Below are 47971 nucleotides of genomic sequence, written 5' to 3' on the forward strand. Positions count from 1 at the left end.
AGGCGCCGTACAGGGCGCGGCGGCGGTGGACGACCAGGGGGTACCAGTCCGACACCGTCAGCAGATCCCGCAGCGGATGACGCTCCAACACGTCCAGCACGGTCGCGTCTCCGGCGGCGGCGAGGCGTTCGAGCGCGTCCTCGTCCTCGTCCGACAGGAGGCGGGTGAGGCGCGTCAGGACTCGCCGGTCCTTCGCGGGCGCCTCGCGCGCGGCCCGCGTGAACAGCGCCGCGCCTTCGGTGAGCATGAGTTCGACGTCCTGGCCGCGCGGCACCTTGATCTGCGCGTCGTGCCACCAGTGCGCGATCGGGTCGCCCCACGCCTCCACCCGGAACGACCACGACCCGGTCTCGGTCGGCGTCACCTGCGCCGACCAGCGGTCCAGGCCCGCCCCGACCTCGGCCATCCGCTGCCCCGGCAGCTCCTCGCCGTCCGGCGTGCGCAGCACCGCCGCCGCGCCCAGCATCTCGTGCCCCTCCCGGAACACCGTCGCCGACACCTCGACCGTCTCACCCACCACGGCCTTCGCCGGCCACCGGCCGCACCCCACCACCGGCGCCACATCCACGATCGGGATGCGACCGAGCTCGCCCTCCAGCTTCACCTGCATTGCCGCTCCCGGATCGTCAGTGGTGGTCCCAGACATCCATGCCCCGTCCGCAACCTCCCGGCCATCCGCACCACCACAAGATCACGCAAAGAACCGGCCTCCCGATGGACAATGTCCATTAGGCAGGAATTCGCCAGATTTAAGGCAGATTTGATCTTTGAACTCCTTGTCGCGCTACTCCCGTAATGCGGGCTAGTCGGCGAATGAAGGAGTTCATCGGTGAGCAGAACGAGAATTGCGCGGACGGTCCTCGGCGCGGCGGGGCTGGCCGCGATCCTGGGCGGTGCGGCCGCCTGCGGCGGCGGGCAGGAGCGGACGGCGGGCCAGGTCGCGGCGGAGTCGTCGGCGTGCGCCCAGATCCGGCAGGACATCGCGGCCGGGAGGGCGGTGGACGTCGGCGCCGCCGAGAACTGCGACCAGGCGGAGTTCGCCGCGCTGGAGGACCAGCGCCAGGCGGCCAGGGCCAAGGGCGAGAAACCCGCGATGCAGGTGAGCGCCACGTGCCGGGCCGTCAACGAACGGGCTGCGCAGGGCGACCCGGCGCTGGACTTCGGGCTCGCGTTCCACTGCCGGCAGCGCGAGCGTTTCGCCAATACCGCCAACGCGGTCAGCGGCCTAGGCCCGGCGAACAAGATCTCCTCGCTCTGCCTCGGGGAGCGGGCCAAGAAGGCGCGGGGCGAGAGCACCGACGCGTTCACCGAGTCGTTCTGCGGCAATGAGGAGGCCGCCGCGAAGAACGCCGGCGCGGCACCGCCCCAGACCGCGCCGCCCAAGACTGCGCCGCCCCAGAAGGCGGAGCCGACCGGGAGCGCGGCGCCCGAACCGTCGCGGAGCGCGGCCCCCGCCGCGTCCGGTGACGTCGTCTGCCAGGGGTCGACGGTGACGCTGTCCGGCGAGGCGGGCGCCCCGGCGGCGTCCAGCGGCACGCTTCCCGTCGGGACGAAGGTGAAGGTCACCAACCTCGACAATGACAAGTCGACGACCGTCGAGGTGACGTCCGTGTCCGGCAGCTGCATGCTGCTGAACAACGCCGCGTTCGAGCAGGTGCGGGAGGCGGGCAAGTTCCTCATCCGCCGCGCCCGCATCGAGCGCGTCGGCTGACGGGAGAGGGCGGGCCCGGCGAGGCGCCACCAGCCGGGCCCGTCCGGCCGACCGGCCGCCGGCCCGGCGGTCCGGCCTAGGGCGAGGGATGGGCGGCGAGCGCCTCGCGGGCGGTGGCCACGTCCGGCGCGATCGCGACGCGGCGCTGCAGCCCGGCCACGTCCGACACCCGGCGGACCAGGCCGCGCGGCGGCAGCACCACCCACATGGGCACCCCCAGCTCGCTCGCCCGCATCTGCGAACGCGTGATCACGTTCAGCCCGTTGGAGTCGCAGAACGTGCAGCCGGTGAGATCGAGGATCAGGGCCGGTGTCCCGGAGTCGAGGAGCCGCACGGCCTGGGCGAGGATCTCCTCGCCGTTGCTCAGGTCGACCTCGTCCGGGAACGTCAGCGTCCCGCAGGTCTCCGTGATCTCCACCCGCGCTGCTCCGAGCTCCATCGTTCGCCCCAAAGTCGGTTTCCTCACCTGGATGACAACGGGGGGTACTCCACTGCGACTGTAAGCGTTGATCCTGGACGAAACCTGAAAGAAGAAGTCAAGTCTAGGGCGTCCCTCGCCCATATCCGAGACGAACTCGTTCGCTCGCGTTTCGTCCGGGTCTGTCGTTTTCGTCCGCTGCCTCGCCTGCCCGCCGGGGCGCGCGGCGGGGGCGTGCGGGTGCGCCGCCCCGCCGGGCGTCTCGTGGTGACAAAGCCATATATTTCACCCGGCGGCCTGCTAGAACCGGGGGTGTGGGAATGAGCACGGACCCAGTGGTGATCGACGGAGGCGACCGCTCCTGCGTGCGCCTTCTGCTGGAGTTGCGCGGGCGCCTCGCCGGACTCGCGCCCGGCACCGTCGTCCACCTGATCGCCCTCGACCCGGCGGCCCCCATCGACCTGCCCGCCTGGTGCCATCTGACCGGCCACGCCTACCTCGGCCCCGTCGAGCGCGCGCCGGCCCCCACCTATGCCCTGCGGGTGGCCGCCGATCCCCGGCCCACGTCCCCCGAATCGCCCTGGCGCCCGCGCTGAGAGGCTATTGGCGACGCGCCAATTAGCGGTTACTGTGGCGTGGGCGTCGAAGGGACCATTGCCATGGGCGGACCGTCGGTCGCGATCGTGGGGAGCGGGTTCAGCGGGCTCGGGCTCGCCATCGCGCTGAAGCGCGCGGGCTTCACCGAGCTGACCGTCTTCGAGCGGGCCGACGGCGTCGGCGGCGTGTGGCGCGAGAACACCTATCCCGGCGCGGCGTGCGACGCCCCCTCCCACCTGTACTCCTACTCGTTCGAGCCGAAGCACGACTGGTCGCGCCGGTTCGCGCCGCAGCCGGAGATCCTCGACTACCTGCGCGGGTGCGCGCGCAAGTACGGCGTCATGGAGCACATGAGGTTCCGGACGGAGATCGCCTCCGCCGACTTCGACGCCAAGGAGGGGCGCTGGAACCTGCGGACGGCCGAGGGGGAGACGTGCCCGGCGGAGGTGCTGGTCTCGGCGTGCGGGCAGCTCAGCCGGCCGCACCTGCCCGACATCCCCGGCCTGGAGTCCTTCGGCGGCGCCGTGTTCCACTCGGCGGAGTGGGACCACGGCCACGACCTCTCCGGACGCGACGTCGCCGTCGTCGGCAACGGGGCGAGCGCCGTCCAGTTCGTCCCGCGGATCGCGCCGCGGGCCGCGAAGCTGACCGTGTTCCAGCGCGAGCCGCAGTGGGTGGGCTGGAAGTGGGACCGCCGCTACCCGCGCGTCCGCTCCCGGCTCAACCGCCGGTTCCCGGTCCTGCAGCGGCTGTCCCGCCTCGGGGTGTTCGTCTGGTTCGAGGTGCTGCTCAACCCGATGCTGATCTCGCCGCGCGGGCGCCGGGTGCTGTCCGCCCACATCCGGGCGCTGTGCCGCGCCACGCGGTGGTCGGTGCGCGACAAGGAGCTGCGGAAGAACCTGACGCCCGGCTACGAGCTCGGCTGCAAGCGCGTCCTGGTGTCCAGCGACTACTACAGGACCCTCAACCTCCCCCACGTGGACGTCGTCACCAGCCCGATCGTCAAGGTCGCACCGGACGCGGTCGTCACCGCCGACGGGAGGTCGCACCGGGCCGACACGATCATCATGGGCACCGGTTTCCAGTCGCACGGCTTCGTCGCGCCGATGCGCGTCTCGGGGCTGGACGGCCGCGCGCTGGACGACGCCTGGCGGGACGGGCCGCGCGCCTACCTCGGCATGACCGTCGCCGGTTTCCCGAACTTCTTCCTGATGTACGGGCCCAACACCAACGTCGGTTCCGGGTCGGTGGTACACATGCTGGAAAGCCAGATCGCCTACATCGTGCAAGCCGTCCGGGCCCTGCGCGACCCGGAGGTGCTGTACATGGACGTCCGCGAGGACGTGCTCTCCGCGTTCGACGAGCGCCTCCAGCGCCGCCTCGGCGGGACCGTCTGGAACGCCGGCGGCTGCACCAGCTGGTACACGCGGGGCGGCCGCAACGCGAGCAACTGGCCGGGCTCGATGCTCGGCTACCGCCGCCGGACCCGCGGCCTCGACCCGTCCGACTACCACTTCGTGAAGCGCTGACATGGCCCGCGCCTCCGCCCACCCGCTGCTGCGCGCGCTCGACGGGATCCTCGTCATCCCCCCGGAGCACCACCGGCCGGACACCGGCCGGGCCGACGCCGCCTCGATGCTCGCCTGCGACCAGGACGCGCTGTCCGCGCTGATCCGGCACGGGCTCCCGGCCACCGGCGGGCGCGGCCGGGAGCGGTTCGACTCCCGGGACCTGTTCAACCTCGCCCTCTACTCCGGCTCCGGGCGCACCGCGGTCGAGCGGGGCGTCGCGTCCGCCCTGCGCTGGACCCGCTCGTCCTGCGAGGACCTCATCGCGCCCCGCATGTCCCGGTTCGAGCTGCGCGTCGCCTGCGGCGCCCCGGAGGGCTGCGGGCCCGGCGCCCGCAACACGCTCGCCCGGCCCCGGACCGGCGCCTACGGCGGGAAGGTCCGCCAGGTCCGCGCCCTGCCGGCCGGCGCGGCGCGCGACGTCCCCGCCGGGCCGGCGGCGACCGCCCGCGGGTCCGGGCCGGCGCTCACCCTCTCGGCCGTGCTGCGGACGGTCGGCGACTGCCCCGTGCTGCGCTCGCCCGCGCTCCGCGCGATCCTGCGCGAGTTCGTGGGCGCGGAGCTGCGCTGGCTGCGGCTCCCCGAGGCGATGCGGAACGACGAGTCCCTCATCCCGCGCGGGTTCGCGAGCTGCGGCTCTGCCAGCCGCTACATCGCCCGCCTCTGCCGGGAGGAGGGCATCCCCGCCACCACGCGGATCGGCTGGCTCGTCGGCCTGCCGGACCTCGTGCACGCCTGGGTGGAGGTCGTGGACGACGACGGCGTCACCAAGGTCATCGACCCGACGTTCGTGCTGCTCGCCGAGGTGATCCCCGGCGCCAACCCGATGCTTCGCGACCCCGGCATCGCGTTCCGCACGAACCGCCTCATCCCGACCGCACTGGGCGTGGGCGCCGACCTCGCGTCCCACACCTGCGCCGCCGGCCGGGCGCCCCGCGTGACGACGACCCTGGACCCGCTGACCTGACCGCGGCGGAGTCAGGCGTCGCGGACGGCCTCGGCCATCGCGGTGTCGCCCTCCGCCAGGTAGCCCTCGACGACGCCGGCGCGGTCGGCCTCGGGGCGGTTCTGGCTCATCTTCGCCTTGGCCTCGATCCTGCTGATGACCAGTTCCAGGCCCACGATCGCGCGCAGCTGCCCCGAGATGAACTCGGCGGGGGCGTCGTCCACCGCCCAAGACGGGTCGCGGCCGCTCTCGTGGCGCTCGGTCAGGCGGCGGACCATCGACTCGACCCACGCCGGGTCGTCGTGGACGACGAGGCGGCCGTAGACGTGCGCGGTGAGGTAGTTCCACGTCGGCACCGCGCGGCCGTGCTCGTGCTTGGACGGGTACCAGGACGGCGACACGTAGGCGTGCGGGCCGTGCAGGATGAACAGCGACTCGCCGGCGGCTGGCTCGCGCCACTGGTCGTTGTTGCGCGCGACGTGCGCCAGGATCGCGCCGTGCTCGCCCACCGACGGGTCGTACAGGATGGGCAGGAACGTCGCGATGAGCCCGCGCGGCGTGCTCGTCACCAGGTCGGCCGCGTCGCATCCGGCCAGCAGCTCCCTGACCTCGGTGTCATTTGCAGCGAAATGCGCCGGAACGTACATGCGGCCGACGCTACTCGGTTGTCGGAGGCGCGTGCGAAGGTGGTGGGGTGAGCGCCGAAGAGGAGCGTGCCGGGGTCCGGCTGACCAACCTGGACCAGCCCCTGTTCGAGGGAGCGGGCGCGACGAAGCGCGACCTGGTCGACTATCTGGACGCCGTCGCCGACCGCCTCGTCCCGCAGCTCGCCGGCCGCCCCCTGTCGGTGATCCGCGTGCTGCGCGGCCAGAAGCCGTTCATGCAGAAGAACGTGCCGAAGTACACGCCGGAGTGGGTGCGCACGGTGCGGATGTGGGCCGAGACGTCCCGCCGCGAGGTCGCGTACGCGCTGTGCGACGACCGCCGCACGCTGCTGTGGTTCGCCAACCAGCGCGCCGTCGAGTACCACCCGCCGCTGTTCCGCGCGGACGCGCCGGACCGCCCCACCCACCTCGTCATCGACATCGACCCGCCGGGGTCCGGCGCGTTCGGCGCCGCCGTCCGCGCCGCGCATCTCGTCCGCCGGGCGCTGGAGGAGTGCGGGCTGCGGGGCGCGGTCAAGACGAGCGGCGCGAAGGGCGTGCACGTGTTCGTGCCGCTGGACGGCCGGACGCCCGCCGAGGACGTTGCCGCGGCGACCCGCGCGCTCGGCGTCCGCGCCGAGCGGCTCGACCCCGGCCTCGCGACGACGGCGTTCATCCGCGAGGACCGGGACGGCAAGGTGTTCCTCGACTCGACCCGCGCCGGCGGCGCGACCGTGGCCGCCGCCTACAGCCCGCGCATCCGCCCGGGGACGCCCGTCTCGTTCCCCGTCGCGTGGGACGACCTCGACGGCGTCGCCCCGGCCGACTTCACGATCAAGACGGCCCTCGGCGTCCTCGGCGGCCGCGACCCCTGGTCCGGCCTCATGCCGGAACCGCAGTCGCTGCCCGCCGACCTGATCGAGCACGGCCGCACCATTCCGATCGCGCGCGTCCAGGCGATGCACGAGGGCAAGCGCCGGGCCAAGGCGCGCCGCGACGCCGGCTGACGGACCGCCCGGCGGCGGCTCGTCGGGCGGCGGCTCGTCGGGCGGCGAATCATCGGGCGGCGACTCGCCGGGCGACGAATCATCGGGCTGCGCCGCGCGTTTCCGGGGCTTCCGGAAGCGGGCCGGGAAAATGCCCGGCGAAAGGCTCAGGAATTGAGGACCACCGGCAGCGCCCGGTGGCCGTTGGAGATGAACGACTCGACCGGGCGGAGTTCGGCCGGGTCGACGGCGAACTCCATATCGGGGAAGCGGCCGAAAAGCGCGGGCAGCGAGATCTCGGCCTCCATCCGCGCGAGGTGCGAACCCACGCAGAAGTGCACGCCGTGGCCGAAGGAGATGTGCTCCTTGTTCGCCCGCCTGATGTCGAACAGGTCGGCGTCGTCGCCGTGCAGGGAAAGGTCGCGGCCGGCGGCCGCGTAGGCGGCGAGGATCGCCTCGCCCTTCCCGATCGTGACGCCGTCGACGTCGATGTCCTCCACCGCGTAGCGGAGCGGCAGGTTCGCGACGGGCGCCTGCCAGCGCAGCGCCTCCTCGATCACCTCGGTCCACGGCACCTCGCCGGACCGGACGAGCGCGCGCTGCTCCGGGTGCGTCAGCAGCGCGGTGATCACCTGGTCGAGCAGGTTCACCGTGGTCTCGTGCCCGGCGGAGATCATCAGGATCAGCGTGTCGACCAGCTCGGTCTCGCTGAGCTGCGAGCCGTCCTCGTCGCGGGAGGAGATGAGCACGCCCGCCAGGTCGTCGGCGGGCTCGCGGCGCCGGAACGCGACGAACTCCTGCAGGATGCCGTACATCTCCGCCTGGTTGGCGAGCGCCTCCTCCGGCGTCAGCGCCGTGTTGAAGATGCCGTCCACGCAGCGGCGCAGGCTCGGCCGGGTCGCGTCGGGGACGCCGAACAGCCGGCAGATCACCTCGATCGGCAGCGGGTAGGCGAACGCCTCGCGCAGGTCGGCGCGCCCGTCCGGGGACGCGGCCAGCCCGTCGATGAGCCCGGCGGTGATCCGCTCGACGTCCGGCCGGAGCACCTCGGTGCGGCGCGGGGTGAACGCGCGGGAGATGATGGCGCGGAGCCGGCGGTGCTCCTCGCCGTAGGCGGTGAACATGTTCTTCACCGAGACCCACAGGCTGAGCGGCCACTCCTCGCCGACCTCGCCGTCGATCCATTTCGTCCAGTGCAGATTCGGGTCCTTCGACACCCGCGGATCGGCCAGCAGCCGCTTGAGCTGCTCCTGGCCGGTCACCGCCCACGCGGCGACGCCGCCGGGCAGTTCCACCGGCGTCACCGGGCCGCGCGCCCGCAGTTTCGCGGCCTCTCCCTGGACATCGCTGCCGGACGGGTCGATGACGAATGGATTCTCCATTGCGGCCCTCTCTGCGGACGCGTCGGAGCGCACCGTAAAGGGGGCGGCTCCCGGACGGACAATGCAGCCAACGTACGGCGCACCGCGCCCGCCCGCTAGATCATCTCGCCGGATTGCCCGCGGATTCCCTTTTTCGGCCTTTCCTTAAATGGCGGCGCGGAAATCCTCAGTTCGGGACTCGGTGTGCGGGAGATCGGTGAAGCGGCCGGCCGGGTCCGGCTCGGCGCCCGCGGCGGCCGGCTCGCCCCACCCGTGGCCGGGCGTGACGACGTTGTCGGGCGGGGCGTCCGCGGCCTGCCCGTACAGGTAGGAGCCGAGGCCGATCAGCAGCCGCTGCACGTCGGCCTGCGGCCGCACGACCAGCCGCAGGAACTGGCTCGTCGAGCCGAGCTTGTTGCCGCACTCCCGGACGAACACGCCGTGGTGCGCGATCAGGTGGTCCCGCAGCGCCACGCCGTCCTTGCCGTCCGGCAGCTTGACCATGATGAAGTTGCCCTGCGACGGGAACACCTTCAGCCCCGGCAGCGAGGCCAGCTGCTGCGCCATCAGCATCCGGTCGCGGGACAGCAGCCGCAGGCTCTCCCGGTACTCGGCGCCGTGCTCGCGCAGCAGGAACACCACCACCTCGGCGAAGGAGTTGAGGTTCCACTTCGGCAGCGCCGCGCGGACGGTCCGCGCCAGCGCGGGGTTGGCGACCAGGTAGCCGAACCGGATGCCGTGCAGGCCGAAGTTCTTGCCGAGGCTCTTCAGCACGATGACGTTGGGGCGGATCCGGGCCTCGTCGGCGACGCTGGTGTGCGGTTCGGCGTCCACGAAGTCGAGGAACGACTCGTCCACGACCACGAGGTCCAGGTCGATGAGGCAGTCCAGCAGCCGGACGACCTCGCGGCGCGGGACGTAGCCGCCGTCCGGGTTGTTGGGGTTGCAGATGACCGCCGCCCGCGAGCCGCGCGCCCGGACGAAGTGGACGAACTCGTCCACGTTGCACTCGAAGCCGCGCATCTCGTGGAGCTGGAACATGTCGACCCGCTTGCCGGTCTCCAGCGGCTGGTCCGTCCAGCGGCCGAACGTCGGGATCGGGGTGGCGAGGCTCTCCCGCACCAGCAGGTGGTCGATCCAGGTGATCAGCTCGGTGGACCCGTTGCCCATGACGACCGTCTGCGGGTTGTGCCCGAGCGTCGAGCACAGCTCCGCGGTGATCGTGTCGGCGTCGCTCGGGTAGTACTTCAGGATCTGCTCCAGCGACCCCGCGAGCTGGGAGAACATGCCCGGCGTCGGGAAGTAGGGATTGCACGGGATGCAGAAGTCGACCAGGTCGTGGCGGCCGGACGAGGCCCGCTGGAGGGCGAAGAAGGACGGGCTGTGCGCGTTCTTGCGCAGCAGGCTCGGATCTATCGGCTCCGTGGACACGAAAGACGGTACGCGCCCGCGCGGAGCGGGGTTCAGCGGCGCCCGGCGTCGTCGGCGAGGAGCTTGCGGAGCTGCGCCGCCGCGTCCGGTTCGAGGGCGGCGAACCGCTCCCGGTACAGGGCGGTGGACGCGGGCGCGGGCCAGTCGCCGGGGAGGTGCTCGGCGGGCAGGCCGGGGTCGGTGCGCAGCAGCTGCAGCCAGTCGGCGCCGAGCAGGGTCAGCCGGGACAGCGGCCGCCCGCGCCGCTCCCGGTCGGCCGTCCAGGTGGCGAGGAACGCCTCGTGCTCGGCGCGGATCGCCTCCACGTCCCACGCCCGGTGCAGCAGCCGGGGCACGTCGGTGCCCTCCACCGGAACGGAGTAGAACGCGTCGGCAAGCTCCCCCAGCTCGGCGAACTCGGGCCCGGCGAAGATCGCGGCGATGTCGACCCGGCCGGGCGCGATCCACAGCCCGTCCCGCAGCCCGCCGAACCCGGCCCAGATCAGCCGGGCGCGGATCTGGTGGCGCAGGTCGCGGCGGCTCTCCGGCATGGAGTAGCTGAGCAGCGTCCACTCGCCGCCCGGATGGGTGAACGGCTGCGGGGACCGCACCCGCGGCCTCGCCTCGCGCAGCAGATCCTCGGCCCACGGGGTGAGCGAGAACCGCGCGGTGCGCCCTTCCCGGACGCGGGCGAGCAGCCCCTTGCGGGTCATCCGCGCGAGCGTGGCGCGGCCCGCCGCCTCCGCGACCCCGAGGTCCTCCAGCAGGTGCAGGAACACCCGCGAGCTGATCGGCGGCAGGTCGCGGTCGAGGACGAGCGAGCCGAGGAAGCTGAACAGCAGCTGCTGCGGTGCGCGCCGCCGCCCCCGTGCGCCCGCGGACGCGTCCCGCTCGGCGATCATGCCCGTCCCTCCGGTCGCCGTCGTGTCCCCGTGGTGTCCCGTCGTGTGCAGCGTCGTCATCGGGGACATCTCACCATGCCGCGCCGCCCTCCCGCCGTGACCAAGGTTATTCGATGAAATCTTGACGCACGACAGTAGTGAATCTAATTTCTAGGGAACGAGCGGATCGGAAGGGTGCCCATGGAGCTGAACGGGAAGGCGGCGGTGGTGACCGGCGCCGGGCGCGGCCTCGGCCTCGCCTACGCGGCGGAACTCGCCCGCGCGGGCGCGGCGGTCGTGGTCAACGACGCGGACGCGGCCGCCGCCGAGGCCGCGGCCGAGCAGATCGCCGACGCGGGCGGGCGGGCCGTCGCGCACCCCGCCGCGGTCGGACCCGCCGAGGCCGCCGACGCCCTGGTCGGGCGGGCGGTGGCGGAGTTCGGCCGACTGGACGTGATGGTGACCAACGCCGGCGTCCTGCGCGACCGCGTGCTGTGGAAGATGACCGACGACGACTTCGACACGGTGGTCCAGGTCCATCTCAAGGGCACGTTCACCTGCGCCCGCGCGGCGGCGCGCCGGTTCCGCGAGCAGGGCGAGGGCGGCCGGCTCATCCTGGTCGGCTCGCCGGCCGGGCAGCGCGGCAACTTCGGACAGACGAACTACTCGGCGGCCAAGGCCGGGATCGTCGGGTTCGTCCGCACCTGGGCGATGGAGCTGGCCCGCGCGGACGTCACCGTGAACGCGATCGTCCCGGTCGCGGCGACCGCGATGACCGAGACGATCCCCGCGCTCGCCCCGTACGTCGAGGCGATGCGCCGCGGGGAGGAGATGCCGTCGTTCGCCCGCCGCGCCCTGGCCTTCGGCACGCCCGAGGACGCCGCCGGGCTGGTGGCCTTCCTCGCCTCGGACGCCGCGTCCGGCATCACCGGGCAGGCGATCGGCGTCGGCGGCGACCGGCTCTCCCTGTGGACGCACCCGACCCAGGCCGTCGCCGCCTACCGGGACGGCGGGTGGAGCGCCGACGACATCGCCGCCGCCTGGCCCACGGTCTTCGCCGAGCACGAGCAGACCGTGGGGGAGAACCTCCCCGAGGAGCAGCCGCGATGAGCGGCCTCGACCTGGACGCGCTGGAGGCCGTCGACGTCCACGTCCACGTGGAGTCCGACCTGCACGGGCACCTCTCGCTGCCGGACGAGTTCATGGAGGCGTCCGCGAAGTACTTCGGCGCCGACGCCAACCGCACCCCCACGATCGACGAGATCGCGTCCTACTACCGGGAGCGGCGCCTGGCGGCGGTCGTGTTCACCGTCGACATCGAGAACGCCACCGGCCATCCGGCCATCTCCAGCGAGGAGATCGCCGACCGCGCCGCCGAGCACCCCGACGTGCTCATCCCGTTCGCGAGCATCGACCCGGCGAAGGGGCGGGCCGGAGCCCGGACGTTCCGCCGGCTGATCGAGGAGCACGGGGTCCGCGGCATCAAGTTCCACCCGTCGCTGCAGGGCTTCGCGCCCAACGACCGCAGCGCCTACCCGCTGCTGGAGGTCGCCGCCGAGCACGGCGTCCCCGCCCTGTTCCACACCGGGCAGACCGGGATCGGCGCCGGCATGCCGGGCGGCGGCGGCATCCGGCTCGGCCTGTCGAACCCGATGCTGCTGGACGACGTCGCCGTCGACCTCCCCGACCTGACGATCATCATGGCGCACCCGTCGTTCCCCTGGCAGGACGAGGCCCTCGCCGTCGCCACGCACAAGCCGAACGTCTACATCGACCTGTCCGGCTGGTCGCCGAAGTACTTCCCGCCGCAGCTCGTCCGCTACGCCAACGGGCTGCTGCAGGACAAGGTCCTGTTCGGCTCCGACTACCCGGTGATCACCCCGGACCGGTGGCGGCGGGACTTCGACGCGCTGGAGATCAAACCGCACGTCCGCCCCAAGATCCTCAAGGACAACGCCGTCCGGGCGCTGGGCCTCGGCAGCAAGGAGAAGGCATGAGCACGACCGTCGCGTACGAGGACCTGAAGAGCCTGGCCGGCGGCTCGCTCGGCACCACCCGGTGGCTGGAGGTGGACCAGGCCCGCATCAACATGTTCGCGGACGCCACCGGCGACCACCAGTGGATCCACGTCGACCCGGAGCGGGCGAAGGACGGACCCTTCGGCGGCCCCGTCGCGCACGGCTACCTGACGCTGTCGCTGGTCATCCCGCTGTGGACGGAACTGCTCGACGTCACCGGCGTCACGACGAAGGTGAACTACGGCCTGAACAGGGTGCGGTTCCCCGCTCCCGTCCCGGCCGGCTCCCGCATCCGCCTGTCCGGATCGCTCGCCGACGTGGCGGACATCGCCGGCGGCGTCCAGGTGACCGCCGACCTGACGGTCGAGATCGAGAACCACGCCAAGCCCGCCTGCGTCCTCCAGGCGATCTTCCGCTTCCACCCCTGACCCGCGGCCGGGCGGCGCCGCTGGTCCCGTCACCGGCACGATCGTGCTGTCGCTGTCGCTGTCGCTGTCGCTGTCCGCTGTGCGTTCGTTCCCGGCCGCCCGCCTCCGTCCCCTGCCGGGGGAGACCCGCGGCCTGCCCGGACGGGGCGGGTCGCGGAACTCCGGTCACTTGTCCGTATGATGGACAACGAGTGATCCAGCACGGCGGGCGAGGGGATGATCGATGCCACGGGAAGGCACCGGACCGGATTTCATCGAGGCGCTGGCCCGGGGCCTTGACGTCATCACCGCCTTCGAGGCGCGGCGGCCCGTGATGTCGCTCGCGCAGGTCGCCGAGGCCGCCGGGCTGGCCCGGCCGACCGCCCGCCGCATCCTGCTCACCCTGCAGGAGCTCGGCTACGTGCGCGCCGCCGACGGCGGCTACGCCCTCACCCCGCGCGTCCTCGACCTGGGCGTCGCCTACGTCCGGTCCATGGGCCTGTGGGAGGTGGCGCGCCCGCACATGGAGCGGCTCGTCGCGAAGACGAACGAGTCGTGCTCGATCGCGCAGCTCGACGGGTCCGACATCGTCTACGTCGCGCGCGTCGCCGTACCGAAGATCGTCGCGCTGGCGGTGCAGATCGGCACCCGGTTCCCGGCGCTGCAGACCTCGCTCGGCAAGGTGCAGCTCGCCGCGCTCGACCCCGCCGAGGTCGACCGGATCCTCGCCGAGCCGAGCCGCTCCGGCCTGGAGCCCCGCGTCCAGCTCACCAAGGCCGAGCGGGACGCGGAGCTGCGCGAGGTGCGGGCGCGCGGCTGGGCGCTGACCGACGAGCAGCTCGCGCGCGGCATCCGCTCGGTCGCGGCGCCGCTGCGGGACGGCTCCGGCAAGGTCATCGCGGGCATCAACGTCAACACGCACGCCGCCGAGACCCCCGTCGAGCAGCTCCTGGAGGAGTACCTGCCGATGCTGCTGCACACGGCGGGGGAGATCAGCGCCGACTTCGCCCGGCTGGAGACCGTCCCCCAGGTCACCCGGCCGGCCGCGGGGTGAGCACGATCCGCCCCTCGGCCCTGCCGTCCCGCTGGCGCCGCCACGCCGCCGCCGCGTCCTCCAGGGGCGCGGTCTCGTGGGCGACGGCGAGCCTCCCGGCGGCGGCCTCCCCGGCGATGAACGCGACCGACGACGCCCGCTGCGCCGCGGAGAGCTCGTTGTTGGTGTAGCCGAGCAGCCGCAGCGACTTCCCCCGGATGGTGGACGACTCGATCGGGCACGTCTCGTCCGCCGAGCTGCCCAGGTTGACCAGCCGCCCGCCGGGGCGCAGCACCCGGGCCGCGGCCGCCGCGGGGGCGCCGAACAGCGGGTCGAGGACGAGGTCCACGGGCCCGTCGGCGGCGTCGGCGAACCGCCGCGCGAGCTCGGCGGCGTCCGCGGTGTCCAGCGGCACGACCGCGTCCGCCCCGGCGCGCGCGGCCCGCTCCCGGGCCTGCGGCGACCGGGCGCCGGCGATGACGCGCCGCGCGCCCGCCGTCCGGGCGAGCTGCACGGCGGCCTGCCCGACGACCCCGCCCGCGCCGAGCACGACGACCTGCTCCCCGGCGGACAGCTCGCCGCGCCAGACCAGCGCCATGTGCGCGGCGACGGCCGACAGCCCGAGCGCCGCGACCTGCACCGGATCGGCGTCCTCGGGCAGCTCGACGAGCGAGGACTCCGGGACGGCGGCGGCCTCGGCCATGCTGCCGTCGCCCGGCGCCATCCCGGCCGGGCTCGGGAACCAGACCGTCCGGCCCCCGGCCGTCCCGACGCCCTGGACGCCCGGCACGTACGGCGTCGCCGGCGTCCCGAAGTAGGACGTCCCGGTCGCGCACAGCAGGTCGAGCGGTGTGATCGGCGCGGCGAGCACGTCCACCAGGACCTCGCCGTCGCCCGGCACGGGGGGCTTCCGCTCCGCCACCGCGGGCGGACGCCCGCACTCCCTGATCTCCGCGGCGCGCATCGGCTCAGGTCGCGATGTCGGGGTAGGGGAGCGAGAAGTGCCCGAGCCGCCGCGCGTACTCCAGCTGGAACCCGAGCGGCTCGTCGTGGTCGCGCTCGAACATCGCGATGAACAGCGTCAGCGTGAGGAACGGGTGCGCGCCCAGCTCGAACAGCTTCGGGTAGTCGTGCCCGGCGAGCGCCGCGCGCTCCTCGTCCTCGAACCGCAGCCAGGTGGACGACTCGCAGCCGTGGCAGTTGATGATGCGGTTGGCCTGTTCGTCCTCCCACCACGCCACCGTCGCCTCCGGCTCGTTGCGGTAGCGCTCGACCAGCTCCGGGTCGCGGTCGACGGTGTAGAGGAACTTGTTCAGCAGGTACTTGCTCACTTGGCCGCTCCGTTCGGGTACCAGGTGAAGTAGGCCTCCATCGTGTGGAACAGGTCGTAGGTGTCGACGTAGTCGGCCTTCCGGCCCTCGCCCGCCACGCCCATCATCAGCATGAAGTCCATGAAGCCGTGGGTGGCGTTGCCCGGCGCGTGCAGGCTGTCGAGCGTGACCTCCGACAGGCAGCCCTCGATGTCGCCGGTCGAGATCCACTCGACGGCCTTCGCGTCGAACTCGGGGTCGGGGCCGTGCGGCCCGAACTGGCGCGGGCCGCCCAGCTCCAGCGACAGGTGGCCGGTGCCGATGACCGCGACCCGCTGGTTCCCCGGCCACGACTCGACCAGCTCCCGGATCGTCTTCCCGAGCTGGACGAACCGCTTCGGCCGCGGCAGCGGCGGCGCGAAGATGTTGGTGTAGACCGGGACGATCGGCAGGTCGTTCTGCGGCCGCAGCGTGATGATCGGGCACGTGATCGAGTGGTCGATCCGCAGCTCGTTGGAGAACGCGAGGTCGAAGCCCGCGTCCATGCCCTCGCGCAGCAGGTACGCCGACAGGTCCTCCTGGCCCTTGAACAGCATGCGCGGCAGCCCGAACTCGCGTTCCTCGTTGTACCAGTTCGCGTCGTAGAACGGCGCCTTGCCGATGAGGAACTGCGGCATGTTGTCCAGCCACAGCTGGTGGAAGTGGTCGGAGCCGACCATCACCAGGACGTCCGGGCGGGCCTTCGTCAGCGTCTCGCGGAACGCCTCGACCTTGCGCACCCACTCGTCCGCGAAGTCGGGGCGGTCCTCGCCGGTCGAGGTGCTGGCGCGGTAGTAGAACGGATGGTGGGTCGAAGCGATCACAGCGACCAGTTCAGCCATGACGGTCTCCGGGGGTGTAGGGGTCGGGGGCGACGGACCGGTTGTTGAGGTCCACCGAAAGGAAGATCTCGTTGCCGACCGGGTGGCGCAGCTCCTCGGCGAGCTGGCCGATCAGCCCGGCGGTGCGGGCGAGCAGCGCGAACCCGCGCAGCAGTTCCAGCGGCAGGCCGAGGTCGGCGAGCGCGGCGCCGCACACGCCGGCGCCGTTCAGCGGCAGCGTCCGGCCGAGCACCTCGGGGTGGACGCGGCCGATCGCGGCGAACAGCGACAGGTGCGGCCCGAACAGGCCCTCCTCGGCGGCGATCTGCATCAGCCGGGGGGTGCGCGGGTCGCCGTCCTTGTGGACGTGGTGGCCGAGGCCGGGGATGAACCGCTTGGCCTCCCGCTCCGCCTGGACGGTCCGCAGCGCCAGCGCGTCCCAGCCCGCGTCGTCGGCCGGCAGGCCGCCGTCCACCGACGCCAGCACGCCGTGCAGGAAGCGGCCGGTGTCCTCGGTGACGCCGAGGAACCGGGAGCCGCCGCCCAGCAGCCCGGCGGCCAGCGCGCCCTGCACCGAGTCGGGCGCCGACAGGTACGTCAGCCGGGTGACGATCGCGGTCGGCGTGAAGCCGTGGTCGGCGAGCGCGGCCAGGACCGCCTCGAAGACCCTGGTCTCGCCGGGCGACGGCCGCCGCTGCGTCGCCAGCCAGAACGCCAGCTCGCCGAACCCGACCTCGCCCATCACGTCCTTCGCGAGGTCGCGGCCCAGCAGCGTGATCGTCTCCCGGCTGGACGCGCCCAGCGCGGTGGGGTATTCGGGTCGGTCAGCCACGGTCGTCGTCCTCCTGCGGCTCGGACAGCCATTTACGCAGCTCGGCGCCGTGTTCGTCCAGCTCCGGCGGCGGAAGGCGGTACGTCGCGGGCGTCTCGGAGAAGCGGATGGGGTGCCGGGTCGTCGGCACCGCGTGGTCGCCCTCCCCGACGACCACGATCGGGTCGAGCTCGAAGCGCTCCGCCATCGCGAACCCGCCGTCGATCGTGTTGATCGGCCCGCTCGGCACGCCCGCGTCCACCAGCAGCTCGAACCACTCGACCGCGCCGCGCCGCTTCAGCCGCTCCACCAGGATCGGGCGCAGCTCCGCGCGGTTGGCGGTCCGGTCGGCGTTGGTCGCGAACCGCGGGTCGTCCGGGACGTCCGGGATGCCGAGCACCTCGCACAGCTTGCGGAACTGGCGGTCGTTCGCGGCCGTGACGATCAGGTCGTTGTCGGCGGTCGGCAGCGGCTCGTAGGGGAACACGCTGGGGTGCGCGTTGCCCATCCGGTACGGGACGGTGCCGCCGGCGACGTAGGCGGAGCTGTGGTTGACCAGCCCCGTCAGCGCCGACGACAGCAGGTTCACCTCGACGAGCTGGCCCCGGCCGGTCGCGTCGCGGTGCCGCAGCGCCGCCAGGATGCCGATCGCGGCGTGGTTGCCCGCCATCACGTCGAACACCGAGATGCCCGCCCGGTACGGCGGGCCGTCCGGGTCGCCGGTCAGGCTCATCAGCCCGGAGATCGCCTGCACCATCAGGTCGTAGCCGGGGACCTTGCGCCCCGCCCCCGACCCGAACCCGGTGATCGAGCTGTAGACGATGCCCGGGTTCGCGGCGCGCACGGAGTCGTAGTCGAGGCCGAAGCGGGCCAGGCCGCCCGGCTTGAAGTTCTCGATCAGGACGTCGGCGCGGCGCGCCAGCTCGCGCGCGGCGGCGGCGTCCTCCTCGTCCCGCAGGTCGAGCGCGATCGAGCGCTTGCCCCGGTTGACGCCGAGGTAGTAGGTCGCGGCGTCGCCGCGCGCGGGCGGCGTCCAGGTGCGGGTGTCGTCGCCGCCCGGGCCCTCCACCTTGATCACGTCCGCGCCCAGGTCGGCCAGCAGCATCGTCGCGTAGGGGCCGGCCAGGATCCGGGAGAAGTCCGCCACCAGCACCCCCGAGAGCGGCCCGCCGCGTGTGGTGTCGTCAGTCATCCGGCTCCCTTGCTCGTTCCACGTGCCCGCCCACGTGCCGTTCCACGTGCTCGTCCACGCTCGTCCGTTCAACGGACAGTCGTCCGTCACTCCGATTCTGGCACGTACATATCCGTTGCGGTCAAGTGGTTGACACTTTGACTACCTGTGACGAGAGTAGCCATATGCAGGTTTGACCGTAGAGCGGACATCAGTCCGTGGCTGCTCCCGGCGGTCGGGACCCGAGACGAGGAGAACGAAGATGACCGAGTTCGAGCCGGGGCGTCCCCTGGTGCTGCGCGGCGGCACGGTGCTGCCGATGACCGACGGACGCGAGGTCCTGGAGCGCGCCGACGTCCTCATCGAGGGCGACGCGATCAGCGCGGTCGGCCCGGATCTCCCGGTACCGGACGGCACCGCCGAGATCGACGCGTCCGGCGGCATCGTCATGCCCGGCATGATCGACACCCACCGGCACATGTGGCAGACCGCGATGCGCGGCTACGGCGCCGACTGGACGCTGACGCAGTACTTCGTCTGGTACTACCTGGAGCACGGCAAGCGGTTCCGGCCGGAGGACGTCCACGCCGGGAACCTGCTCGCCGCGATCGAGGCGATCGACGCCGGCGTCACCACGGTCGTCGACTGGTCGCACGGCCTGCAGACCCCGGACCACGCCGACGCCGCCGTGGACGCGCTGCGCTCGGTGCCCGGGCGGTTCGTCCTGGCCTACGGCAACATCCAGGCGCCGCCCGCCGAATGGACCGCGACGCCGGAGTTCCGCGCCCTCGCGGGCAAGCTCGCCGGCGGCGACATGCTCGGCTTCCAGATCGCGTTCGACGTGCTCGGCGACCCGTCCTTCCCGGAGAAGCCCGCCTTCGAGGTCGCCCGCGACCTGGGGGTCCCCGTCACCACGCACGCGGGCGTGTGGGGCGCGACCAGCGACGAGGGCATCAAGCAGATGCACGAGCACGGGTTCATGACGCCCGAGACCGTGTACGTGCACGCCGCGTCCCTGTCGGCCGACTCCTACCACCGCATCGCCGCCACCGGCGGGTCCATCTCCGTGTCCACCGAGAGCGAGCAGAGCGCCGGGCAGGGCTACCCGCCCACGTGGGTGCTCCGCAACCACGACATCCCGGTCTCGCTGTCGATGGACACGAGCGTGTGGTGGAGCGGCGACCTGTTCTCCGCCATGCGCACCACGCTCGGCGCCGACCGCTGCCGCATGCACATGGAGGCGCACGCCAAGGGCGACACCGTCACCCACTGCAGCCTGCGCGCCGACCAGGTCGTCGACTGGGCCACCCGCGGCGGCGCCGCGACGCTCGGCCGCGACGACCTCGGCTGCCTCGCGCCCGGGAAGAAGGCCGACGTCGTCCTGATCAAGAACGACCACTCGCCGGTGTCGTTCCCCGTCCTCAACCCCTACGGGCACGTCGCGTTCCAGGCCCAGCGCGGCGACGTCCACACCGTCCTGGTCAACGGCCGCGTGGTCAAGCACGACCACCGCCTCGTCGACACCGACCTGGCCGCCGCGCGCCGCGAGGTCGAGGCCACCGTCGAGTACCTGCGCTCGTCGATGGGTGAGGAGGCATGGCTGGCGGGGATGAACCCGGACATCCCCGAGACGAAGATCCTCGACAACCCGTACACCTACACCGACTTCCGCAGCGACGTCACCCGCTCGCGGTGAGAAACGCCCCTGTGAAAGGGAACGCGTTGAGAGGGAACGCGGTGAGAGAGGGAACGCGGTGAGACGGGGACTCGCCGGACCCTGAAGGGGAGCCGGGGCGGCGGCGCGGGCACCGGCGGGCGGCGGCCGGTCAGGCCGCGCCGCGGCCGGACGCGAGGCCGGGCGGCGCGGCGGCCAGCGCCCGCTGGACGGCGTCGACCAGCGCCAGCGCCGCCTCCTCGGTCAGCTCGACGGCGACGCGCGCGGACGGCCCGTCGCCCGGGTTGGTGAAGTCGATGTTCACCGTGTGCTCGTGGCAGGCGTGGTACGGGTGGTCGACGTAGACGGCGCCGTCGGTGAGCGTGAACCAGCCGTTCGCGCCCTTCGCCGCGCCGTCCAGCGCCACCTTCACGGTCTGGTAGGTGCACATGGCGTGTCTCCTCTCGGGTGCCCGGGTCAGGCGCTCAGGTGGCGGCCGAAGAACGCGAAGATCTTCGCCCAGCCGTCCTTGGCGGCGGCGGGCCGGAACGCGGGCCGCTCGACGGCGAAGAACGCGTGCCCGGCGCCGGGGTAGATGTGGAACTCGTGCTCCTTGCCGAGCCGGGTCAGCTCCGCGTCCAGCGCGGCGACCTCGTCCGGCGCGGGGAACTTGTCGTCCTCGCCGAACAGGCCGAGCAGCGGGCACGACAGATTCGGCGCCTTCGACAGCACCGGCCGCGCGGTGAGCGGCGAGTCCGCGGGCGGGGCGTTGACGACGAACGCGCCGTAGCAGTCGACGGCGGCGTCGATGTCCAGCTCGCAGGCGGCGAGGAACGCCTGCCGCCCGCCCGAGCAGTGCCCGATGACGCCGATCTTGCCGTTGGCGTGCTCCAGCGAGTTCAGGTACGCGGCGGCCCCGGCGACGTCGCCGACGAGCTGCTCGTCCGGCACGCCGCCCTTGGCGCGGACGGCGGCGGCCTGGTCGTCGGGGCTGACCCCGGCGCCCTCGCGCGAGTACAGGTTCGGCACGACCGCGGCGTACCCGTGCGCGGCGAACGTGCGGGCGAACTCCTTGGTGCCGGGGTCGTAGCCGGGCAGGTGGTGGATCAGCACCACGCCGCCGCGCGGGGCGTCGCTCAGCGGGCGTGCGAGATACGCCTCCAGCTCGGCGTCCTCGTGCCCGGTGATGGTGACGGTTCCGGCCCACATCGCGTCGTTCATCGACCGTCAGGGCTCCCTTCTGCCGGTGGTTCGGATTTCAGGCGTGCATTTTTCAGGCGTGCAGCGTCCCGGCGCCGAGCAGGCCGAACAGCAGCAGCCCGACGATGATCCGGTAGACGACGAAGGACGTGAAGCTGTGCCGCGCCACGAACCGCAGCAGCCAGGCGATGGACGCGTACGCGACGGCGAACGACACGGCGGTGCCGACGGCGAGCGGCAGCGCGTCCGCCCCGGTGCCGAGCGCGGTGGGCAGCTCGTAGATCCCGGCGCCGGTCAGCGCGGGGATGCCGAGGAAGAACGACAGCCGGGTCGCGGCGACCCGGTCGAGGCCGAGCAGCAGCCCGGCCGAGATGGTCGCGCCGGACCGGGAGAAGCCGGGGAACAGCATGGCGAGGATCTGCGACGACCCGATCACCATCGCGTCGGTGAGGGACGTGTCGTCCTCGCCGCGCTTGTGCCGGCCGAGCCGGTCGGCGAGCCACATGACGACGCTGCCGCCGAGCAGCGACCCGGCGACCACCCACAGCGACGCCAGCGGGCCCTCGATGAGGTCCTTCGCGGCGACGCCGACGATGACGACGGGGATCGTCGCGAAGATCACCCACCAGCCGAACTTGTAGTCGTGGTGGTACCGCTCGGACGGGTCGGCGATCCCGCGCCCCCACGCGGTGACGATCCGGAGGATGTCCCGGAAGAAGTACACCAGCACGGCCGCGATCGCGCCGACCTGGATCACCGCGGTGAACCCGACGACGGCCTCGTCGTCCACCGGGATGCCCAGCAGCCCCTCGGTGATCTTCAGGTGCCCGGTCGAGGACACCGGCAGGAACTCGGTCAGGCCCTCCACGATCCCGAGGACGACGGCCTGCCCGACATTGATCACGCTCACCGGCCCGGTTCCTCTCCAGCCCCGCTCCCGCCCTGCGCGGGGGCCGCCGCGAGCCTACTGCGGCCCGCCGGGCGCGGTCCCCGCCCGGGGCGATGACTTCACCCATCCTTAACCGAACGGCCGCGTCCGGGCCGGGGACGCGCCGACGCGGGCCCATCCCGGCCTCCGGGGCTGGGTCACCCGGCCTTCGGGGTGGCGCGCAGCCCGAAGTGCAGGTAGCGCTCGCCGGTCGGGAGGGCGTAGAACGTCACGGGCATCCAGTTGTCGGTGCCGGGCTCCCGGACGGCGAAGACGTCCTCCTCGATCGCCGTCATCGGGTACTCCCGGACCGGGTCCGGCAGCATCGCGGCCAGCGGCCCGGTCGCCGTCGTGCGCAGGACGGGCCCGTCCTCGCCGCGGAGCACCTCCAGCCGCGAGCCGGCCCGCTCGTAGCGGCCGAGGTGCGGCTCGACGTCCGCGGCGACGGGCTCGGCGGGCGGCCGCAGCGCCGGCGTCGGCTCGACGCCGGCCAGCCCGGTGAAGATCTCCCGGGTCAGCGCCTCGCTGAGCCCGTCGGTGTCGCCGCCGTTGGTGAGCAGGACGGCGGCGAGGCCCTCGTCCGGCAGCATGTGGAAGTAGGCGTTCTGCCCGATCGTCGCGCCGCCGTGCCCGATCACCGGGTGCCCGTCCCAGGTCATCCTGCTCCAGCCGAGCCCCCAGGACTCGCCGAGCGTGCGGGTGTCCGGCAGCTCCGCGTGCCGGGCGGCCATGGCCGCGGCGCTCCGCGCGCTCAGCAGCCGCGCCCCGCCGGGCGCGAGCCCGCCCGTCAGGTGCAGGCGCGCGAAGGCGAGCACGTCCGCGGCGGACGCGCCGATCAGCCCGGCCGGGCCGATGGACCGCGGCAGCTGCCACACCGGCGCCCGGGACGGCGCCGCCCCGTCCGCGCTGACGTGGCCGACGGCGGCGCGGTGCAGCAGCGCCTCCTCCGGCAGCGTGATCGTGCGCCGCAGGCCCAGCGGTTCGAAGAGGCGCTCGCGCATCGCCTCGTCCCACGTCTTGCCGGTCAGCTTCTCGATGACCCGCCCGGCCAGCGAGAACCCGGCGTTGCAGTACGACCAGGTGGCGCCGAGCGGATGGTTCTGCGCCACGTCCGCGAGGACGGCGGTGTACTTCTCCAGGCAGTCGTCGCCGCGCCCGGTGTCGGTGAACACGTCGCCGTCGATGCCGCTGGTGTGGGTCAGCAGGTGCCGCATGGTGACGCGCTTCGCGGCCTCGCGGTCGGCCAGCCGCAGCTCGGGCAGCACCTCGGCGAGCGGCGCGTCGAGCTCGAGGAGCCCCTCGTCCACCAGCTGCATCACGACCGTCGCCGTCCACACCTTGGTGATCGACCCGATCTGGAACACCGAGTCGGTGGTGGTCTCCACGCCGGTGTCCTTGTTGAGGACGCCGTAGGCGGCCTCGGCGAGCTCGTCCTCCCGGCCGGGCCGCAGCCGCAGGATGCCGAGCGACGCGCCCGGCACGCGGTACCTCGGGGCGAGCGCCGCGAGCCGGCGCCGCCAGTGGTCCGCGTCGATCGGCGCGCGGTGCGAGCCGGCGGCGTCGGCGGCGTCACCCGCGTACCGCTCGGCCCGCTCCACGACGCGCCGGTCGCGGTCGCCGGCGCGGGGGCGCTGCGTCACCCCCAGATCTCCTCGGCGGTCTCCGCGATGAGGCGCAGCTTCGCCGCCTGCTGCTCGGCGGTCAGCACGTTGCCCTCGACCGTCGAGGAGAACCCGCACTGCGGCGACAGGCAGATCTGCTCCAGCGGCACGAACCGCGACGCCTCGTCGATGCGCCGCTTCAGGTCGTCCTTCGACTCCAGCTCGCCGCGCTTGGTGGTGACCAGCCCGAGCACGACCATCTTCCCCGGCGGGACGAACCGCAGCGGCTCGAAGCCCCCGGACCTGGCGTCGTCGTACTCCAGGAAGAACCCGTCCACGTCCAGCTCGCTGAACAGCGCCTCGGCGACGAAGTCGTAGCCGCCCTCCGCCGTCCAGGACGACCGGAAGTTGCCGCGGCACATGTGGGTGGTGACGTTCATGCCCTCGGGGCGCTTCGCCAGCGCGGCGTTGATCTGCTTGATGTAGCGCAGGTGCAGGTGGTCGGCGTCGTCGCCGCGCTCGGTGATCATGGCGCGCTGCGCGGGGTCGTTCAGGTAGGCCAGGCTGGTGTCGTCGAGCTGCAGGTACCGGCACCCCATCTCGCCGAGCCGCCGCACCTGCTCGGCGTACGCGGCGGCGAGGTCGGACCAGAACTCCTCGACGTCGGGGTAGACCTTCGGGTCGATCGAGGCCGGGCCGCCCCGGTAGTGGACCATGTTCGGCGACGGGATCGTCAGCTTGGGCGTCACGCCGTCCTCGACCGTCCGCTGCAGGAACGCGAAGTGGTCGGCGAAGATGGTCTCGTCCAACCGGATCTTGTCGTGCACCCGCAGCGCGGCCGTGCTGAACTCGATGTCGCCCTGCTCGTTGTGGAACCGCACCTTGATCTTGTCGTCCGCGGGGCTGATCCCGCCGAGCCGGTAGATGAAGTCCATGTGCCAGGACGTGCGGCGGAACTCCCCGTCCGTCGCCGACCGCAGCCCCGCCTCGCGCTGCATGGCGACCACGTCACGGATGGCGGCGTCCTCCGCCGCGGCCAGCGCGGCGTCGTCGATGCGGCCCTGGGCGTGGTCCTCCCGGGCGGTCAGCAGAGCCGGCGGACGCAGCAGGCTTCCGACGTGGTCGGCGCGGAACGGCGGCTCGGTGCGCAGAGACAAGACTTGCTCCTCTCGCGAGAAGGCGGTGTGGTCCTGCCAATCTAGGCAGGTCTGTGACGACGATCAACGAGTTGTCCAAAATGCCGCGCCACCTGGTGCGCAGCGGGGCCGGCGGCAGGTGGTCAGATGGAGCTCGCCGTGCGGGCGCCCGGCGGTCCGGGCGGCCCACAGGATCCGGGGCCGCCCGTCGCGCCCGACGGCGAGGTCCAGGGGGCCGGGAATCTCGGTGTAGGCGCCGACACGCGTGGCGTCGCGGCGGGTGCAGCCCGCGTCCCGGCAGGCGAGGAGCGTGACCGACGAGCCGGTCAGATCGTGGACGGCGACGAGCGGCAGCCCGTCCGTCCCGAGCGCGAGGGCGGGCGCCTGCTGGGCGAGGCCGGGCGGGCTGAGGACGGCGGTGTCGGCGGTCGCGCAGTCCGGCGTGCGGCAGCGCAGCATCGTGGCCGCGCCCGTGATCACGTCGCGGTAGGTGATGACGGGCCGGTCGTCGCCGGGAACGGCCACTTCGACGGCATCCGGATAGGCGTTGGACGTCCAGAATGCGGCTTGGCGCCCGGCATGGAGCTTTTCCTCCTGCTCGACGGTCAGGTCGCGGCGGGGGACGAGCTGTGTCGTCCGCCGCCGCCGGCACGAGGCGTCGCCGCAGCTGACCACGGTGATCCCGCCGTTGACGAGGTCCTCGTAGACGGCGACCGGGCGGCCGGACCGGCCGAGGGCGAGCGCGAGCGGCTTGTCCGCGACCCCGGTCGCCTCCGGCACCCGGACGGCCGCCAGGACGGTGGGCGCGCCGCAGGGCAGGCTCGCGCAGCGCATGATGCGCAGGCTGCTCGCCCCCCATTCGGTGTCCCTGTGCGGCCGGGGCGCCGCGGCCGCGACCACCACCCGGGAGCCGGACGCGGCGACGGCCACGGACGCCGAGAGGCCCGGCGGCCTCGCCCGGAGGGCGGCGGGGGCGGCGCGCATGTCCGGGCAGCCGCGGGCCGTGCAGGCGATCAGCCGGAGCAGGAGCGGCCGTTCGGGCGGGTCGCCGGCGTATTCGTCGCCGGTCTGCCAGCCCGCGATGACGAGTGCTCCGCCGGGCAGCGCCGCCGCGTCCGCTCTGTCCTCCACGTAGGGGACGTGCCGGACGAGGCGGTTGCTCTGGCAGGTGGGGTCGCCGCACGCGCGCAGGTCGAAGCCCGTCCCGCGGCGGGGGACGAGCACCGCCGGCCCGCCGCGGTCCGGCAGCAGCAGCACGTCCCGCCCGACGGCGTCCTCGATGACGTGGTCGGAGACCATGACCCAGTCGTAGGGGTCGGCGCGGAGCACCGCCCAGTGGACGAGGCCCGGCGCGGCGATGGCCAGCGCCGGCAGCACGGCCGCCCGGCCTAGTCTCGGCCGGCCTAGTCTCGGCCGGCCTAGTCTCGGCCGGCCTAGTCTCGGCCGGCGTGCTGCGGCCGGGAGCCTCGCCGCGGCGGCCGCGAGGTCGACGGGGCGGCGGTCCCGCTCGCCGGCGGTGTCCGGATACCACTGGCTCAGCGTCACGACCGCCAGGGCCGCGCCCTGCAGCAGGACGGCGAGCGCGCCGGCCGCCGTGCCGGTGACCCGGACCGCGATCGCGTGGGCGTCCTCGCCGAGCGGCCAGGCGGCCCACCAGCCGCCGGCGGCGACGGCGCCCGGCACCGCGAGCACGCAGCCGAGCACCGACCACGACCAGCGGGTCCGGCGGTGGCGGGTCAGGGTCCAGGCCCTGGCCACCGCCCGCACCGGCCCGGCTCCCTCCAGGACGACGAGCGGCACGGCGAGCACGGCCCAGCAGCTCAGGACCCCGCCCGCGACGCAGCCGATGATCCCCGGCCACGCCCGGAGCCAGAGCAGGAAGCCGCCGGCTCCCAGCAGCGGGATCGCCAGGAGGACGATCCCGGCCGCGAGGACGGCCCCCGCGAGGGCGGGCGCCTGCCGTGCCGCCCTCCGGGCCGCCGATCCGGCGGTGACGGGGCGGCCCAGCAGCAGGCCCGCCGCGACGAGGACGACGCTGACGACCGCGGCGACATGCGCGGCCAGGAGCGCGATCAGCGTCACGCCGGTGAAGAGGAGGATCCCGCGCGACAGCCCGTACGTGCGGATCTCGCCGTTGACCACATGGCCGTCGCCGCCGAGGGCCGTGACGGCGACCGCGACGCAGAGCAGCTGGACCGCGACGTAGCAGGCGATGACCGGCGCCGCCGCTCCCGCCAGCCCGGAGCGCAGCAGCCGCCAGGTCCGCCGGAGCGTCGTCAGCGCGCCCTCCGGGAACGCCGGGTCACGCGGCGGGGTCACCGGCCGGGACCTCCGCTCAGCAGGCGCACGGTGCGCCATGGCACGGGGGGCAGCTCGCGTGCGAAGACCGCCGGCGGCGTCGCGGCGGTGCCGGTGCGTCTCTCCGCCTGCTCCGTCACGGTCCCTCCGGGGTGTACCGCCTATCGGAGTTGACATCATCACCCACTGGCAGACAGAAGGCGCGTAAATACGGAGAATTCGGCGGCGTCGTCCGCTTCCGGCCGCTCCGGGCCGCTGACAGGTGGAGGAGGGGGGAGGGTCAGGTCCGGGGTTCGCGGCGCAGGAGGTAGGTGTCCATGATCCAGCCCTTGCGGGCGCGGGCCTCGGCGCGGACGGCCCGGATCTCGTCGGCGACCTCGCGGACGGGCCCGGAGACGAGGATCTCGTCGGGCGTGCCGAGGTAGGCGCCCCAGTAGATGTGGAAGTCGTCGCCGGCCTCGGCGAACGAGCAGTGCGCGTCCAGCATGACGAGGACGTCGTCGGCGGTGGGGCCCTCGGCGGCGAGGCGGCGGCCCGTCGTCAGGTGGACGGGCCGCCCCACGCGGGTCAGCCCGATCCGGTGCCGGGCGGTCAGCGCGGACACGCTGCTGATGCCCGGGATCACCTCGTACTCGAACTCCGCGTCGACCTCCCCGAGCGCGGCCAGCGTGCTGTCGTAGATTCCGGGGTCGCCCCAGACCAGGAACGCGCCGGTCTGCCCGTCCTCCAGCTCGTCGTCGACGAACGACTGGTAGATCCGCGCGCGGCGGGACCGCCAGTCCTCGACGGCGGCGGTGTAGGCGGGGCCGGAGGCGGTGCGGTCGCGCTCGGGGTCGGCGGCCTCGACGACCCGGTACGGGGGGCGGGCGTGCGCCGCGATGAGGTCGCGCCGCAGCCCGGCCAGCTCCCGCTTGGCCTCGCCCTTGCCGACGAGGAGGAACACGTCGGCGGCGGCGATGGCCTTGGCCGCCTGGAACGTCAGGTGGTCCGGGTCGCCCGCGCCGATCCCGATGATCGAAAGCCGCTTCACCCGGCCAAGAATGCCAGCTATAGACTTGGCGCCGCATGTCGTGGAGGAGGCCGGTGGACGCGCGTTCGATCACCGTCGTCGGCATCGGCGCGGACGGCTGGGACGGGCTCCCCGAGGCGTCCCGCACGGCGTTGCGGGAGGCGGAGGTGCTGCTCGGCAGCGCCCGCCAGCTCGGCCTCGTCGAGGAGACGGCGGCCGAACGCGTCGCCTGGCCGTCCCCGCTGCTCCCCGCGCTCCCCGGGCTGCTCGACCGGTACGCCGGACGCGCGGTCGCCGTCCTCGCGAGCGGCGACCCCATGTTCTACGGGATCGGCTCCGCGCTCGCCGACCTGGTCGGCGCGCGGCGGCTCCGGGTGCTGCCGCACCCGTCGTCGGCGTCGCTCGCGTGCGCCCGGCTCGGCTGGCCGCTGGACCGGACCGACGTCGTCAGCCTCGTCGGCCGCCCGCCGGAGACGCTGAACGCGGCGGTCGCGCCGGGCCGCCGCATCCTCGTGCTCGGCGCGGGGCGCGAGGCCCCCGCGGTCGTCGCCGCGCTGCTCACCGGCCGCGGCTTCGGCCCGAGCCGCATGACCGTCCTGTGCGACCTCGGCGCCGGGCACGAGACGGCGGAGCACGGCGTCGCCGCGCAGTGGACGGGCCCGGCCGCCTCCGCGCTCGCCGTCGTCGCCGTCGAATGCGCGCCCGGCCCGGACGCGGCGCCGCTGCCCCGCGTCGCCGGGCTGCCCGACGCGTCCTACGAGCACGACGGGCAGATCACCAAAAGCGAGGTCCGCGCGGTCACGCTGTCGCGTCTCGCGCCGCTGCCCGGCGAGCTGCTGTGGGACGTCGGCGCCGGGTCCGGCAGCGTCGCGATCGAGTGGGCGCGGGCGCATCCGTCCTGCGCCGCGGTCGCCGTCGAGAGGCGCCCCGACCGGGCCGCGCGGATCGGCCGCAACGCGCGGGCGCTCGGCGTGCCCGGCGTCCGCGTCGTCGAAGGCCGCGCCCCGGACGCGCTCGGCGGCCTCCCGCAGCCGGACGCCGTGTTCGTCGGCGGCGGCCTCACCGCCCCCGGCCTGCTGGAACGCTGCTGGGACGCGCTGCGCCCCGGCGGGCGGCTCGTCGCCAACGCCGTCACCCTCGAATCGGAGGCCGCGGTGGCCGGGCTCCACCGCACCCGCGGCGGCGAGCTGGTCCGCCTCCACGTCGAGCGGGCCGCGCCGCTGGGCGGGTTCACCGGCTGGCGCCCCGCGATGCCCGTCACCGTCTGGACGGCCCGGAAGGACACCCTGTGACCGTGCACTTCGTCGGCGCCGGCCCCGGCGCCGCCGACCTCATCACCGTCCGCGGCCTGCGCGTGCTGGAGTCCGCGCCCGTGTGCCTGTACGCGGGGTCGCTCGTGCCGCGCGAGCTGCTGGACGCGTGCCCGCCCGGCGCCCGGCTCGTCGACACCGCGGACATGACCCTCGACGAGATCGTCGCCGAGCTGACCGCCGCGCACCGCGCCGGCCTCGACGCCGCCCGGCTGCACTCCGGCGACCCGTCGGTGTTCAGCGCGGTCGCCGAGCAGATGCGGCGGCTGGACGCGGCCGGCGTGCCGTACGAGGTCGTCCCCGGCGTCCCGGCGTTCGCGGCCGCCGCGGCGTCGCTGCGCCGGGAACTGACCGTGCCGGGCGTCGGCCAGACCGTCATCCTGACCCGCACGGCCGTCCGCGCCACGCCGATGCCCGACGGCGAGGACCTCGCCACCCTCGGCGCGAGCGGCGCCACGATGGTGCTGCACCTGGCCGTCCAGCGCATCGACGAGATCGCAGCGGAGCTGGCGCCGCACTACGGCGCGGACTGCCCGGTCGCGGTCGTCGCCCGCGCCAGCCGCCCCGACGAGGTCGTCCTGCGCGGCACGCTCGCCGACATCGCGGAACGCGTCCGCGAGGCGGGGGTCAGGCGCACGGCGGTGATCGTCGTCGGCCGCGTCCTCACCGCGTCGGCGTTCCCCGACAGCCACCTCTACAGCGCCGCCAGGGACCGGGCGTGCGGCGCGTCCTGATCCTCGGCGGCACGGCGGAGGCCCGCGCCCTCGCGGCATCCCTCACCGGCGCGCACGTCGTCTCCTCCCTCGCCGGCCGCGTCACCGACCCGCGCCTCCCGGCGGGCGAGGTGCGCCTCGGCGGGTTCGGCGGCGCCGAGGGGCTCGCGGCCTGGCTCCGCGAGAACCGGATCGACCGCCTCGTGGACGCCACCCACCCGTTCGCCGAGCGGATGAGCGCGCACGCCGCGCACGCCGCGCGGGCGACCGGCGTCCCGCTGCTCGCGCTGCGCCGCCCCGGCTGGGCCGAGGAGGACGGCGACGACTGGCGCCGCGTCCCGTCCCTGCCGGCCGCCGCCGGAGCGCTGCCGCGCGGCGCCCGCGTCTTCCTCACCACCGGCCGCCGCAGCATCCCGGTGTTCGCCGCCCGCGCCGACGCGTGGTTCCTCGCCCGGTCGGTCGACCCGCCGGAGCCGCCCGTCCCGTCCAACGTGGAGGTGCTGCTGGCCCGCGGCCCCTACACGGTGGACGGCGAACGCGCGCTGCTCCGCGAGCACCGCCTGGACGTCCTCGTCACCAAGGACAGCGGCGGCGCGATGACCCGCGCGAAACTCACCGCCGCCCGCGACGCGCACATACCGGTCATCATGGTCGACCGTCCGCCGCTCCCCGAAGGCGTCCAGGCCACCGGCGACGTGGCCGCCGCCGCGGCCTGGGCTCAGGGGTAGCGGCGCGGCGTGTAGACCACGCCCTTGCCGGTGACCCGGGTGGTGGACGACCCCACGATGACCAGGCATCGCATGTCGACCTCCGCCGGGTCGAGCTTGCCGAGCGTCGTCACCGTCACGCTCTCCCCGGGACCGCCGACGTCCCGCCCGATCACCACCGGCGTCTCGGGGGAGCGGTGCTCCAGCAGCAGGTCGCGCGCCGCCGGAAGCTGGTGCCGCCGCCGGCTGGACGACGGGTTGTAGAGGGCCAGCACCAGGTCGGCCTCGGCGGCCGCCGAGATCCGCCGCGCGATCACGTCCCACGGTTTGAGGATGTCCGACAGCGACAGGACGCAGAAGTCGTGCCCGAGCGGCGCGCCGGCCCGCGCCGCGACCGCCTGCGCCGCGGTCAGACCCGGCACGACGTGCACGGGCACGCCGGCGAACTCGTCCTCGTCCGCGGCCTCCAGCACGGCCGCCGCCATCGCGAACACCCCCGGGTCGCCGGACGACACGACCGCGACGCGCGCCCCGTCCCGCGCCAGCGCCAGCGCGTGCCGGGCCCGGTCGGCCTCCACCCGGTTCCCGGACGCGTGCCGCCGCTGCCGCGGGTTCGGCGGCACCCGGTCCAGGTAGGGGCCGTAGCCGACGAGGTCGGTCGCGGACGCCAGGACGTCCAGCGCCTCCGGGGTGAGCCACGGCCGCCCGGCCGGGCCGAGCCCGACCACCCGCACCCAGCCGGGGCCCTCCGGCGGCGCCGGGGGAGGGGCCTCGAACGACCGCTCCGCCGGACTGGTCAGCAGCGCCAGCGACATGTACGGCACGTCCGCCGGATCGACGTCGGCGAGCGGCGCGACCCGCTGCCGGTCGGTGGCGGCCCGCTCCACGTACCAGGCGTCGCCGAGCCGCCCCGCGTCCTCGAACGCCCGCCTGACCTTGGGGAACGTCCGGCCGAGCTTGATCACGGCCGCCGCGTCGGCGCCGCGCAGCCGCTCGGCCAGCTCGCCGCCGGGCAGCGTGCCGGGCAGGACGGTCAGCGTCTCCTCCCGCTCCGCCAGGGGGCGCCCCGCCGCCGCCGACGCCGCGCTCAGCGACGTCACGCCGGGCACCACCTCGGTCGGGTAGTGCGGGGAGAGCCGCTTGTGCAGGTGCATGTAGGACCCGTAGAACAGCGGGTCGCCCTCGCTCAGCACCACGACGGTCCGCCCCGCGTCGAGGTGCGCGGCGAGCCGGGCGGCGCAGTCGGCGTAGAAGTCGTCCAGCGCCCCCTGGTAGCCGCCCGGGTGGCCGGTCGCCTCGGTCGTCACCGGGTAGACGAGCTGCTCCTCGACCTGGCCGTCCCGCAGGTACGGCGCGGCGACCGACCGGGCGATGCTGCGCCCGTGCCGCGCGGAGTGGTAGGCGACCACGTCGGCGCCGCCGATCAGCCGCGCCGCCTTCACCGTGACCAGTTCCGGATCGCCGGGGCCGACGCCCACGCCGAACAGCCGCCCCGCCATCACTCCGCCTCACTGGCGACGGCGTTGACCGCCGCCGCCGCCATCGCGCTGCCGCCGCGCCGCCCGCGCACCGCCAGGTGGTCGAGGCCGCTCGCGGCGAGCGCCTCCTTGGACTCGGCGGCGCCGATGAACCCGACCGGGATCCCGAGGACCGCCGCCGGCCGCCCCGCGCCCTCCTCGACCAGTTCCAGCAGCCGGAACAGCGCGGTCGGCGCGTTGCCGATCGCGACGACCGCGCCGTCGAGCCGGTCGCGCCACAGCTCCAGCGCCGCCGCGCTCCGCGTGGTGCCGAGCCGCGCCGCCAGCTCCGGCACGCCGGGATCGCCGAGCGTGCACACGACCTCGTTGCCGGCGGGCAGCCGCTTCCGGGTGATCCCGGACGCGACCATCCGCGCGTCGCACAGCACCGGCGCGCCGCCCAGCAGCGCCGACCGCGCCCGCTCCACCACCCCCGGCGACCACACAAGGTCCTGGACGAGGTCGGTCATCCCGCAGGCGTGGATCATCCGGACCGCGACCCGCGCCACGTCGTCCGGCAGGCCCGACAGGTCGGCCTCCGCGCGGATCGCCGCGAACGACCGCCGGTAGATCTCGGCGCCGTCCCGGACGTAGTCGATCACCGCTGCCCCTCCGCCGTCTCCGCCCCCACCGTCTCCGCCCCCACCGTCTTCAGCACGACCGGGCCGCGCGGCGTCCCGCACTTGCGCTCGCAGCCCGCCCAGTGCACGGGGGTCGCGGGGGCGCGCTCCAGCCCGCCGACCCACCGCCGCGCCTCGCCCTGCACGTCACCGCGCGACTTCGCGCATCCGGGGCTCCCGGTGCACGCCGACACCCCGACCCAGGGCGACGCCGCATCGACCGCGAACCCCGCCGCCCCGAGTTCCTCCGCGACCCGGCCCACCGAATCCGAGCCGAGGTCCCGCACCACGACGCTCCGCCAGGGGGTGACCCGCACGTCGTCCGCCGCCTCCGCGAGTGCCCCGGCCTGCGCACCGGACATCCGCCCGAGCGGAGGCACGGCCTCAAGCGCGGTGAGCCCGCCGCGCTGCGGGATGGCCCCCGCATACGGGCGGCGCGGCTCGGGAAGTTCGCGGATTTCGCCGAGTTCCGCCCCGAACCGTTCCGTGAGCCGTTCCGCGACGAGCCGCGGCCCGTCCGGCACCTCCGCCAACCGCCACGCGTCACCGCGGACGTCGAGGAACGCCTCCGCGGCCGCCACCAGCAAATCGATCGCACCGGCACTCACACCGGCACTCACGCCCGCACCCGCACCGTCCATGGACGGCCGATCGCCGGCCGGTACGCCGAACAGCAATGGCGAGTCGGCGAGGCGGAGGCCGGCCGGGGTGCAGGTCAGGTCGGCGCCGAGGGCCGCGACGTCGCCCGTGCCGTCGTCCAAGGCGAACAGGAAGCGGCCGGGAAGCCCGGCGAGCCGGGCGTTCGCGCACAGCGCCAGATCCAGCGCGGTGACCAGCGGGTCCGTCGCCAGGGTGCCGTGGACGCCACGTCCCCCTAACGGGGAGGCCACGATGTTGCGGACCCGTTCGTGGGACGGCGAAGGCAGCAGGCCCGCCGCCTCCAGGCGTCCCGCGAGCCGCCCCGGATCGCGGACGCCGCGCAGCTGCAGGTTGCCCCGCGACGTCAGTTCGATCACGTCGCCGCCCAGCTCCCGGGCCGCGGCGCCGAGCACCCGGAGCTGCGCGGACGTCACCGCGCCGCCCGGGACGCGGACGCGCGCCAGCGGCCCGTCGGCGGCGTCGTGGGTGCGCAGCGCGCCGGGGCACGCGTCGGCGCGGGCTCTGACATTCGGCACGGGGAGGATGTTAACCGCACTTTGCGGGCGGGCCGCGCTGCCGTACTGTTCTCCCCAGGCGATGGCAATGGGAGGAAGCCGGTGCGAATCCGGCGCGGTCCCGCCACTGTGACCGGGGAGCGAACCCCGCTGGAGGCCACTGTCCGCACGGACGGGAAGGCCGGGGCGAGCGTCGATCCGGGAGCCAGGACACTCCTGCCGTCGCGACACCCGCGACCGGGGCGAGGACCCCAGGGGGAGGAACGGCCGTGTCCGCCGACACCGTGCTGCTGCTGTCGACGTCCGACACCGATCTGCTGAGCGCGCGAGCGTCCGGCGCCGCCTACCGGCTCGGCAACCCGGCGCGGCTCGCCGTGGACGACCTGCCCGCGCTGCTCGACGGCGCCGCCCTCGTCGTCGTCCGGCTGCTCGGCGGGCGCCGCGCCTGGGAGGACGGCCTCGACGCGCTGCTCGCGGGGCCCCGCCCCGTCGTCGTCCTCGGCGGCGAGCAGGCCCCCGACGCCGAGCTGATGGAGCTGTCCACGGTCAGCGGCGGCGTCTGCGCGGAGGCCCACGCCTACCTCGCGCACGGCGGGCCGGGCAACCTCGCCGAGCTGCACGCGTTCCTGTCCGACACCGTGCTGCTGACCGGGCGCGGGTTCGCGCCGCCGGCGCCGGCCCCGGCGTGGGGGCTGCTCGAACGCGAGCCCCGCACCGCCGAGGGCCCGCTCATCGCCGTGCTGTACTACCGCGCCCACCACATGGCCGGGAACACCGCGTTCGTCGAGGCGCTGTGCGCGGCCGTCGAGGACGCCGGCGGCCGCGCGATGCCCGTCTTCTGCTCCTCGCTCCGCACCGCCGAACCCGCGCTGCTCGACACGCTCGGGCGGGCCGACGCGCTGGTCGTGACCGTGCTCGCGGCGGGCGGTTCGCGCCCCGCGGCGGCCGGGGCGGGCGGCGACGACGAGGCGTGGGACGTGGGGGCGCTCGCCGCGCTGGACGTCCCGATCCTGCAGGGCCTCTGCCTGACGACGAGCCGCGCCGACTGGGAGGCGAGCGACGACGGCCTGTCCCCGCTGGACGCCGCGTCGCAGGTCGCGATCCCCGAGTTCGACGGCCGCGTCATCACCGTCCCGTTCTCGTTCAAGGAGGTCGACGAGGACGGCCTCACCGTCTACCGGGCCGACCCGGAGCGGGCGGCGCGGGTCGCCGGGATCGCCGTGCGGCACGGCCGGCTCCGGCACACGCCCCCCGCCCGGCGCCGCGTCGTGGTGATGCTGTCGGCGTACCCGACCAAGCACTCCCGCGTCGGCAACGCCGTCGGGCTCGACACCCCGCTGAGCACCGTCCGGCTGCTGCGCCGCCTCGAACAGGACGGCTACGACCTCGGCGAGGGCTTCCCCGGCGTCCGCGAGCAGGACGGCGACGCGCTCGTGCACGCCCTCATCGCGGCCGGCGGCCAGGACGAGGACTGGCTCACCGAGGAGCAGCTCGCGGGCAACCCGGTCCGCATCTCCGCCGCGTCCTACGAGCGCTGGTACCGCACGCTCCCCGAGGAGCTGCGCGGGGAGATGGAGCTGCACTGGGGCCCGCCGCCAGGGCAGCTGTTCGTGCAGGACGGCGACATCGTCCTCGCCGCCCTCCGCGCCGGGAACGTCGTCGTGATGGTGCAGCCGCCGCGCGGCTTCGGGCAGAACCCCATCGCGATCTACCACGACCCCGACCTGCCGCCCAGCCACCACTACCTGGCCGCCTACCGGTGGCTGTCGGACGAGTTCGGCGCGCACGCGATCGTGCACGTCGGCAAGCACGGCAACCTGGAGTGGCTGCCCGGCAAGGCGGCGGGCATGTCGGCGTCGTGCGGCGCCGACGCCGCGCTCGGCGACGTCCCGCTGATCTACCCGTTCCTCGTCAACGACCCGGGGGAGGGGACGCAGGCGAAGCGGCGCGCGCACGCCGTCCTCGTCGACCACATGGTCCCGCCGATGGCCCGCGCCGAGACCTACGGCGACATCGCCCGCCTCGAACAGCTCCTGGACGAACACGCCGCCATCGCCGCGATGGACCCGGCGAAGCTGCCGGCGATCCGCGCGCAGATCTGGACGCTGATCCAGGCCGCCAGGCTCGACCACGACCTCGGCCTGGACGACCGCCCGCACGACAGCGAGTTCGACGACTTCCTCCTGCACGTGGACGGCTGGCTGTGCGAGGTGAAGGACGCGCAGATCCGCGACGGCCTGCACGTGCTCGGCGAGGCGCCGGAGGGCCGGACCCGCGTCGACCTGGTGCTGGCCATGCTCCGCGCCCGGCAGATGTGGTCGGGGCGCGAGACGCTGCCCGGCCTGCGCGAGGCGCTCGGCCTGTCCGAGGACGGCTCCGCCGGCCTCGCCGCCGTCGACGCGGCCGAGGCCGCCGCCCGCGACCTCGTCCAGGCCATGGAGGACGCGGGCTGGGCCGCGGACGCGGCCGCCGTTGCCGCCCGGCGGGTCCCCGCCGAGCGCCGCGGCCTCGTGGCCCGGGTCCTGGAGTTCGCCGCCGCCGAGGTCGTCCCGCGCCTGGCCCGGACGTCCGACGAGATCGACCACGTCCTGCACGCCCTCGACGGCGGCTACGTCCCGGCCGGGCCGAGCGGCTCGCCGCTGCGCGGCCTCGTCAACGTCCTGCCGACCGGCCGGAACTTCTACTCGGTGGACCCGCGCGCCGTCCCGAGCCGCCTCGCCTGGGAGACCGGGCAGGCGATGGCCGCCTCGCTCCTCGACCGCTACCGCGCCGACCACGGCGGCGAATGGCCGCGCTCGGTGGGCCTGTCGGTGTGGGGGACCAGCGCGATGCGCACCGCCGGCGACGACGTCGCGGAGGTGCTGGCGCTGCTCGGCGTCCGCCCGGAATGGGACGAGGCGTCGCGCCGCGTCACCGGCCTGGAGCCGATCCCGCCCGCCGAACTCGGCCGGCCGCGCATCGACGTGACCGTCCGCATCAGCGGGTTCTTCCGCGACGCGTTCCCGCACGTCGTCGCCATGCTGGACGACGCCGTCCGCCTCGTCGCCGCCCTCGACGAGCCCGACGCCGACAACTACGTCCGCGCCCACGTGCGGGCCGACACCGCCCGGCACGGCGACGCGGGCCGCGCCGCCCGCCGCGTCTTCGGGTCCGCGCCCGGCGCGTACGGGGCGGGGCTGCTGCCGCTCATCGACAGCCGCAACTGGCGCGACGACGCCGACCTCGCCGAGGTGTACGCGGTGTGGGGCGGCCACGCCTACGGCCGCGGCCTCGACGGCGTCCCCGCCCGCGACGACATGGAGAACGCCTACCGCCGCATCGCGGTCGCCGCCAAGAACGTCGACACCCGCGAGCACGACATCGCCGACTCCGACGACTACTTCCAGTACCACGGCGGCATGATCGCCACCGTCCGCGCACTGACCGGGACGTCCCCCGCCGCCTACGTCGGGGACAGCACCCGCCCGGACGCCGTCCGCACCCGCACGCTCTCCGAGGAGACCGCGCGGATCTTCCGGGCCCGCGTCGTCAACCCGCAGTGGCTGGCCGCGATGCGCCGGCACGGCTACAAGGGCGCGTTCGAGCTGGCCGCGACCGTCGACTACCTGTTCGGCTACGACGCCACCACCGGCGTCATGGCCGACTGGATGTACGACCGGCTCACCGCCGCCTACGTCCTGGACGAGCAGAACCGCGCGTTCATGGAGGAATCCAACCCGTGGGCCCTGCACGGCATCGCCGAGCGCCTGCTGGAGGCCGCCGAGCGCGGCATGTGGGAGCACCCCGACCCGAAGATCCTCCAGGGCCTCCAGGAGGTCTACCTCAAGGCGGAGGGCGACCTGGAGGACGACACCAGCCGCTGAGCCGCCTCCGGATGCCCGGCCCAGTGCAGGTGCAGGTAGGACGCGGTGATCCGGCCGCTGCCGTACCCGTCGCCGCCGCCCCGCCACCGGAACAGCGGCTCCGCGCCCCCGCCGAGGACCGTCCGGTGGAACTCGTGCCCACGGAACCGCTCGCCGACGCGGGTCAGCGGCGACTCCGCGACCGCGACCGCCTCCCGGTAGCCGAGCGTCAGCCGGGACGTCATGCGCGCCTTCCCCGGCACGAGCCCGCACATCTCCCGCCCGTCGAGTTCCTCGCAGAGATAGAGGAGTCCGGCGCATTCGGCGGCGACCGGCCCGCCGAACGACCGCACGGCGTCCCGCATCGGCCGGTTGGCGGCCAGCTCGGCGGCGTGCACTTCGGGGAACCCGCCGCCGATGACGAGCGCGGCCGTCCCGTCCGGCAGGGCCTCGTCGCGCAGCGGGTCGAACACCGCCACGTCGGCGCCCGCCGCCCGCAGCAGCTCCACGTTCTCCCGGTAGGAGAAGGTGAAGGCCGCGCCGCCCGCCACCGCGACGACCGGGCGCCCGCCGACCGGCGCGACGTGCTCGGCCGGGTCCCACACGGGGCCGGGCAGCGGCGGAGCGGTCCGGGCGAGCCGCAGCAGCGCCTCCACGTCGCACGACCCGGCGACCAGCGCGCCGAGCCGCTCCACCGCCCGCAGGGCCTCCGCGCCGCGCTCCGCCGCCGGGATCAGCCCGAGGTGCCGGGACGGGTTCACGACCGCGTCGTCCCGCCGGACCGCGCCGAGCACCGGCACGCCCGCCGACTCCAGCGCGCCCCGGCACAGCTCCTCGTGCCGGTCCGAGCCGACCCGGTTGAGGACGACGCCGCCGACCCGCACGCCAGGCTCGAACGTCGCGAACCCGTGCACGAGCGCCGCCACCGACCGGCTCTGCCGCGCCGCGTCCACGACCAGCACGACCGGCGCCGCGAGCAGGCGCGCCACATGCGCGGTGGACGCGAACCCCGTGTCGCCCCGCCCGTCGAAGAGCCCCATCACCCCCTCGACCACGGCCACGTCGCAGCCGGAGGCGCCGTGCCGGAACAGCGGCGCGACGCGCTCCTCGCCGGCGAGCCACGGGTCGAGGTTGCGGCCGGGCCGCCCGGCGGCGAGCGCGTGGTACCCGGGATCGATGTAGTCGGGGCCGACCTTGTGCGGCGACACCGCCAGCCCACGCGCGCGCAGCGCCGCGACCAGCCCGGTCGCGACCGTCGTCTTCCCGCTCCCGGACGCGGGCGCCGCGATGACGAGCCGCGGGATCACCACTCGATGCCCCGCTGCCCCTTCTGCCCGGCGTCCATCGGATGCCGGACCTTGCCCATCTCCGTCACCAGGTCGGCGGCCCCGATGAGCCGCTCCGGCGCGTCCCGCCCGGTGACGACGACGTGCTGGACGCCCGGGCGGGAGGTCAGCGCCTCCACCACGTCGTCCAGGTCCACCCAGCCCCACTTGATCGGATACGTGAACTCGTCCAGCACGTAGAAGCGGTACGTCTCGGCGGCCAGGTCCCGCTTGATCTGCGCCCAGCCCTCCCGCGCGGCCGCCGCGTGGTCCTCCTCGGCGCCGGGCCGCCGGATCCACGACCAGCCCTCGCCCATCTTGTGCCAGGCGACCGGCCCGCCCTCGCCGCTCTCGCCCAGCACCCGCAGCGCCCGCTCCTCGCCGATCCGCCACTTCGCCGACTTCACGAACTGGAACACCCCGACCGGCCAGCCCTGGTTCCACGCCCGCAGCGCCATCCCGAACGCGGCGGTCGACTTCCCCTTGCCGGGGCCGGTGTGGACGATCAGCAGCGGCCGGTTGCGGCGCTGCCGGGTGGTCAGGCCGTCGTCGGGGACGGACAGGGGCTTCCCCTGGGGCATGTCAGGCCGCCTTCCCGTGCTCGCGCGAGTTCTTCCCGTGCTCGTTCTTCCTGTGCTCGTTCTTCCTGTGCTCGCGGACGATCCCGCCGAGGTCCCGCAGCGGGACGAGCCGCGCGCCCAGCCGGGCGGCGAGCCGCCCCGCGAGACCGAGCCGGACCGGGCCGTCCTCGCAGTCCACGACGATCCCGGCCGTGCCCGCGAGCAGCCCGGCCGCCCGGTCCACGTCGCCGCCGGCGGTGGCGCGCCCGTCGGTGACGACCACGACGAGCGGACGCCGCGCCGGGTCCCGCAGCCGCTCCGCCCGCAGCACTCCGGCGGCCTTGACCAGCCCGGCGGCGAGGGGCGTGCGCCCGCCGGTCGGCAGCGCCCGCAGCCGCGCCGCGCCCGCCTCCACCGACGACGTCGGCGGCAGCACCAGCTCGGCGTCCCGCCCCCGGAAGGTGACGAGCCCGACCTTGTCGCGGCGCTGGTAGGCGTCCAGCAGCAGGCTCAGCACCGCCGTCTTCACCGCCGTCATCCGGCGGCGCGCCGCCATCGAGCCGCTGGCGTCCACGACGAACAGCACCAGGTTGCCCTCCCGGCCCTCCCGGACCGCCTCCCGCAGGTCGTCCGGCCGCAGCAGCAGCCCGGCCCCGGACCGCCCCCGCGTCCGCTGGTGCGGGGCCGCGGCCAGCAGCGTCGCCACCACGTGCGGGTCGCGCACCCGCTCCGCCGGCCGGCGCGCCCCGGTGACCCGGCCCCGCTCCGTCCGCGCCCGCGACCGCCGCCCCGCCGTGCCGTCCCCGACCCCCGGAACCTCCCACAACGGCACCGCGTGCGGCGCCGCCACCGCCGCGACCCGCTCGCCGGCGCCCGCGGAGTCCGAGGCCGGCGGGGCGTCGCCGTCCCGCGCCGATTCGCCCGCAGGGACGCCGTCATCCGGCGGGCCGTCACCACCCGATGCGCCGCCATCACCTGAAGAACCGCCATCACCCGAAGAACCGTCGTCACCAGGAGAACCGTCGTCACCCGAAGAACCGTCGTCACCAGGAGAACCGCCATCGTCCGGCGGGGCGCCGCCGCCCGGGGGCGGTTCGGGCGGATCGTCGTCGGGGGAGGAGTCGCGGAGAAGCTCGTCGAGGAGCGACTCGTCCAGGCCCGGGGCGTCGAACGGGTCGCGGCGGCGCCGGTGCGGCAGCGCCAGGCGGGCGGCGGCGCGCACGTCCGCGACGGCCACCTCGTCCCGCCCGTGCCAGGCCGCGTGCGCGAGCGCCGCGTTCGCGGTGACGAGGTCGGCGCGCAGGCCGTCCACCTCGAACCCGGCGCACACGGCCGCGATCTGCTCCAGCCGCGCGTCCGGGAGCCGCACACCGGGCAGCCGTCCGCGCGCGGCCGAGATGCGCGCCGCGAGCTCGGCCTCGGCGCCGGCCCAGCGCGCGGCGAACGCCTCCGGGTCCGCCTCGAACGCCAGCCGCCGCCGGACGACCTCCGCCCGCTCCTTCGGCTCCCGCGACGCCCGCACCTCGACGGTCAGCCCGAACCGGTCGAGGAGCTGCGGCCGCAGCTCGCCCTCCTCCGGGTTCATCGTCCCGACGAGCAGGAACCGGGCCGCGTGCCGGATCGACAGCGACTCGCGCTCCACGTAGCAGGTGCCGAGCGCGGCGGCGTCCAGCAGCAGGTCCACCAGGTGGTCGTGCAGCAGGTTCACCTCGTCCACGTAGAGGACGCCCCGGTGCGCCGCCGCGAGCAGCCCCGGCTCGAACGCCTTCACGCCCTCGGTCAGCGCCCGCTCCACGTCCAGCGATCCGGCGAGCCGGTCCTCCGACGCGCCGACCGGCAGCTCCACCAGCGCGGACGGCCGCCGCTCCACCGGGCCGCCCGGATCGTGCGGGCCGTCCGGGCAGGACGGGTCGGGCTCCGCCGGGTCGCACCCGAACCGGCAGCCCGCCACGACGTCCACGGCGGGCAGCTGGGCGGCCAGCGCCCGCACGATCGTCGACTTCGCGGTGCCCTTCTCGCCCCGCACCAGCACCCCGCCGACCTGCGGGGAAACGGCGTTGAGCAGCAGCGCCAGCTTCAGGTCGTCCAGGCCGACGACGGCGCTGAACGGATACAGGGCGTTCAAGGAACCACCTTCCGGTTGACGTGCGCGACCCGCCAGCCGCCTCGGGCGGCGGTGAGTCGCGTGGTGGACAGCGGGGCGAGGTCGATGCGGTCGCCCGCCGGGACGTCCAGCCCCAAGGCGTGGCACAGCGCGGCCCGGATGACGCCCGCGTCGCACACCGCGATGCCCGACGGGCGGCCGCCGAGCCACTCCGCGACCCGCGCCGCGACCGCGCTCCGCGGCTCGCCGCCGGGCGGTGCCGCGTCCGGATCCGACAGCCACCCGTCCAGCGCCGCGGGCTCGACGTCCGCGAACCGGACGCCCGCCCAGGAACCGCAGTCCGCCTCGGCGAGCGCCGCGACGGGCCGCGCGTCCAAGCCCAGCGCCGCGCAGGTCTCCCGGGCGGCCCGCGCCGGGGACGTCCACGCCGCGCCGTCCGGCAGCGCCCCGGCCAGCGCCCCGGCCAGCGCCCTGGCCCTGGCCAGGCCGCCCGCGTCGGCGGGGACCCCTCCGGCGGGGAAGCGGGCCTCCCGCATCCCCGCCGAGGTCGCGTGCCGGACGAACAGCACCCCGTTCAGGCCGGTACCGCGGCGGAACGCGCCGCCCGGTCGCAGAACCACCCGAACAGCGTGCCGAACGACGCCCAGAACACCAGCTGCGTCCCGAGCGAGGTCATGCGGAACTGCCACAGCAGCGTGGCGGGGAACCCGTCGGGCACCTCGTCCACCCCCGGCAGGAGCAGCGACGCGACCGCCACCGGGACGATGAACGCGAGCACCGCCGCGGGCCAGCGCGCCCACGGCCCGCCGGGCACGGCCCGCGACGTCGTCACCGCGATCGCGGTCGCGAGCAGCCCGACGCCGATCATCGCCAGGTACAGCAGCGTCCGACTGTTGATGGTCTCCGGGTCGCCCACCGCCGGCGGGTTCGCCGGATACTTCAGGAACGGGACGACGATGACGGCGGCGAAGCCGACACCGGCGGCGGCGAGCGCCAGCCCGCCGTCCGACCGCGGGCCGACGCGGCCCCGCAGCCCCGCGTAGACGAGCGCGAACACGCCGCCGACGGCGAGCCCGTACAGCCCGGTGGCGAGGAACAGCCCGGCCTTCTGCGTGCCCCGGCCCACCTCTTCACCGTGCTCGTGTGCCTGCTCGTGCGCCTGCTCGCCCGCACCTTGCGCGTGCTCGTGGGCGGCGGCGTTCTCCAACGCGATCGCCTCGTCGATGCGCGGCTCACCGGCCGCGAAGGCGAAGACGCCCGCGACGAGGCCGGCCAGGAGGCCCAGAAGAAGGCCCCTGACCAGCAGGGTGCGCACCATGCGGCGGCCTAGTGGCAGGGCACGCCGAGCAGGTGCCGCCCGTCGTGCATCAGCTCGTGGAGGTAGCCGCCCGCCTGCGACACGGCGCCGTTGTCCATCAGGACGAGGTAGCCGAGCAGCAGCAGCACGGGCACCGCGAGCAGCCAGGGAACGAGGCGGGGAAGGGGGATGGTTCGAGCGGACAGCGTGCTCACGGAGCCTCCGTAGGGGATCTAGCGCGTCCCGGACTATGAGGTCGCGGCTACCCGAGCGACCTGGCTCCCGGGATCGTCGTCCCGGATACAGTGGCGCGTCCGCACCGGCATCTCACCGGATTTCCCTCGGGCAACCGTGAATCAAGCGAACCGTACGACCTCCCTCTCGGGGTGTCAACAGACGTTCACACGACCGTGCAAGGAGCGCCGTTGAGGGTGAAGGCGCTCGGCGCGCCGGTGTCGCCGGTGTGGGTCGCCTGCAGACCGATGCTGATCGAGCCGCCCGCCGGGATCGCCGCGTTGTAGGACGCGTTCGTCGCGCTGACCGCGCCGCTCTTCGGCCGGTAGTCCGCGCCCCACCCGGACGTGATCGTCTGCCCGGCGGGCAGGGTGAAGCCGAGCGTCCATCCGTCGACCGGGGCCGATCCGGTGTTGGTGATGGTGATGCTCGCGACCAGGCCCGTGTTCCACGCGTTGACCGAGTAGGCGACGCCGCAGTCGGAGGACCCGTCGTCCGGCGGCTCCGTCGTGCCGCCCTGGTCGAGCCCGAAGAACTCGATCGTCCGCTGCGCCATGCCCGACGCCATGAGGTTGTGGCCCACGCCCTGCAGGGAGTACGCCTCGACCTTGTCGCCGTACCGCGTCCGGGTCCAGCCCTGCCGCGGCTGGTCGGTGGAGGTCGGCGCGGCCGGCAGGCCGTGGACGTTCGTCCACTGGTCGATCTCCTCGCCGAAGTTGGGGTAGCGCAGCGTGTCGTCCGCCGTGCCGTGCCACAGCTGCACCCGCGGCCGGGGACCCGAGTACCCGGGGTAGGCGGACCGGGCGATGTCGCCCCATTCCTGCGGCGTCTTCAGGACGGTCCCGTTGGCGCACGCGCTGTTCCACTCCGAGCCGTCGGCCGTGGCGAAGCACCCGTCCGGCACCCCGGCGAACACCGCGCCCGCCGCGAACACGTCGGGGTAGTTCGCGAGCATGACGTTCGTCATCATCGCGCCGGACGACACGCCGGTGACGAACACCCGGGACGCGTCCCCGCCGTACCGCTGCAGCGTGTACCGGACCATCGACACGAGCCCCACCGGGTCGCTCCCGCCGTCCCGCCTCAGCGCCTGCGGCGACGACACGTCGAAGCAGTTCCCGCTGCGCGTCGCCGACGGGTACACGACGATGAACCCGTACTGGTCGGCGAGCCGCGCGAACTCCGTCCCCGAGTACATCGCCGGCCCGGACCCCGTGCACCAGTGGACGGCCAGCAGCACCGGCGGCCTCTCCTGGACGCGGTCGGGCACGTACAGGTGCATCCGGAGCCCGGTCGGGTTCGTCCCGAAGTCCGTGACCTCCGTCAACGCCGCCGCCGACGCCGGCGGCCCCACCAGCACGGCCAGCGCCGCGGCCAGCGCCGCCACGAGCACACCAAGGGCCCTCACGAGAACCACCGCTTCCTGTTCGCGAGCCGCCCGGCGACCGCCACTATGCGGCCGCCCGCCGGACGCGGACAAGAAGCCTTCCACCGGTTTCACCCGCCGCCGGGAACGAGGTGACAACGGGGCGGCGGACTGCCAGGCTTTCCACGACCCGCCGCTTTCGCGGCGACCGGGTGCTTGGGGCCTGCGCGGCGGCCGCGCGGTACAGGGGACAGGAGGCGACGGCTGTGACCGTCTCTATGGTGAAGGGCCAGCGGATCTCGCTGGAGAAGCCGGGCGGCGCGCTGAGCATGGTCCGTATGGGCCTGGGCTGGGACGCGGTGAAGAAGAAGGGGTTCTTCGGCTCCCGCGAGCGCGAGATCGACCTCGACGCGTCCTGCGTCCTCTTCGCCGACGCCAACCTCGCGGACGTCGTGTACTTCGGCAAGCTCGTCAGCGACGACGGCTCCGTCCGGCACACCGGCGACAACCTCACCGGGGCGGGCGACGGCGACGACGAGTCCGTCATCGTCGACCTGAACCGCCTCCCGGTGCACGTCACCTCGCTGGTGTTCACGGTCAGCTCGTTCAACGGCCAGACCTTCAACGAGGTGGAGAACGCCTTCTGCCGGCTGGTCAACGAGGTGGACGGCGGCGAGCTCGCCCGGTACACGCTGACCGGCGGCGGCGCCCACACCGCGATGGTCATGGCCCGGATCTACCGCCACAACGGCGGCTGGAAGATGAACGCCATCGGCGAGCCGTGCCACGGCCGCACGTTCCAGGACATGCTCCCGGCGATCTCGGCGCACGCCTGACCGCCGATGCTCGAACTCACCCGCGGCGCCAACGCGGCGCTGCCCGCCCGGCGGGTGACCGCGACGGTGTCCTGCGCCGCGCCGGTGGACGTCAGCGCGCTGCTGGTCGGCCCTGACCTGCGCGTCCGCTCCGACGCCGACCTGGTGTTCTTCAACGCCCCGGAGGCGCCGGGCGTCCGCTGGTCCGACTCCGGAGGCCAGCGGGTCGACCTCGACCTGGACGCGGTGCCGGCCGACACCGCGGTGCTGATCGCGGTGAGCCTCACCGGCACGACCGCGTTCGGGTCGGTGCCGCCGCCGCGCATCGGCCTGACCGCCGATGCGACCCCGGTCGCGGAGTTCACCGTCCAGGGCCTGGGCGAGGAGAAGGCGATCATCGGGCTGGAGGTCTACCGCCGCGCCGACCGCTGGAAGGTGCGCGCCGTCGGCCAGGGCTACGCGGGCGGCCTGGCCGAACTGGTGGCGGCCCACGGCATAGAGGTCGACGACCCGGGGGACCCGGCGCCGCCGCCCGCCCCGGCGCCGCGACCGTCCGCCCCGGCGCCGCCGGTGCCGCGAACGGTCCCGCCGCCGCAGCCTCCGCCCGCCAACGAGGTCGGCTACTTCGAACGCTGCTGGCTGATCTGGGAGGACGCGAGCCGCTCGCTCGCCGCCTTCCGCTCCGCCACCGAGCACGCGCTGACCGTCCGCAACGAGGAGATCGCCGGGCGCCGCCCCCGCGGGCGCTTCGACGAGCTGATGTCCACCGCGCACGAGCGCCTGAGTTCGGACGCCGCCCAGCTCCGCGACGAGCTGGCCCGGGTGGAGCCGCACGTCCCGGCGGAGGTCGCGCCGTTCGACGCGCCGTCCTGGCTGACCTGGCGGCCCCGCACCGACCTGGCCGACGGCGTCCTGCTCGGCCGCCTGTCCACCGCGGAGCTGCCCGATCTGCGGATACCGCTCGTCCTCCGGCTGCCGTGGCGGCGTGCCGTGTGGATCTCGCAGGGCACGATGCCCGGCGACTCCGCCGCCTACGCCTGGTCGCTGGCCACCCGCTTCCTGGCCGCCGCCCCGCCCGGGCTGGCCGGCCTGGAGGTGATCGACGCGCCGGGCCTGTCGGGCGCGGGCTGGCTGCACGGCTTCGACCCGGGCACGTCCGCCCGGCTGCTGGGCGGCGGCGTCGCCGTCGGCACGGGTGCGGCCGAGCGGATCCGCCGCCTGCTCGACCTGGTCGACCTGCGCCGGATCGGCGGCGAGGAGGACCTGCCCGGCGGCGGCCCGCCCGTCCGCCTGGCGGTGATCCTCGACGCGGGCGCCGCCCTCGACGGCGAGGACGCGCACCAGCTCCTGCGCCTCGCCGAGGACGGTCCGGCGGTCGGCGTCCCCGTCCTGCTGGTGGAGACCGACACCCCGGCCGCCGAGTCGGTGCGCACGGTGCGCCTGCGCCAGTCCTGCAACAACCTGCCGTCCAGCGAGGACGCGATCGCCGACTCCTGGGTCGGCACCGACTGGACCCTCACTCCCGACGTCCTCCCGGACGCCGCCGGCCCACACGCCCCGGCCCTCCTGACCCACGTCCTCTCGCTCCACGCACGGGCTCTGGCCTCCTACGACTGACCGTTTGCCATGACTTGGACTCCCCGTGACGGGAGATGCATCAAGCCATGCCGGATCGTGCGTAGCGTGACGGCATGGCGAATGCCATCTCACGGCAGCAGGTCATCGACGTGGCGACCCGGCTGTTCAGCGAACTCGGCTATGACGGGACATCCCTGCAACTGATCTCGGACGCCATGGGGGCGGCCCCCTCGGCGATCGTGGAGGTCGCCGGCGACAAGCGCGCGCTCTACCTGGAGGTCATGAGCCGCGCCTTCGAGGCCGAACGCACCATGCTCGAAACCGCCATAGCCGAGGCGGAACCCGGCCGCGCCGCCGTCCACCAGATAGTCGACGCCTACCTCGACTTCCACCTCATGCACCCGCACAACCGCTCGCTGTGGGCCCACCGCTGGGTCGACGACGCCGCCGACATCTCCGAACTGGAGGACCGCTACGCCCGCCCGCTCCTCAACATGGCCGCCCACAAGATCCGCGACGCGGTCCCACCGGACGTCGACCCGTACTACCTCCTGGGCACCATGGTCTGGTGCGTCCACGGCTTCCTGGGGTCAGGCGTCCTGGAACGCGACCATGGCATGCGCAGATCCGACAACCCGGAAGCAGTGATGTCCTTCTGCCACCACCTGCACGTCCTAATGGACCGCCTGCTGGCCCCCCGAAACGACCGTCACGATGCCTGGTCCACGTAGACGGCCGTCGTGAGCCACACGGCAGTGGCGCAAACCCGCAGATCTGCAACAACCTGAGCCGGCAAAGAAGACAGGAGAGCCGCAACCCCGCAGGCGGTCACCAACCTGAGCCGGGAGGGGGGCGTGGGGGGCGCCGGGAC

The 47971-nt window shown here is 74.3% G+C and carries 45 protein-coding genes and 1 riboswitch; of the genes, 17 read left to right on the top strand and 28 right to left on the bottom strand.

The annotated features are described in order from the left end of the window. A partial coding sequence (locus tag ABTW95_RS30545) for a maltotransferase domain-containing protein (protein ID WP_500228120.1) occupies positions 1–610 on the bottom strand: 610 nt, incomplete at its 3' end. 219 nt (positions 611–829) lie between these two features. Between ABTW95_RS30545 and ABTW95_RS30550 the strand changes: the two genes are divergently transcribed. Continuing rightward, on the top strand, positions 830–1711 hold the full coding sequence (locus tag ABTW95_RS30550; RefSeq protein WP_500228121.1) for an RlpA-like double-psi beta-barrel domain-containing protein: 882 nt from the start codon (positions 830–832) through the stop codon (positions 1709–1711). A 76-nt stretch (positions 1712–1787) separates the two neighbouring features. Here ABTW95_RS30550 and ABTW95_RS30555 read toward each other — a convergent pair whose 3' ends face one another. Further along, on the bottom strand, positions 1788–2150 hold the full coding sequence (locus tag ABTW95_RS30555; RefSeq protein WP_396451808.1) for an STAS domain-containing protein: 363 nt from the start codon (positions 2148–2150) through the stop codon (positions 1788–1790). 299 nt (positions 2151–2449) lie between these two features. Between ABTW95_RS30555 and ABTW95_RS30560 the strand changes: the two genes are divergently transcribed. The 3 genes from ABTW95_RS30560 (at position 2450) to ABTW95_RS30570 (ending at position 5261) form a co-directional block, all read left to right on the top strand. Then, entirely contained in the window at positions 2450–2725 is a 276-nt protein-coding gene (locus ABTW95_RS30560) for a sulfurtransferase TusA family protein (RefSeq protein ID WP_396451806.1), read from the top strand. Positions 2726–2788: 63 nt separating this feature from the next. Next, the gene (locus ABTW95_RS30565) at positions 2789–4255 is read left to right on the top strand and encodes a flavin-containing monooxygenase (RefSeq protein ID WP_500228122.1); all 1467 of its coding nucleotides are present in this window, start codon (positions 2789–2791) and stop codon (positions 4253–4255) included. A gap of 1 nt (position 4256) precedes the next feature. Beyond that, positions 4257–5261, top strand: coding sequence for a transglutaminase-like domain-containing protein (locus tag ABTW95_RS30570; RefSeq protein ID WP_396454364.1), 1005 nt, complete (start codon positions 4257–4259; stop codon positions 5259–5261). An 11-nt stretch (positions 5262–5272) separates the two neighbouring features. Here ABTW95_RS30570 and ABTW95_RS30575 read toward each other — a convergent pair whose 3' ends face one another. Then, positions 5273–5887 (bottom strand): FMN-binding negative transcriptional regulator, encoded by a 615-nt coding sequence (locus ABTW95_RS30575; RefSeq protein ID WP_500228123.1) that lies wholly within the window; start codon positions 5885–5887, stop codon positions 5273–5275. A 47-nt stretch (positions 5888–5934) separates the two neighbouring features. On the opposite strand from ABTW95_RS30575, the gene ABTW95_RS30580 reads away from it, so the two are divergent. Then, positions 5935–6891 (top strand): DNA polymerase domain-containing protein, encoded by a 957-nt coding sequence (locus ABTW95_RS30580; protein ID WP_500228124.1) that lies wholly within the window; start codon positions 5935–5937, stop codon positions 6889–6891. Positions 6892–7037: 146 nt separating this feature from the next. Here the strand turns inward: ABTW95_RS30580 and ABTW95_RS30585 are convergent, their stop codons facing one another. The 3 genes from ABTW95_RS30585 to ABTW95_RS30595 form a co-directional block, all read right to left on the bottom strand. Continuing rightward, entirely contained in the window at positions 7038–8252 is a 1215-nt protein-coding gene (locus tag ABTW95_RS30585; RefSeq protein ID WP_500228125.1) for a cytochrome P450 family protein, read from the bottom strand. A 144-nt stretch (positions 8253–8396) separates the two neighbouring features. Then, positions 8397–9662 carry a pyridoxal phosphate-dependent aminotransferase gene (locus ABTW95_RS30590; protein ID WP_396451797.1) on the bottom strand — a complete coding sequence of 422 codons (1266 nt, stop codon included), beginning with the start codon at positions 9660–9662 and terminating at the stop codon, positions 8397–8399. A gap of 32 nt (positions 9663–9694) precedes the next feature. Next, on the bottom strand, positions 9695–10603 hold the full coding sequence (locus ABTW95_RS30595; protein ID WP_396451795.1) for a PaaX family transcriptional regulator: 909 nt from the start codon (positions 10601–10603) through the stop codon (positions 9695–9697). A gap of 120 nt (positions 10604–10723) precedes the next feature. Between ABTW95_RS30595 and ABTW95_RS30600 the strand changes: the two genes are divergently transcribed. From ABTW95_RS30600 to ABTW95_RS30615, 4 genes are all read left to right on the top strand, one after another. Then, positions 10724–11632, top strand: a complete 909-nt coding sequence (locus ABTW95_RS30600; RefSeq protein ID WP_500228126.1) for an SDR family NAD(P)-dependent oxidoreductase — start codon at positions 10724–10726, stop codon at positions 11630–11632. After that, positions 11629–12519, top strand: coding sequence for an amidohydrolase family protein (locus tag ABTW95_RS30605; protein WP_396451792.1), 891 nt, complete (start codon positions 11629–11631; stop codon positions 12517–12519). Before ABTW95_RS30600 ends, ABTW95_RS30605 begins: the two co-directional genes overlap by 4 nt. Then, complete coding sequence (locus ABTW95_RS30610; RefSeq protein ID WP_396451790.1) at positions 12516–12968, top strand: MaoC family dehydratase; 453 nt, start codon at positions 12516–12518, stop codon at positions 12966–12968. Before ABTW95_RS30605 ends, ABTW95_RS30610 begins: the two co-directional genes overlap by 4 nt. Before the next feature lie 223 nt (positions 12969–13191). Next, positions 13192–14001, top strand: coding sequence for an IclR family transcriptional regulator domain-containing protein (locus ABTW95_RS30615; RefSeq protein ID WP_396451788.1), 810 nt, complete (start codon positions 13192–13194; stop codon positions 13999–14001). Here ABTW95_RS30615 and ABTW95_RS30620 read toward each other — a convergent pair. The 5 genes from ABTW95_RS30620 to ABTW95_RS30640 are packed head-to-tail and all read right to left on the bottom strand — an operon-like array spanning position 13979 to position 18153. Then, positions 13979–14944, bottom strand: coding sequence for a quinone oxidoreductase family protein (locus ABTW95_RS30620; RefSeq protein ID WP_500228127.1), 966 nt, complete (start codon positions 14942–14944; stop codon positions 13979–13981). The two genes, ABTW95_RS30615 and ABTW95_RS30620, sit on opposite strands and share 23 nt — an antisense overlap. Positions 14945–14948: 4 nt before the next feature. Further along, positions 14949–15311, bottom strand: coding sequence for a hypothetical protein (locus ABTW95_RS30625; protein ID WP_396451785.1), 363 nt, complete (start codon positions 15309–15311; stop codon positions 14949–14951). After that, a complete protein-coding gene (locus tag ABTW95_RS30630) occupies positions 15308–16153 on the bottom strand; it encodes a DODA-type extradiol aromatic ring-opening family dioxygenase (RefSeq protein ID WP_396451783.1) in 846 nt (281 codons plus the stop codon). Before ABTW95_RS30630 ends, ABTW95_RS30625 begins: the two co-directional genes overlap by 4 nt. 10 nt (positions 16154–16163) lie before the next feature. Further along, positions 16164–16982 carry a citryl-CoA lyase gene (locus tag ABTW95_RS30635; RefSeq protein ID WP_500228128.1) on the bottom strand — a complete coding sequence of 273 codons (819 nt, stop codon included), beginning with the start codon at positions 16980–16982 and terminating at the stop codon, positions 16164–16166. Continuing rightward, the gene (locus ABTW95_RS30640; protein WP_396451779.1) at positions 16975–18153 is read right to left on the bottom strand and encodes a CaiB/BaiF CoA transferase family protein; all 1179 of its coding nucleotides are present in this window, start codon (positions 18151–18153) and stop codon (positions 16975–16977) included. Before ABTW95_RS30640 ends, ABTW95_RS30635 begins: the two co-directional genes overlap by 8 nt. Positions 18154–18394: 241 nt before the next feature. Between ABTW95_RS30640 and ABTW95_RS30645 the strand changes: the two genes are divergently transcribed. Beyond that, complete coding sequence (locus tag ABTW95_RS30645; RefSeq protein WP_500228129.1) at positions 18395–19828, top strand: amidohydrolase family protein; 1434 nt, start codon at positions 18395–18397, stop codon at positions 19826–19828. Between the two features lie 130 nt (positions 19829–19958). Here the strand turns inward: ABTW95_RS30645 and ABTW95_RS30650 are convergent, their stop codons facing one another. The 7 genes from ABTW95_RS30650 to cobF form a co-directional block, all read right to left on the bottom strand. Then, positions 19959–20237 (bottom strand): DUF6295 family protein, encoded by a 279-nt coding sequence (locus ABTW95_RS30650; protein WP_396452969.1) that lies wholly within the window; start codon positions 20235–20237, stop codon positions 19959–19961. Between the two features lie 26 nt (positions 20238–20263). Further along, entirely contained in the window at positions 20264–21007 is a 744-nt protein-coding gene (locus tag ABTW95_RS30655) for a dienelactone hydrolase family protein (RefSeq protein WP_500228130.1), read from the bottom strand. A gap of 52 nt (positions 21008–21059) precedes the next feature. Next, a complete protein-coding gene (locus ABTW95_RS30660; RefSeq protein WP_396454372.1) occupies positions 21060–21896 on the bottom strand; it encodes an undecaprenyl-diphosphate phosphatase in 837 nt (278 codons plus the stop codon). Positions 21897–22072: 176 nt separating this feature from the next. Next, complete coding sequence (locus tag ABTW95_RS30665) at positions 22073–23554, bottom strand: serine hydrolase domain-containing protein (RefSeq protein ID WP_500228131.1); 1482 nt, start codon at positions 23552–23554, stop codon at positions 22073–22075. After that, a complete protein-coding gene (locus ABTW95_RS30670) occupies positions 23551–24672 on the bottom strand; it encodes a 5-methyltetrahydropteroyltriglutamate--homocysteine S-methyltransferase (protein WP_396452975.1) in 1122 nt (373 codons plus the stop codon). Before ABTW95_RS30670 ends, ABTW95_RS30665 begins: the two co-directional genes overlap by 4 nt. Before the next feature lie 63 nt (positions 24673–24735). Then, positions 24736–26970, bottom strand: coding sequence for a hypothetical protein (locus ABTW95_RS30675; protein WP_500228132.1), 2235 nt, complete (start codon positions 26968–26970; stop codon positions 24736–24738). Positions 26971–27229: 259 nt separating this feature from the next. Further along, entirely contained in the window at positions 27230–27979 is a 750-nt protein-coding gene (gene cobF, locus ABTW95_RS30680) for a precorrin-6A synthase (deacetylating) (RefSeq protein ID WP_396451470.1), read from the bottom strand. 53 nt (positions 27980–28032) lie between these two features. On the opposite strand from cobF, the gene cbiE reads away from it, so the two are divergent. Genes cbiE through ABTW95_RS30695 form a run of 3 tightly spaced genes read left to right on the top strand, consistent with a single transcriptional unit; the run spans position 28033 to position 30709 of the window. Further along, the gene (gene cbiE / locus ABTW95_RS30685) at positions 28033–29250 is read left to right on the top strand and encodes a precorrin-6y C5,15-methyltransferase (decarboxylating) subunit CbiE (protein WP_500228133.1); all 1218 of its coding nucleotides are present in this window, start codon (positions 28033–28035) and stop codon (positions 29248–29250) included. After that, entirely contained in the window at positions 29247–30002 is a 756-nt protein-coding gene (gene cobM / locus ABTW95_RS30690) for a precorrin-4 C(11)-methyltransferase (RefSeq protein WP_396454375.1), read from the top strand. The genes cbiE and cobM overlap by 4 nt, the downstream gene beginning before the upstream one ends. Continuing rightward, positions 29987–30709 (top strand): cobalt-precorrin-6A reductase, encoded by a 723-nt coding sequence (locus ABTW95_RS30695; protein WP_396454376.1) that lies wholly within the window; start codon positions 29987–29989, stop codon positions 30707–30709. The genes cobM and ABTW95_RS30695 overlap by 16 nt, the downstream gene beginning before the upstream one ends. On the opposite strand, the gene ABTW95_RS30700 is transcribed toward ABTW95_RS30695, so the two are convergent. Genes ABTW95_RS30700 through ABTW95_RS30710 form a run of 3 tightly spaced genes read right to left on the bottom strand, consistent with a single transcriptional unit; the run spans position 30700 to position 34000 of the window. Then, on the bottom strand, positions 30700–32187 hold the full coding sequence (locus tag ABTW95_RS30700) for a precorrin-2 C(20)-methyltransferase (protein WP_500228134.1): 1488 nt from the start codon (positions 32185–32187) through the stop codon (positions 30700–30702). The two genes, ABTW95_RS30695 and ABTW95_RS30700, sit on opposite strands and share 10 nt — an antisense overlap. Beyond that, a complete protein-coding gene (locus tag ABTW95_RS30705; RefSeq protein WP_500228135.1) occupies positions 32187–32807 on the bottom strand; it encodes a precorrin-8X methylmutase in 621 nt (206 codons plus the stop codon). Before ABTW95_RS30705 ends, ABTW95_RS30700 begins: the two co-directional genes overlap by 1 nt. Continuing rightward, a complete protein-coding gene (locus ABTW95_RS30710) occupies positions 32804–34000 on the bottom strand; it encodes a ferredoxin-like domain-containing protein (RefSeq protein WP_500228136.1) in 1197 nt (398 codons plus the stop codon). Before ABTW95_RS30710 ends, ABTW95_RS30705 begins: the two co-directional genes overlap by 4 nt. A 72-nt stretch (positions 34001–34072) precedes the next feature. Continuing rightward, positions 34073–34194: riboswitch (cobalamin riboswitch) on the top strand. Between the two features lie 54 nt (positions 34195–34248). Between ABTW95_RS30710 and cobN the strand changes: the two genes are divergently transcribed. Then, a complete protein-coding gene (gene cobN / locus ABTW95_RS30715; RefSeq protein ID WP_500228137.1) occupies positions 34249–37842 on the top strand; it encodes a cobaltochelatase subunit CobN in 3594 nt (1197 codons plus the stop codon). Here the strand turns inward: cobN and ABTW95_RS30720 are convergent. The 7 genes from ABTW95_RS30720 to ABTW95_RS30750 all read right to left on the bottom strand — a co-directional run bounded on the left by ABTW95_RS30720 (position 37797) and on the right by ABTW95_RS30750 (position 44749). Next, positions 37797–39128: a cobyrinic acid a,c-diamide synthase CobB gene (locus ABTW95_RS30720; RefSeq protein ID WP_500228144.1), complete on the bottom strand. Its 1332-nt coding sequence runs from the start codon at positions 39126–39128 to the stop codon at positions 37797–37799. The genes cobN and ABTW95_RS30720 overlap by 46 nt on opposite strands. Beyond that, positions 39125–39727: a cob(I)yrinic acid a,c-diamide adenosyltransferase gene (gene cobO / locus ABTW95_RS30725; protein WP_396451455.1), complete on the bottom strand. Its 603-nt coding sequence runs from the start codon at positions 39725–39727 to the stop codon at positions 39125–39127. The genes ABTW95_RS30720 and cobO overlap by 4 nt, the downstream gene beginning before the upstream one ends. Before the next feature lies 1 nt (position 39728). Continuing rightward, the gene (locus ABTW95_RS30730; protein ID WP_500228138.1) at positions 39729–41831 is read right to left on the bottom strand and encodes a VWA domain-containing protein; all 2103 of its coding nucleotides are present in this window, start codon (positions 41829–41831) and stop codon (positions 39729–39731) included. Further along, positions 41828–42430 carry a histidine phosphatase family protein gene (locus ABTW95_RS30735; RefSeq protein WP_500228139.1) on the bottom strand — a complete coding sequence of 201 codons (603 nt, stop codon included), beginning with the start codon at positions 42428–42430 and terminating at the stop codon, positions 41828–41830. Before ABTW95_RS30735 ends, ABTW95_RS30730 begins: the two co-directional genes overlap by 4 nt. Beyond that, complete coding sequence (locus ABTW95_RS30740) at positions 42385–43128, bottom strand: CbtA family protein (protein ID WP_500228140.1); 744 nt, start codon at positions 43126–43128, stop codon at positions 42385–42387. Before ABTW95_RS30740 ends, ABTW95_RS30735 begins: the two co-directional genes overlap by 46 nt. An 8-nt stretch (positions 43129–43136) precedes the next feature. After that, positions 43137–43322, bottom strand: coding sequence for a CbtB domain-containing protein (locus ABTW95_RS30745; protein WP_500228141.1), 186 nt, complete (start codon positions 43320–43322; stop codon positions 43137–43139). Positions 43323–43507: 185 nt separating this feature from the next. Beyond that, entirely contained in the window at positions 43508–44749 is a 1242-nt protein-coding gene (locus ABTW95_RS30750) for an extracellular catalytic domain type 1 short-chain-length polyhydroxyalkanoate depolymerase (protein ID WP_396451447.1), read from the bottom strand. A 224-nt stretch (positions 44750–44973) separates the two neighbouring features. Here ABTW95_RS30750 and ABTW95_RS30755 point away from each other — a divergent pair, with 224 nt between their 5' ends. The 3 genes from ABTW95_RS30755 to ABTW95_RS30765 all read left to right on the top strand — a co-directional run bounded on the left by ABTW95_RS30755 (position 44974) and on the right by ABTW95_RS30765 (position 47831). Beyond that, the gene (locus ABTW95_RS30755) at positions 44974–45543 is read left to right on the top strand and encodes a TerD family protein (protein ID WP_396451445.1); all 570 of its coding nucleotides are present in this window, start codon (positions 44974–44976) and stop codon (positions 45541–45543) included. A gap of 6 nt (positions 45544–45549) precedes the next feature. Beyond that, complete coding sequence (locus ABTW95_RS30760) at positions 45550–47139, top strand: TerD family protein (RefSeq protein WP_500228142.1); 1590 nt, start codon at positions 45550–45552, stop codon at positions 47137–47139. A 74-nt stretch (positions 47140–47213) separates the two neighbouring features. After that, on the top strand, positions 47214–47831 hold the full coding sequence (locus ABTW95_RS30765) for a TetR/AcrR family transcriptional regulator (RefSeq protein WP_500228143.1): 618 nt from the start codon (positions 47214–47216) through the stop codon (positions 47829–47831). Positions 47832–47971: the final 140 nt, after the last annotated feature.

This window comes from Spirillospora sp. NPDC127506 (genome assembly GCF_040302145.1).
In the GTDB taxonomy this organism is placed as follows: domain Bacteria; phylum Actinomycetota; class Actinomycetes; order Streptosporangiales; family Streptosporangiaceae; genus Spirillospora.

Excerpts from the sequence above, each read along its gene's own strand:
- ABTW95_RS30555 (WP_396451808.1), bottom strand. The coding sequence starts at position 2,150 with ATGGAGCTCGGAGCAGCGCGGGTGGAGATCACGGAGACCTGCGGGACG.
- ABTW95_RS30560 (WP_396451806.1), top strand. The coding sequence starts at position 2,450 with ATGAGCACGGACCCAGTGGTGATCGACGGAGGCGACCGCTCCTGCGTG.
- ABTW95_RS30565 (WP_500228122.1), top strand. The coding sequence starts at position 2,789 with ATGGGCGGACCGTCGGTCGCGATCGTGGGGAGCGGGTTCAGCGGGCTC.
- ABTW95_RS30570 (WP_396454364.1), top strand. The coding sequence starts at position 4,257 with ATGGCCCGCGCCTCCGCCCACCCGCTGCTGCGCGCGCTCGACGGGATC.
- ABTW95_RS30575 (WP_500228123.1), bottom strand. The coding sequence starts at position 5,887 with ATGTACGTTCCGGCGCATTTCGCTGCAAATGACACCGAGGTCAGGGAG.
- ABTW95_RS30585 (WP_500228125.1), bottom strand. The coding sequence starts at position 8,252 with ATGGAGAATCCATTCGTCATCGACCCGTCCGGCAGCGATGTCCAGGGA.
- ABTW95_RS30595 (WP_396451795.1), bottom strand. The coding sequence starts at position 10,603 with ATGACGACGCTGCACACGACGGGACACCACGGGGACACGACGGCGACC.
- ABTW95_RS30600 (WP_500228126.1), top strand. The coding sequence starts at position 10,724 with ATGGAGCTGAACGGGAAGGCGGCGGTGGTGACCGGCGCCGGGCGCGGC.
- ABTW95_RS30605 (WP_396451792.1), top strand. The coding sequence starts at position 11,629 with ATGAGCGGCCTCGACCTGGACGCGCTGGAGGCCGTCGACGTCCACGTC.
- ABTW95_RS30610 (WP_396451790.1), top strand. The coding sequence starts at position 12,516 with ATGAGCACGACCGTCGCGTACGAGGACCTGAAGAGCCTGGCCGGCGGC.
- ABTW95_RS30615 (WP_396451788.1), top strand. The coding sequence starts at position 13,192 with ATGCCACGGGAAGGCACCGGACCGGATTTCATCGAGGCGCTGGCCCGG.
- ABTW95_RS30620 (WP_500228127.1), bottom strand. The coding sequence starts at position 14,944 with ATGCGCGCCGCGGAGATCAGGGAGTGCGGGCGTCCGCCCGCGGTGGCG.
- ABTW95_RS30640 (WP_396451779.1), bottom strand. The coding sequence starts at position 18,153 with ATGACTGACGACACCACACGCGGCGGGCCGCTCTCGGGGGTGCTGGTG.
- ABTW95_RS30645 (WP_500228129.1), top strand. The coding sequence starts at position 18,395 with ATGACCGAGTTCGAGCCGGGGCGTCCCCTGGTGCTGCGCGGCGGCACG.
- ABTW95_RS30650 (WP_396452969.1), bottom strand. The coding sequence starts at position 20,237 with ATGTGCACCTACCAGACCGTGAAGGTGGCGCTGGACGGCGCGGCGAAG.
- ABTW95_RS30655 (WP_500228130.1), bottom strand. The coding sequence starts at position 21,007 with ATGAACGACGCGATGTGGGCCGGAACCGTCACCATCACCGGGCACGAG.
- ABTW95_RS30700 (WP_500228134.1), bottom strand. The coding sequence starts at position 32,187 with ATGGCGGGGCGGCTGTTCGGCGTGGGCGTCGGCCCCGGCGATCCGGAA.
- cobO (WP_396451455.1), bottom strand. The coding sequence starts at position 39,727 with ATGCCCCAGGGGAAGCCCCTGTCCGTCCCCGACGACGGCCTGACCACC.
- ABTW95_RS30740 (WP_500228140.1), bottom strand. The coding sequence starts at position 43,128 with ATGGTGCGCACCCTGCTGGTCAGGGGCCTTCTTCTGGGCCTCCTGGCC.
- ABTW95_RS30760 (WP_500228142.1), top strand. The coding sequence starts at position 45,550 with ATGCTCGAACTCACCCGCGGCGCCAACGCGGCGCTGCCCGCCCGGCGG.
- ABTW95_RS30765 (WP_500228143.1), top strand. The coding sequence starts at position 47,214 with ATGGCGAATGCCATCTCACGGCAGCAGGTCATCGACGTGGCGACCCGG.